Source organism: Sphaerisporangium krabiense, from assembly GCF_014200435.1.
GTDB classification, from domain to species: Bacteria; Actinomycetota; Actinomycetes; order Streptosporangiales; family Streptosporangiaceae; genus Sphaerisporangium; species Sphaerisporangium krabiense.
The window spans coordinates 5,586,564-5,643,499 of record NZ_JACHBR010000001.1; the positions used below are offsets into that span (position 1 = coordinate 5,586,564).

53 protein-coding genes and 1 riboswitch (2 of these 54 cut by a window edge) are annotated in these 56,936 nt (G+C 73.9%); of the genes, 38 read left to right on the forward strand and 15 right to left on the reverse strand.

Translation table 11 applies throughout. From position 1 onward, the window contains the following. Together BJ981_RS24485 and BJ981_RS24490 are read right to left on the reverse strand one after the other, a co-directional pair. Positions 1-1,085, reverse strand: the start of a protein-coding gene (locus tag BJ981_RS24485; protein ID WP_184614106.1) for a VIT domain-containing protein. The gene continues 1,387 nt to the left of window position 1, outside the view; 1,085 of the gene's 2,472 nt are visible here — the first part of the coding sequence; it begins with the start codon at positions 1,083-1,085; its stop codon lies off the left edge, out of view. Next, complete coding sequence (locus tag BJ981_RS24490; protein WP_184614107.1) at positions 1,082-1,840, reverse strand: MerR family transcriptional regulator; 759 nt, start codon at positions 1,838-1,840, stop codon at positions 1,082-1,084. Before BJ981_RS24490 ends, BJ981_RS24485 begins: the two co-directional genes overlap by 4 nt. 111 nt (positions 1,841-1,951) lie before the next feature. Between BJ981_RS24490 and BJ981_RS24495 the strand changes: the two genes are divergently transcribed. Next, on the forward strand, positions 1,952-2,419 hold the full coding sequence (locus tag BJ981_RS24495; RefSeq protein ID WP_184614108.1) for a Dps family protein: 468 nt from the start codon (positions 1,952-1,954) through the stop codon (positions 2,417-2,419). A 3-nt stretch (positions 2,420-2,422) separates the two neighbouring features. Here the strand turns inward: BJ981_RS24495 and BJ981_RS24500 are convergent, their stop codons facing one another. Next, complete coding sequence (locus BJ981_RS24500; protein WP_184614109.1) at positions 2,423-5,671, reverse strand: KAP family P-loop NTPase fold protein; 3,249 nt, start codon at positions 5,669-5,671, stop codon at positions 2,423-2,425. A gap of 216 nt (positions 5,672-5,887) precedes the next feature. Beyond that, complete coding sequence (locus BJ981_RS24505) at positions 5,888-6,802, reverse strand: bifunctional helix-turn-helix transcriptional regulator/GNAT family N-acetyltransferase (protein ID WP_184614110.1); 915 nt, start codon at positions 6,800-6,802, stop codon at positions 5,888-5,890. Positions 6,803-6,972: 170 nt separating this feature from the next. Between BJ981_RS24505 and BJ981_RS24510 the strand changes: the two genes are divergently transcribed. From BJ981_RS24510 to thiI, 3 genes are all read left to right on the forward strand, one after another. Beyond that, entirely contained in the window at positions 6,973-7,980 is a 1,008-nt protein-coding gene (locus BJ981_RS24510; RefSeq protein WP_184614111.1) for a lactonase family protein, read from the forward strand. 229 nt (positions 7,981-8,209) lie between these two features. Continuing rightward, a complete protein-coding gene (locus BJ981_RS24515) occupies positions 8,210-9,235 on the forward strand; it encodes a 6-phosphofructokinase (protein ID WP_184614113.1) in 1,026 nt (341 codons plus the stop codon). Positions 9,236-9,504: 269 nt separating this feature from the next. Then, the gene (thiI, locus tag BJ981_RS24520) at positions 9,505-10,725 is read left to right on the forward strand and encodes a tRNA uracil 4-sulfurtransferase ThiI (RefSeq protein WP_184614115.1); all 1,221 of its coding nucleotides are present in this window, start codon (positions 9,505-9,507) and stop codon (positions 10,723-10,725) included. 42 nt (positions 10,726-10,767) lie between these two features. On the opposite strand, the gene BJ981_RS24525 is transcribed toward thiI, so the two are convergent. Next, positions 10,768-11,085: an ArsR/SmtB family transcription factor gene (locus BJ981_RS24525; protein WP_184614117.1), complete on the reverse strand. Its 318-nt coding sequence runs from the start codon at positions 11,083-11,085 to the stop codon at positions 10,768-10,770. Between the two features lie 125 nt (positions 11,086-11,210). Between BJ981_RS24525 and BJ981_RS24530 the strand changes: the two genes are divergently transcribed. Then, positions 11,211-12,170 (forward strand): alpha/beta fold hydrolase, encoded by a 960-nt coding sequence (locus BJ981_RS24530; RefSeq protein ID WP_239138959.1) that lies wholly within the window; start codon positions 11,211-11,213, stop codon positions 12,168-12,170. 65 nt (positions 12,171-12,235) lie between these two features. Here the strand turns inward: BJ981_RS24530 and aroF are convergent, their stop codons facing one another. Continuing rightward, a complete protein-coding gene (gene aroF / locus BJ981_RS24535) occupies positions 12,236-13,276 on the reverse strand; it encodes a 3-deoxy-7-phosphoheptulonate synthase (protein ID WP_184614119.1) in 1,041 nt (346 codons plus the stop codon). A 338-nt stretch (positions 13,277-13,614) separates the two neighbouring features. On the opposite strand from aroF, the gene BJ981_RS24540 reads away from it, so the two are divergent. The 3 genes from BJ981_RS24540 (at position 13,615) to BJ981_RS24550 (ending at position 16,321) form a co-directional block, all read left to right on the forward strand. Then, entirely contained in the window at positions 13,615-14,247 is a 633-nt protein-coding gene (locus BJ981_RS24540) for a molybdopterin-dependent oxidoreductase (RefSeq protein ID WP_184614121.1), read from the forward strand. An 18-nt stretch (positions 14,248-14,265) separates the two neighbouring features. Next, the gene (locus BJ981_RS24545) at positions 14,266-15,456 is read left to right on the forward strand and encodes a histidine kinase (protein WP_184614122.1); all 1,191 of its coding nucleotides are present in this window, start codon (positions 14,266-14,268) and stop codon (positions 15,454-15,456) included. Positions 15,457-15,529: 73 nt separating this feature from the next. Continuing rightward, the gene (locus BJ981_RS24550; RefSeq protein WP_184614123.1) at positions 15,530-16,321 is read left to right on the forward strand and encodes a LytR/AlgR family response regulator transcription factor; all 792 of its coding nucleotides are present in this window, start codon (positions 15,530-15,532) and stop codon (positions 16,319-16,321) included. A gap of 529 nt (positions 16,322-16,850) precedes the next feature. Here the strand turns inward: BJ981_RS24550 and BJ981_RS24555 are convergent. After that, entirely contained in the window at positions 16,851-17,726 is an 876-nt protein-coding gene (locus BJ981_RS24555) for a deoxyribonuclease IV (RefSeq protein WP_184614124.1), read from the reverse strand. 172 nt (positions 17,727-17,898) lie between these two features. Between BJ981_RS24555 and uraD the strand changes: the two genes are divergently transcribed. From uraD to alc, 8 genes are all read left to right on the forward strand, one after another. Beyond that, on the forward strand, positions 17,899-18,429 hold the full coding sequence (gene uraD, locus BJ981_RS24560; RefSeq protein ID WP_184614125.1) for a 2-oxo-4-hydroxy-4-carboxy-5-ureidoimidazoline decarboxylase: 531 nt from the start codon (positions 17,899-17,901) through the stop codon (positions 18,427-18,429). Then, positions 18,426-18,749, forward strand: a complete 324-nt coding sequence (gene uraH, locus BJ981_RS24565) for a hydroxyisourate hydrolase (protein WP_184614126.1) — start codon at positions 18,426-18,428, stop codon at positions 18,747-18,749. The genes uraD and uraH overlap by 4 nt, the downstream gene beginning before the upstream one ends. Positions 18,750-18,751: 2 nt before the next feature. Then, positions 18,752-19,636 (forward strand): factor-independent urate hydroxylase, encoded by an 885-nt coding sequence (gene pucL, locus BJ981_RS24570; protein ID WP_184614127.1) that lies wholly within the window; start codon positions 18,752-18,754, stop codon positions 19,634-19,636. Positions 19,637-19,666: 30 nt separating this feature from the next. After that, on the forward strand, positions 19,667-20,542 hold the full coding sequence (locus tag BJ981_RS24575) for an FAD binding domain-containing protein (protein WP_184614128.1): 876 nt from the start codon (positions 19,667-19,669) through the stop codon (positions 20,540-20,542). Further along, on the forward strand, positions 20,533-21,006 hold the full coding sequence (locus BJ981_RS24580) for a (2Fe-2S)-binding protein (RefSeq protein WP_184614129.1): 474 nt from the start codon (positions 20,533-20,535) through the stop codon (positions 21,004-21,006). The genes BJ981_RS24575 and BJ981_RS24580 overlap by 10 nt, the downstream gene beginning before the upstream one ends. 65 nt (positions 21,007-21,071) lie before the next feature. After that, entirely contained in the window at positions 21,072-22,436 is a 1,365-nt protein-coding gene (locus BJ981_RS24585) for an 8-oxoguanine deaminase (RefSeq protein ID WP_184616382.1), read from the forward strand. After that, a complete protein-coding gene (gene allB, locus BJ981_RS24590) occupies positions 22,433-23,749 on the forward strand; it encodes an allantoinase AllB (protein ID WP_184614131.1) in 1,317 nt (438 codons plus the stop codon). The genes BJ981_RS24585 and allB overlap by 4 nt, the downstream gene beginning before the upstream one ends. Continuing rightward, entirely contained in the window at positions 23,746-24,822 is a 1,077-nt protein-coding gene (gene alc / locus BJ981_RS24595; protein ID WP_184614133.1) for an allantoicase, read from the forward strand. The genes allB and alc overlap by 4 nt, the downstream gene beginning before the upstream one ends. A gap of 22 nt (positions 24,823-24,844) precedes the next feature. On the opposite strand, the gene pknB is transcribed toward alc, so the two are convergent. The 4 genes from pknB to thiO form a co-directional block, all read right to left on the reverse strand. Further along, on the reverse strand, positions 24,845-26,773 hold the full coding sequence (gene pknB, locus BJ981_RS24600) for a Stk1 family PASTA domain-containing Ser/Thr kinase (protein WP_184614135.1): 1,929 nt from the start codon (positions 26,771-26,773) through the stop codon (positions 24,845-24,847). A gap of 84 nt (positions 26,774-26,857) precedes the next feature. Next, entirely contained in the window at positions 26,858-27,682 is an 825-nt protein-coding gene (locus tag BJ981_RS24605; protein WP_275422284.1) for a thiazole synthase, read from the reverse strand. After that, positions 27,675-27,875: a sulfur carrier protein ThiS gene (thiS, locus tag BJ981_RS24610; protein WP_184614137.1), complete on the reverse strand. Its 201-nt coding sequence runs from the start codon at positions 27,873-27,875 to the stop codon at positions 27,675-27,677. The genes BJ981_RS24605 and thiS overlap by 8 nt, the downstream gene beginning before the upstream one ends. A gap of 58 nt (positions 27,876-27,933) precedes the next feature. Then, the gene (gene thiO / locus BJ981_RS24615) at positions 27,934-29,091 is read right to left on the reverse strand and encodes a glycine oxidase ThiO (RefSeq protein WP_184614139.1); all 1,158 of its coding nucleotides are present in this window, start codon (positions 29,089-29,091) and stop codon (positions 27,934-27,936) included. Beyond that, positions 29,081-29,192: riboswitch (TPP riboswitch) on the reverse strand. (Overlaps the previous gene by 11 nt.) A gap of 137 nt (positions 29,193-29,329) precedes the next feature. On the opposite strand from thiO, the gene BJ981_RS24620 reads away from it, so the two are divergent. The 3 genes from BJ981_RS24620 to thiE are packed head-to-tail and all read left to right on the forward strand — an operon-like array spanning position 29,330 to position 31,539. After that, positions 29,330-30,499 (forward strand): NAD(P)/FAD-dependent oxidoreductase, encoded by a 1,170-nt coding sequence (locus BJ981_RS24620; RefSeq protein ID WP_184614141.1) that lies wholly within the window; start codon positions 29,330-29,332, stop codon positions 30,497-30,499. A gap of 49 nt (positions 30,500-30,548) precedes the next feature. Next, complete coding sequence (locus BJ981_RS24625; protein WP_184614143.1) at positions 30,549-30,923, forward strand: Rv2175c family DNA-binding protein; 375 nt, start codon at positions 30,549-30,551, stop codon at positions 30,921-30,923. Beyond that, a complete protein-coding gene (gene thiE / locus BJ981_RS24630; RefSeq protein WP_184614145.1) occupies positions 30,901-31,539 on the forward strand; it encodes a thiamine phosphate synthase in 639 nt (212 codons plus the stop codon). Before BJ981_RS24625 ends, thiE begins: the two co-directional genes overlap by 23 nt. A gap of 42 nt (positions 31,540-31,581) precedes the next feature. Here the strand turns inward: thiE and BJ981_RS24635 are convergent, their stop codons facing one another. Further along, complete coding sequence (locus BJ981_RS24635) at positions 31,582-32,646, reverse strand: polyprenyl synthetase family protein (RefSeq protein WP_184614147.1); 1,065 nt, start codon at positions 32,644-32,646, stop codon at positions 31,582-31,584. A gap of 114 nt (positions 32,647-32,760) precedes the next feature. Between BJ981_RS24635 and metF the strand changes: the two genes are divergently transcribed. Continuing rightward, complete coding sequence (gene metF / locus BJ981_RS24640; RefSeq protein ID WP_184614149.1) at positions 32,761-33,693, forward strand: methylenetetrahydrofolate reductase [NAD(P)H]; 933 nt, start codon at positions 32,761-32,763, stop codon at positions 33,691-33,693. Here the strand turns inward: metF and BJ981_RS24645 are convergent. Next, a complete protein-coding gene (locus BJ981_RS24645) occupies positions 33,690-34,271 on the reverse strand; it encodes a GNAT family N-acetyltransferase (RefSeq protein WP_239138958.1) in 582 nt (193 codons plus the stop codon). The genes metF and BJ981_RS24645 overlap by 4 nt on opposite strands. Positions 34,272-34,362: 91 nt before the next feature. Then, positions 34,363-34,839, reverse strand: a complete 477-nt coding sequence (locus tag BJ981_RS24650; protein ID WP_184614151.1) for a YbaK/EbsC family protein — start codon at positions 34,837-34,839, stop codon at positions 34,363-34,365. A 128-nt stretch (positions 34,840-34,967) separates the two neighbouring features. Here BJ981_RS24650 and BJ981_RS24655 point away from each other — a divergent pair, with 128 nt between their 5' ends. Next, positions 34,968-35,801, forward strand: a complete 834-nt coding sequence (locus BJ981_RS24655; RefSeq protein ID WP_184614153.1) for a L,D-transpeptidase family protein — start codon at positions 34,968-34,970, stop codon at positions 35,799-35,801. Positions 35,802-36,296: 495 nt separating this feature from the next. After that, a complete protein-coding gene (locus tag BJ981_RS24660) occupies positions 36,297-36,737 on the forward strand; it encodes an SAV_6107 family HEPN domain-containing protein (protein ID WP_184614155.1) in 441 nt (146 codons plus the stop codon). Between the two features lie 570 nt (positions 36,738-37,307). Here BJ981_RS24660 and bldD read toward each other — a convergent pair. Further along, the gene (bldD, locus tag BJ981_RS24665) at positions 37,308-37,802 is read right to left on the reverse strand and encodes a transcriptional regulator BldD (RefSeq protein WP_184614157.1); all 495 of its coding nucleotides are present in this window, start codon (positions 37,800-37,802) and stop codon (positions 37,308-37,310) included. A 522-nt stretch (positions 37,803-38,324) separates the two neighbouring features. On the opposite strand from bldD, the gene pyrR reads away from it, so the two are divergent. The 16 genes from pyrR to BJ981_RS24745 form a co-directional block, all read left to right on the forward strand. Then, positions 38,325-38,996, forward strand: coding sequence for a bifunctional pyr operon transcriptional regulator/uracil phosphoribosyltransferase PyrR (gene pyrR, locus BJ981_RS24670; RefSeq protein ID WP_184614159.1), 672 nt, complete (start codon positions 38,325-38,327; stop codon positions 38,994-38,996). Beyond that, positions 38,993-39,928, forward strand: coding sequence for an aspartate carbamoyltransferase catalytic subunit (locus tag BJ981_RS24675; protein WP_184614161.1), 936 nt, complete (start codon positions 38,993-38,995; stop codon positions 39,926-39,928). Before pyrR ends, BJ981_RS24675 begins: the two co-directional genes overlap by 4 nt. After that, a complete protein-coding gene (locus BJ981_RS24680) occupies positions 39,925-41,229 on the forward strand; it encodes a dihydroorotase (RefSeq protein ID WP_184614163.1) in 1,305 nt (434 codons plus the stop codon). Before BJ981_RS24675 ends, BJ981_RS24680 begins: the two co-directional genes overlap by 4 nt. Before the next feature lie 43 nt (positions 41,230-41,272). Beyond that, the gene (gene carA / locus BJ981_RS24685; RefSeq protein WP_184614171.1) at positions 41,273-42,424 is read left to right on the forward strand and encodes a glutamine-hydrolyzing carbamoyl-phosphate synthase small subunit; all 1,152 of its coding nucleotides are present in this window, start codon (positions 41,273-41,275) and stop codon (positions 42,422-42,424) included. Continuing rightward, the gene (gene carB, locus BJ981_RS24690) at positions 42,417-45,710 is read left to right on the forward strand and encodes a carbamoyl-phosphate synthase large subunit (protein WP_184614180.1); all 3,294 of its coding nucleotides are present in this window, start codon (positions 42,417-42,419) and stop codon (positions 45,708-45,710) included. Before carA ends, carB begins: the two co-directional genes overlap by 8 nt. Before the next feature lie 14 nt (positions 45,711-45,724). After that, positions 45,725-46,621, forward strand: a complete 897-nt coding sequence (locus tag BJ981_RS24695; protein WP_239138957.1) for a dihydroorotate dehydrogenase electron transfer subunit — start codon at positions 45,725-45,727, stop codon at positions 46,619-46,621. Further along, positions 46,611-47,585, forward strand: coding sequence for a dihydroorotate dehydrogenase (locus tag BJ981_RS24700; RefSeq protein WP_184614189.1), 975 nt, complete (start codon positions 46,611-46,613; stop codon positions 47,583-47,585). Before BJ981_RS24695 ends, BJ981_RS24700 begins: the two co-directional genes overlap by 11 nt. Next, positions 47,582-48,280, forward strand: a complete 699-nt coding sequence (pyrF, locus tag BJ981_RS24705) for an orotidine-5'-phosphate decarboxylase (protein WP_184614191.1) — start codon at positions 47,582-47,584, stop codon at positions 48,278-48,280. The genes BJ981_RS24700 and pyrF overlap by 4 nt, the downstream gene beginning before the upstream one ends. Before the next feature lie 269 nt (positions 48,281-48,549). Continuing rightward, entirely contained in the window at positions 48,550-48,873 is a 324-nt protein-coding gene (mihF, locus tag BJ981_RS24710) for an integration host factor, actinobacterial type (protein WP_114031276.1), read from the forward strand. A gap of 121 nt (positions 48,874-48,994) precedes the next feature. Next, on the forward strand, positions 48,995-49,588 hold the full coding sequence (gene gmk, locus BJ981_RS24715; RefSeq protein WP_184614193.1) for a guanylate kinase: 594 nt from the start codon (positions 48,995-48,997) through the stop codon (positions 49,586-49,588). A 105-nt stretch (positions 49,589-49,693) separates the two neighbouring features. Next, positions 49,694-49,957, forward strand: coding sequence for a DNA-directed RNA polymerase subunit omega (rpoZ, locus tag BJ981_RS24720; protein ID WP_184614195.1), 264 nt, complete (start codon positions 49,694-49,696; stop codon positions 49,955-49,957). Positions 49,958-49,986: 29 nt separating this feature from the next. Beyond that, the gene (coaBC, locus tag BJ981_RS24725) at positions 49,987-51,207 is read left to right on the forward strand and encodes a bifunctional phosphopantothenoylcysteine decarboxylase/phosphopantothenate--cysteine ligase CoaBC (protein ID WP_184614197.1); all 1,221 of its coding nucleotides are present in this window, start codon (positions 49,987-49,989) and stop codon (positions 51,205-51,207) included. A 101-nt stretch (positions 51,208-51,308) separates the two neighbouring features. After that, positions 51,309-51,677: a hypothetical protein gene (locus BJ981_RS24730; protein WP_184614199.1), complete on the forward strand. Its 369-nt coding sequence runs from the start codon at positions 51,309-51,311 to the stop codon at positions 51,675-51,677. A gap of 123 nt (positions 51,678-51,800) precedes the next feature. Further along, a complete protein-coding gene (gene metK, locus BJ981_RS24735) occupies positions 51,801-52,994 on the forward strand; it encodes a methionine adenosyltransferase (protein ID WP_184614201.1) in 1,194 nt (397 codons plus the stop codon). 183 nt (positions 52,995-53,177) lie between these two features. After that, on the forward strand, positions 53,178-55,799 hold the full coding sequence (locus BJ981_RS24740) for a primosomal protein N' (protein WP_184614202.1): 2,622 nt from the start codon (positions 53,178-53,180) through the stop codon (positions 55,797-55,799). A gap of 50 nt (positions 55,800-55,849) precedes the next feature. Then, positions 55,850-56,936: the 5' portion of a hypothetical protein gene (locus BJ981_RS24745; protein ID WP_184614204.1), read on the forward strand. The gene runs 629 nt beyond the window's last position; only the first 1,087 of its 1,716 coding nucleotides appear in the window; it begins with the start codon at positions 55,850-55,852; the stop codon falls past the right edge of the window.

Genomic DNA, 56,936 nt, shown 5'->3' on the forward strand with positions numbered 1-56,936 from the left:
GGACGCTCCACCACCGAGTCGAACGACAGTACCGCGAACCGGTCCGCGGAGGTGAGCGTGTCGACGATGCGGGCCGCGGCCCGGCGGGCGGCGACCATCTTCCACCCGGCCATGCTGCCAGAACGGTCCAGCAGCAGCACCACGTCGCGGGGCCGCCGCTCGCCTGCCTCCTCCGGCGGCGGCAGCACGGTCAGGGTGAAGGTGCCGTCCCCGTCCTCCGCGTCACCCTCGCCGGGCACGGCCTCGGCATCGTCCCCGGCCGCGCCCTCGTGGCCCGCCTCGTCGGGGACCAGAGCCAGGGCGGCGGAGGCGGCGAACTCCAGGCGCAGCACGAAGTCCCGGTCCAGGCGCTCGCCCGGCCGCAGCCGTACGGTGTCCCCCTCCTGGTCCACCTCGTGCAGGCTGGAGCGGATCGCCGTCAGCTCCAGCCCCGCCGGGTCGACGCGGGCGCCGAGCTCCAGCCGCACGGGGTTGGGGAAGCCGGGCAGCAGCACCGGGGGAGTGATGCGCGAGGCGTCGGGCACGGCGTCGGTGTCGGGCGCGACGCCGTCCCCGGCGGAGCGGTCGGGAAGCGGCGCCCCGGGGATGTACCGGGGGGCCACGACGAGGGGGAAGCGGAACGTCGCGGCGCCGTCCTCGTAGGGGAGCGGCTGGCTGAGCGTCAGCCGCACGGTCACCCGCTCGCCGGGGAGGACGTTGCCGACCCGGATCGTGAACACGTCCGGGCGGTCCTCCTCGGCGATGGCGGCCCTGCGGCCCTCGGCCAGCGCGCGGTCGTAGTCCCGCCGGGCCTGGCCGCGCTCCTTCAGCACCCCCTCGACGACGCGGTCGGCGGCCTCCATGCGGAAGGACGTCACCGCGGCGCGGTCGGGCAGCGGGAAGATGTAGGTCGCCTCCAAGGGCACCTCGTGCGGGTTGCGGAACCCCTGGGCCACCTCGACGCCCGAGGTCAGGCCGGTGATCAGGGCCTCGACGCCGACGCTCTCCAACGGGAGGTTGCCCTTGCCGGTCCGCAGCGCGCCGAGCCCCGCGTCGGGCAGCGGCGCGTACTCACCGGGCTTCAGCGGGGTGATCGGAACAGTCATGCGTGCATCCCTTCGGACGGGCCGGGCCCGGGACGGACGGGGCCGGGGTGGGCGGTCTCCGTGCCGGCCTCCGCGCCGGCGGTGATGTCGCCGGGGGCCGGGGCCCGGCGGCGTGCGGCGAGCACCGCCAGGAGGGGACGCGCGGCCTCGCGCAGCGCGGCGACCTCGGCGGGGTGGGGAGCGGGGCCGTCGAGCAGCAGCGTGACCCCGGGCGCGAGCCGCACCCCGTGCACCAGCCACTCCGCGGCGCCGTCCGGGACCTCGCCGGCGCCGTCGGCGTGCGGGGCGTGGACGTTCGCGGCGGGCGCGGGCGGCGGGGCGGCCGGGCGCTCGGCCCAGAACCGGGCTCGTGCCGGGGGCGGCGAAACGGGGACGTGGTCGTCGGGTGCCGGGGGATCCTGGGGACCCTCCGGCGCGGGGTGGGGCACGTCCACGGCCATGGGGGCGGACGGGCGGGCGATCGCCTCCAACGTCGCGTCGGTCGCGCCGGCCAGCTCGGCCTGGATCTCGGCGATGGACCGGCCCTCGGCCTGGCGGCGTTTGACGGCGAGGAGCTGGAGCAGGTGCCGCCTGCCGTACAGGGCGACCCGGCCCCGGCGGGTGAGCGGCGGGTCCAGCAGGCCGATGGTCGTGTACCACCGGATCAGCCGCTCGTTGGGGACGTCGCGGACCCGGCCATTGGGGCGGCGCGCCGCGGGGCCGAGCAGGTCCGCCGCCCGCTCCGCCAGCTCGCCGATGGTCCAGGTGTCGCTCATACCCTCATAGTGACACTGCAATCATTACAGTGTCAACGTTTAGGATGCCGCAGACCGGTTAGGGCGAAATACGTAAGAGGCCACAAATGACTCTTGAGGGGGAGAATCTTCATGGCCCACATCACCAGCCCGCTGCCGGCCGACAAGCAGAAGATCGTCGGTGAGGCGCTGCAGGGCGCGCTCATCGATCTCCTCGACCTCTCGCTCGTGGGCAAGCAGGCCCACTGGAACCTCGTCGGGCGGAACTTCCGCTCGCTGCACCTCCAGCTCGACGACATCGTCGCGCTGGCCCGATCCAGCGCCGACTCCGCGGCGGAGCGGGCGGTGGCCCTCGGCGTCAACCCCGACGGGCGGGCCGCCACGATCGCCCGCGACACGCGGGTGCAGCAGCTCGGCTACGGCTACGTCGAGGACGCCAAGGTCATCGAGGTGTTCACCGAGATACTCGGCTCGATGATCGCCCGGATGCGCGAGCGGATCGAGGCGACCGACGACGCCGACCTCGTCACCCAGGACCTGCTCATCGCGGTGACCGAGGAACTGGAGAAGCACCACTGGATGGTCCAGGCGCAGCGCTGACGGTCACAGCACGTCGCGCGCGAGACCGGAGACCGAGGGCGGAGCGGACAGCAGGGCGCGCAGCGCGTCCCAGCGCGCCGTGCCCGCACCGGCGTCTCCGGCCAGCCCCGCCTCGCCGAGGGCGCGGGCCCACTCCCGGTGCCCCCGGCCGGACGCCGCCCGTTCGAGCCGCTCCAGCACGGTGCGGCCACGTCCGGGCGCCCGCCGGGGCTCCGGCGAGGGGCGCGGGGGAGGCTCGGAGGCGAGCAGGGTCAGCAGGTGCGGCCAGCGCACCGCCAGCACGGCCAGCTTGGCCACCTCGTCGTCCGTCGCCCGCGGCCCGCCCGCCAGCGCGCGCCGGTAGGTGACGAACGAGTAGAATCGGAACACGTTGACGTACCGCTTGAGCTCACGCGGGTTGGTCAGCGTGAGCGCGGGCAGCACCCGCTCGATCGCCGCGCAGGCGTTCTCGTCGCTGTAGATGTCGTCGTAGACCCGGTCGGCCGCCAGCCGCGCCGCCGGGCCCAGCCCGCCGATCGCGTCGCCGGAGACCGCGGGGAAGGCGGGGGAGGCGGCGGCCCGCGACGGCGGGAGGCGCCCGTTCACCCGCGCGGCGAGGGCATCGCCCGCGGAGGCGACCCGCCGCGCGGAGGCGGGGCGTGGCGCGAACACGATCCGGGCGCGGCGCGAGAACAAGCCGGCCCGCGGCGGGGACACCGGACGCCCGCCGATGGTGTCCTGCACGCGGCGCGCGACGGCGTCCAGGTCCTCCGCGGTGGGACGCAGGGCCCTGATGGCGGCCTCCATGCGGTCGACCAGCTCGGGATCGGCCCGCTCGGCCGGCGCGGCCGGGCCGTCCCCGGGGCGGGCGAGCGGGGGAACGGCGGGGACGTCGAGCAGGGAACGCAGGTAGGCGGGCACGCGGTCGTCGTCGTCCATGAGCGGCACGCTCAGCGGAAGCTGGACGATCTTCTCCAGGAACCGCCAGCCGAGCCCGGACCGCTCCGCGCCGCCCGGGGCGACCGGCGGCAGGCCGCCCGCCAGATCGCGGTAGGCGGCCTCCACGTGCGCCGCCACCACCTCCGGCTCCATCGCCAGCACGAACACGCAGTTCGGGAACTCCCCGGCGAGGAACAGGTTGATCGCCTCGATCACCTGCGCCACCGTGCCGGGCGAGCACCGGTCCAGGTCGTCCACGAACACCACCAGGGGACGCTCCTCGGTCGCGACCATGCCGAGCACCCGCCGCATGTCCGTCTGCACCAGGTGCAGGAACCCCGTCCGCGCCCGGTACCCGGGGTCGGGCGTCAGCTCGCCCGCCTGCTCGCCCGCCAGCAGGTCGGGCTGGCGCACCAGACCGCGGAAGGCGGTGTCGGCCGACTCGCGGAAGAAGCGCGCCAGCCGCACCGCCGCGGCGGCCAGCACGATCAGCGGCCCCCCGGCCCCGGCGGCGGCGGCCGTCCCGCGCAGCAGCGAGGCGGCCGAGGGCAGCAGCGCGCCGGCCGCCAGCGAGGCCCCGGTGAGCACCAGCGTCGCCGCCAGGGCCAGGACCAGCGGCAGCAGCCGCGTCGCGACCAGGCCGTAGGCGCGCCTGCGCACGGCCTCCCTGTCGACGCGCGACAGGTTCAGCGTCAGCCAGAACCGCTCCCGCTCCCCGCGCGGCAGGCGGCAGGTGACCTGGCTGATGATCTCGTGCGCCAGCCCCGCCCACACCTGCTCGCCGTTCTGGTACATCCACGGGTTGAACCACACCGTCGGCCGCCAGTCCGCGGGCCGCAGCGGCAGCTCCCCGGGCACGGCCCGCGCGGCCGCGTCCGGCTCTGGCCGCCTCGCCCGGGCCAGCACCTCGGCGTTGGTCACCCTTCCCCTGACCTCCGGACCCAGGTGGATGCCGGTGGGACGGTCCTCGGCGGCCCCGGGGTCCAGCACGTCCTGGATCATCCGCATCAGCGAGGTCTTGCCCGCCCCCCACGGCCCCTTGATGCCGATCGTGAGCGGCGGCCGGGTGTCGGGATGACGGACGAACGCCGCGACCGCCTCGGCGTGGACGCGGTGGCCGAGCCGGTCGCGCAGCGTCCACCGGTCACCGGTGAGCCGGGTCCTGGGCCGCACCGGCCGCCGCGCCGCCCGCCACCGGCGCAGGATCGCCGACACGTGCGCGGGCTCCCCCGGCTCCAGCCGTCCCGCCACGGCGTGCCGGACCTCCGGCCCCACCGGCCCGGACTCCGCCCCGAGCAGTCCCCACCCCAGCAACTCCTCGACGACCTCGCTCGCGCTCCTTCCCGCACGGAGAGGCCCGGCGGCTCCGGCGCCCACCCCGGCGGACGGCTCGTCGTCTCGGGAGCCGGCGAGGCCAGAGGGGGCGTCTCCGGAACCCGCGACGGTGGGCGGCGGGTGGTCGTCCAGGAGGAGCGTGGCGATCTCGGGGGTGAGGGGCTCGTCGCCGGGGAGCAGCGCGGAGCGGCGCAGCAGTCGCCGGGCGTCTGCCCCGAGGTGGACGTCGTAGACGCGGTTCACGAGTTCGGCGGCCGAGGCCGGCGGCACCGTGTCGCCGAGCGCCGCCAGGCGGGCGAGCGCGGGGCCGAACGCCGCGCCGAGGTCGCGGGCCGCCCGCCGTGGGGAGGCCACGCCGACCCGCTCGCCCTCGCCGTACGTGAGCAGGAACGGCCGTCGGTCGCCGCCCAGCGCGGCGCAGCGCTCCTGGGCGTACCGGAACAGGTCGCCGACGGAGATCGTGCCGTCGTGGTCGAGGTCGGCCTCGCCGGACAGGACGCCGTCGGCGAGGATCGCGGTAAGCGGCACCGGGCGGCCCGGCCGGCCGCCGGGGTCCATGGTCGCGCTGGTGGTGAGGGCCGCGGCCGCCGCCACCGGCTCGCCCCGCACCGGCAGCCGGCCGCTGTCCTCGTGCGGCGGGCCGGGACCGGCGGCGACCAGCCAGCCGAAGTCGACGACCAGCAGCAGGGCGGCGCCGTCGGACCGCTCGACGCGCCGGGCGAACCCATCGATCAGGACGCCGAACTCGCGCCGTCCCCACCCCGCCTCGGTGGACCAGCGCACGAGGAGCAGGTCGCCCGGCTCCACGGCGTCGAGGAAGGCCCCCACCCGCTGGTGGTCGGCGGCGTCGCCCTCGGCCGTCTCGACCGCGTACCCCTCCGTGGCCAGGGCGTGCGCCAGCCTGCGCGCCGCCCTCGGCTCCTCGCGGTCGAGGAACACCAGGGCCTTGCGCGCCCGGATCGTCGGGGCGGGCGGCGTCGAAACGATCATCGAGGTCATCGGCGGCTCCCAGGGCCGGGCGGCGGGGCTCGGCGCCCCTGGACCTCCGGCCGCACGACACGGCGCTCACCCGACGATCCCAGGCGACCAGGCCGACCTTAGACGCGACGCGAGCACCCCCGCCGAACCCCTGCCCAAGCCTTGCCCGCCCTTGGCGCGGCACGGCCGAACGCCTCACCGGACGGCACAGAGCCGGGTGCCGGGGTCGCGCGTGGATCAGAGGTCGCGGGACCAGGTCTGGGTGGTGATCTCGTCGCCGTAGGCGTGCTCGCGGTGCTGTTCTTCCAGTTCGAAGCCTGCTCGCTGGTAGATGCGGCGCGCGGCGGCCAGCACCTCCACGGTCATGAGGACGATCCGCGTGTAGCCGGCGCGACGGGCGAAGGACAGGCACTCCTCGACCAGACGCGCCCCGATGCCCATGCCCCGGGTGGACGGCTCGACGAGCAGCAGCCGGAGCCGCGCCGTCCGGTCGTCCTCACGGACGCACAAGATGGACCCGGCGGGCTCGCCGTCGACCTCGGCGATCCAGCACGCCTCGCGTTTGGGGTCGTGGTCGCGGACGTATCGGGCGACGATGTCCGCGACACTCGCCTCGAAGGTCTCGTCCCAGCCGTACTCCTCGGCGTACAGCACGCCGTGGCGGTGGACGATCCAGCCCAGGTCGCCGGGGCGCGGCGGCCGGATCACGTACGGCTCGCGGCGCGGGCCGCCGCCGTCGAGGATGCGCCGGATCGCGGCCATGGAGGACGTCAGCCGCCGCCGTTCCTCCCCGGTGAGGGGGGTCAGCAGGTCCCGCACCTCCACGGCCGAGGCCGTGTCGAGCGCCGCCGCCACCTCCGCGCCGAGCGGGCCGAGGCGGACGACCTGTTTGCGGGCGTCGGCGGCCGAGCGGGCGCGGGTGACGAGCCCGCCGTCCTCGAAGCGGGCCAGCATCCTGCTCAGGTGGCCGGCGTCCAGGCCGAGCAGCCGCCGTAGCGTCCCCGTCTCCATCTCGTCGTGGGCGCGCAGCTCGAACAGCACCCTGGCCTCGGTCAGCGAGTAGTGCGTGTCGTGCATGCCGGCGCCGAGCACGCCGATGACGCGGGTGTAGAAGCGGTTGAACGCCCTGACCTCGGCGACGAGATCGTCCATTCATTGCTCCAATCAACGAATTCGTTGACCAAGTCAAACATAGGGTGATCGCGGCCGCCAGCCCCCCGTGGCCTGACGATCCGCCCGGACGCGGAGGAAATCCGTCAAGAGAGCGACGATCCGGCCGCGAAGGGTGATCAAGGACGGGCCGGGACGCTATCGTCGGTGCCATGACTTCGGGGATCGCAGACGACGTGCTCTACATCGGCGGCTACACACCCGACACCGGAGGGTCCGGCACCGGGCTCACGGTCGTCCGGCGCGAGAACGGAGCCCTGACCGCGCTGGCGGAGGTGGCCGCGTCCGGCCCCTCCTTCCTGGCGCTCCACCCTCGCCTGCCCGTCCTTTACGCGGTGCTGGAGCGCGAGCAGGGCGGGGTCGCCGCCTACTCCGCCGACGCCCGGGGCCCGCGCCCGCTCGCCGACGGCACCAGCGGCGGGTCCTACCCCTGCCACCTGGCCGTGGACCCGACCGGCTCCTGGCTCGCGGTGGCCAACTACGGCGACGGCACCGTCGCGATCTACCACCTCGGCGAGAACGGGCTGTTCGACGGCCCGCCCCGGCTGTTCCCGCACCAGGGCCACGGGCCCGACCCCGCCCGGCAGGCCGAGCCGCACGCCCACCAGGCCACGTTCGGCCCCGGCCGCGTGCTGCACGTCACCGACCTCGGCACCGACGAGGTCCGGCGCGTCATCCTCGGCACGGAGCCCGAGCCGCACCCGGAGGGCCCCGCCCACCTGCCGCCCGGCAGCGGCCCCCGGCACATGGTCCACCACGAGGGCCGCTGGTACGTCGTGGGCGAGCTGGACGGCATGATCACCGTCCTGGACGCCGACTGGCGCGTGGCCGCCCGGGTGCCCGCCAGCGGCGCCTCCGGCCAGAACCACCCCTCCCACGTCGAGGTGTCCCCCGACGGCCGTCACCTCTACGTCGCCAACCGCGGCCCCGACACGATCGCGGTGTTCTCGCTCGACGGCGAGGCGCCGTCCCTGGTGGCCGAGTCCGGCGCGGGCGGCCTGTGGCCGCGCCACTTCGCCGTGGCCGGCGACCGCATGTACGTGGCCAACCAGCGTTCCGACTCCGTGGCCACGCTGGCGCTGCGCGACGGCGTCCCGGAGGTGACGGGCGAGGAGTTCAAGGTCGGCAGCCCGTCCAGCGTCCTGGTGGCGCGCGCCTGATCCGCCCCTCCCGCGGACCCGGGCGCGGACCGGCGTCCGAGTACGGTACGGTCTAATCGCTTGGTCTAGACCAATGTGCGCGCCTGCGGCACAATGCCTTGCGGTGGCGGCCGCATCGGCGATGCTCGACGTCCCGGTGACCTGGCAGGACTCCGGCGGCGCCGACCTTTGCCGGTGACCGCGGAGAGCACCGTAGTCTGACTGTGAACCCCATCGGGAGGAACCCGCCATGCGTATCGGAGTACTGACAGGGGGCGGCGACTGCCCCGGTCTCAACGCGGTCATCCGTGCCGTCGTCCGCAAGGGCGTGGGCGTCTACGGCCACGAGTTCGTCGGCTTCCGCGACGGCTGGCGCGGCCCGCTCGAGGGCGACACGATGCCCCTGGAGATCCAGAGCGTGCGCGGCATCCTCCCGCGCGGCGGCACGATCCTCGGCTCCTCGCGCACCAACCCCATCAAGATCGAAGGCGGCGTCGACCGCATCAAGGCCAACCTCGCCTCCGGCGGGGTGGACGCCCTCATCGCCATCGGCGGGGAGGACACGCTCGGCGTCGCCAAGCAGCTCTACGACCGGGGCGTCAACGTCGTCGGCGTGCCGAAGACGATCGACAACGACCTCAACGCCACCGACTACACCTTCGGCTTCGACACCGCGGTCAACATCGCCATGGAGGCCATCGACCGCCTGCACACGACGGCCGAGTCCCACCACCGCGCGCTGATCTGCGAGGTCATGGGCCGCCACGCGGGCTGGATCGCCCTGCACGCGGGCATGGCGGCCGGGGCCAACGTCATCCTCATCCCCGAGAAGCCGTTCGACATCGACAAGGTGTGCGAGTACGTCGAGAGCCGCTTCAAGATCAGGTACTCGCCGATCATCGTGGTCGCCGAGGGCGCCCACCCGATCGAGGGCCAGCTCGCCCTCCAGGCCGGCGAGCTCGACGCCTTCGGCCACGTCCGCCTCGGCGGCATCGGCGAGGTCCTCGCCCGCGAGATCGAGAAGCGCACCGGCAAGGAGGCCCGCACCACGGTCCTCGGCCACGTGCAGCGCGGCGGCACCCCGAGCGCCTACGACCGCGTGCTCGCCACCCGCTTCGGCCTGCAGGCCATCGACGCCGTCAACGACGGCGACTTCGGCAAGATGGTCGCGCTGCGCGGCACCGACATCGTCCGCGTCGGGCTGGACGCGGCGACCTCCGAGCTCAAGACCGTCCCGGTGTCCCGGTACGAGGAGGCCGAGGTCTTCTTCGGCTGACGGGCCCCGCCACGCGCTCCCGCCGTCGCCCCCGGCCGCTTCCCGGCGCCCGGGGGCCAGGGCCGTCCGGCGGCCGGCGTGAAGCAGGGGAGAGGGCGGGCGGCGGCGCCCGCGTGGGCGGTCTGTCACCTTCCGGTGAGGCGGCCGGGTGCCGTCCGGCGGTCCGGCAGGTGGCCATCCGGGATAAATTGAGTGGTGCCCGCAGGCCGGAACGGTCCGCCGTCCCGGCGCGCGTCCGGCCTGACCCTCACGCCCCGAAAGGCAAGTCCATGTCCGTCGTGCCCCCCTCAGCGCTGGGCGAGCCCTGTGTCCTGCTCAAGCTGGGCGAGGTCGTCCTCAAGGGCAGGAACCGCGAGCTGTTCGAGCGTCGCCTCCAGGCCAACATCAAGTCGGCGCTGAAGGACTCCGGGCTCCGCGTGGACCTGCGCCAGCGGCACGGCGTCATCGCGATCCTGCTGCCCGAGGGCACGAGCGTGGACGTCGCCGACGCCGTCGCCGCGCGCCTCACCGACGTCATCGGCCTGGTGTGGATCCACCGCGCCTGGCGCGTCGCCAAGGACCCCGACGCCGTCACCGCCGCCGCGCTCGAACTCGTCGCCGGCCGCACCGAGGTGATCGAGCGGCGCGCCACCTTCGCCGTGCGCTCCCGCCGCCGCGACAAGCGCTTCCCCTTGCGTTCCAACGAGCTCGACCGCCTGGTCGGCGGCGAGATCAACGACAAGTACGGCCTGCCGGTCCGGCTGAAGAACCCCGAGCTGACCGTGCACATCGAGGTCGACAGGGACGAGGTCTTCGTCTTCACCGACGGCATGCCCGGCCACGGCGGCCTGCCGGTGGGCATCAGCGGGCGCGGCCTCGTGCTGATGTCCGGCGGCATCGACTCGCCCGTGGCGGCCTATCGCATGATGCGGCGCGGCCTCGATCTGGACTTCCTGCACTTCTCCGGCATTCCCTTCACCACCTCCGAGTCGATCTACAAGGCGTACGCGCTGGTGCGGGCGCTCGGGAAGTTCCACGGGAAGGCGCGGCTGTTCGTGGTGCCGTTCGGCAAGGCCCAGCAGTCCCTGCGCAGCTCCGGCGCCGACCGGCTGCAGGTCGTCGCCCAGCGCCGCCTGATGCTCAAGACCGCAGAGGAGGTCGCCCACCGGCTGCGGCGCAACGTGCTGGTCACCGGCGACTCGCTCGGCCAGGTCTCCTCCCAGACCCTGCAGAACCTCACCGCGCTGGACGACGCGGTGGCGATGCCGATCCTGCGCCCGCTCATCGGCATGGACAAGACCGAGATCATGGCGGAGGCCCGCCGCATCGGCACCCTGGCCATCTCCGAGCTCCCCGACGAGGACTGCTGCACGCTCCTGGCCCCCCGCCGCGCCGAGACCCGCGCCAAGATCGCCGACCTGCGCCAGATCGAGAAGCGCCTGGACGCCGAGGAACTCGCCGTCCAGCTCGCCGCCTCCATCCAGGAGTACAAACTCGACGACCCACGCTGACCGCCGGGGTCGGCGCGGGACCGGTTCGCGCCTAGAGCGTGCTCACTCACCACTGCTTTCCGCCACGCGGTCGAGAACGATGTCCAGGAGGCCGGGGAAGCGGGATTCCAGTTCGGCGCGGCGCAGGGTGAGGTAGAGCTTGCGGCCCGCGCGGCGCTGGTGGATCACGCCGCTCTCGCGCAGGATTCGCCAGTGGCTGGTCATGCTCGACTTGGGCACGTCGGGCGAGATCTCGCCGCAGAACCTCTCTTCGCCGGAGGCCAGGGCCCGCGCGATGTCCAGCCGGATCGGGTGCCCCAGCGCGGCCAGCACATCGACCAGCTCGATCTTCTCGATGTCGGGATGGTGCAGTTCGGCCATGCGTCCACTGTACGGGATTTTCGTACAGTTTCGTCCTTTGGCTTGACATTCCTCATCTGACAGTACGAACATCTCGTACCGTCAATCGTACGTGATCCACGTACAGTCAAGCCATAAGGAGCGCCATGGCCATGTCGCCCGACGACGCCCTGCACGACACCGCGCTCGCGGCGTCGCTGGAAGGGAACTTCTCCAGCCGTCACGCCGAGGTGAACGGAGTGCGCCTGCACTACGTCGAGGGCGGGGCCGGTGAGCCGCTGCTCCTGCTCGGCGGATGGCCACAGACCTGGTGGCAGTGGAACAAGGTCATGCCCGCACTGGCCCGCCGCCACCGGGTGATCGCCGTGGACCTGCGCGGCATGGGAGGCTCCGGCAAGCCCGCCGGCGGCTACGACAAGAAGACCATGGCGGCCGACGTCCACGCGCTCGTCCGCCACCTGGGCCTGTCGGCGGTCAGCATCGCCGGACACGACATCGGCGCCATGGTCGCCTACGCCTTCGCGGCCAACCATCCCGAGGCGACCACGAAGATCGCGCTGTTGGACGTCCCCCACCCCGACAGGACGTGGTCCGTGTTCGGCCTGCTGCCCGAGCCCGACCAGCACCTCGACTCGGTCATCGAGGCCGGTGCCCGCTCCTACCTGTGGTGGTTCGCCTTCAACCAGGTCCGTGGCCTGCCCGAGCGCCTGCTGGAAGGCCGCAGCCGGCTGCTGGTCGACTGGCTGTTCGACCGTCAGGCCAAGGACCCGGCCTCCATCGACGAGCGATCCCGGCGGGTGTACGCCCACGCCTACTCCACCGCCGACGCCGTACGCGCGGGCAACGGCTGGTACCAGACCTTCACCCGCGACATCGACGACGAGCAGACCTACGGGCGGGTGAGCGCACCGGTCCTCGCCCTCGGCGGGGACGAGAGCAACTACGTCCACCTGCGCGAACTCATGCCGTCCAAGGGTACGGACGTCCAGGTGGCCGAGGTCGCCGACTGCGGCCACTACATCCCCGAGGAACAACCCCAGGCCGTCATCGACGCCCTGACCGCCTTCCTCGGCCGACCGCGCCATCCCCTTCCCGTGAGCCCTTGACGCGGTCGCGGTGACTCCGCCAAGGGCCCGCGGGCCGGGCTCGGATCCTTACCCTCCGGCCGCTCTCAGGCGACCGGTGTCAGGTCCGCGGTGGCGGGGAGGCGGTTCATCAGGGGAGCGAAGGTGTCGATCACCGTGGACAGTTCTTCCAGGTCCTCCCGGACCAGCGCCTGGGGGCCGTCGCAGAGGGCGCGCTCGGGGTGGGGGTGCACGTCGATGATCACGCCGTCGGCGCCGGCGGCGATGGCCGCGCGGCTGAGCGGCATCACCAGGTCGCGGCGCCCGCCGGAGTGGGAGGGGTCCACGATGACGGGCAGGTGGGACAGGCGCTGGGCCACGGGGACGGCCGAGACGTCCAGGGTGTTGCGGGTGGCGGTCTCGAACGTGCGGATGCCGCGCTCGCAGAGCACGATGTCGAGGTTGCCGCGCTGGGCGATGTACTCGGCGGCCATGAGCCACTCCTCGATGGTGGCGCTCATGCCCCGCTTGAGCATGACGGGCCTGCCCGCCGCGCCCACCGCCTGCAGCAGCCCGAAGTTCTGGGCGTTGCGGGTGCCGACCTGCAGCATGTCGGCGTAGGAGGCGACCAGCTCGACGTCGTGGGCGTCCACGACCTCGGTGACGATCGGCAGCCCGGTCTCGGCGCGCACGTCGGCGAGGATCCGCAGCCCGGCCTCGCCGAGCCCCTGGAAGGCGTACGGGGAGGTGCGCGGCTTGTAGGCGCCGCCGCGCAGCAGGCCCGCCCCGGCCGCCCGCGCCATCAGGGCCGCCTCCAGCGTCTGCTCGGGGGTCTCCACCGCGCACGGCCCGGCGATCAGCGTGAGCGTCCCGGGGCCGATCGGGACGCCGCCCACGCGCACGGTCGAGCGTTCGGGGTGGTTCTCCCTGCTCACGAGCTTGTAGGGCGTGCTGATGCGCACCACGTCGGCGACGCCGGGCATGCTCTTGAGGTTGAGCGTGGCGAAGCGGGTGACGTCCCCGACCAGCCCGATGATCGTGCGGCTGACGCCGCGGCTGACGAACGCCTCGCCGCCCGCCGCGGCGATCAGCGTGACGATGCCGTCGGCGTCCTGCCGGGTGGCGCCGGGACTCATGACGATGACCATGGTGGATGCCCTTTCTGGGTGATCCGCTCTTGTCGTGGACCGTGCTCTGTGCTGATCGCCTGGACCGCCGTGCCGCCGTTCATGGTCCCGGAAACGCGAAGGCCCCGGGTCCGACGGACCCGGGGCCTTCGATCACGTTTGCCTCAGCGCAGCGTCTGAGGGCGAACGGCCACCTCCCAGGGTCCGTCGCCATACCAAAACTCATACACGCTACGCATCGCCGGAAAGTCTAACGCATCCGCGCGGACGGATCGGCGGCCCGGCCCCGCACGGGGGCGGAGTCCGTCAAGTGGGGTGCCGATGACCCGCCGTCACCACCGCGATGGCAGGATTGCTGCGTGCCGGATCCAAGCGAGGAAGACCGACTGCCCCCCGGGCAGCACGTCCCACGCGGCCGCCCGGTCATCCACTACGGCCGGGTCCCGCAGTTCCGGCCGGAGCGCTGGAGTTTCCTGGTGTTCGGGGCCACCGCCTCGGGCGAGGAGGCCCGCTTCGGCTGGCCGGAGTTCTCCGCGCTGCCGCGCGTCACGGTCCTGGCCGACTTCCACTGCGTCACCAAGTTCTCGCTCATGGGGAACGAGTGGCGCGGCGTCTCGGCGGCCACCCTGATGCGCGCCGCGCCGCCCGCCGAGGGCGTACGCCACGTCATGATCTGGGGCGAGTACGGCTACAGCGCCAACATTCGCATGTCCGATTTCGCGCGCGATTCCACCCTCTTCGCCACGGAGTTGGACGAGAAGCCACTGAGCCCCGAGCGCGGCCACCCCGTGCGCGTCGTGGTGCCACACCTGTACGCGTGGAAGAGCGTGAAGTGGGTGCGCGCGGTCGAGTACATGATCGACGACCGTCGAGGGTTCTGGGAGGAGCGCGGATACCACAACGTGGGCGATCCCTGGCGCGAGCAGCGGTACTCCTACCAGGAGGACGCCGACGACGGTCCTTCGTGGTTCGGGCCCGATCACGTTACGTGACCCATTACGGTTTCCCGCATGCTCGACACCGGCTGGGCGCTGCTGTGCGCCCTCAGCGGGATGCTCGCCTACGTCCTCGGCCGCCGGGGCGCCGCCGCCCGCGGCGCCGCCCCGCGGGACGACGCGACCTTCGCGACGCTCCACGAGGCCGCCATGGCCGCCCCCTACCTGCGCGCCGGCCTCGCCCGTGACGCGGCGCGCAGGGCCGTGCGGCACCTGCGCGCGCTGGTCGGGTCCTCCGCGCTGGCCGTGACCTCCCTGGACCAGCTCCTGGCCTGGGACGGCGACACCGAGCCCCCGGCCGAGGAGCACACCCGCGACCTGCTCGGCCACGTCCACGGCGTCCTGGCGGGGGGCCGGCCCTACCTGCTCTCCGGCGACGAGCTGTTCTGCGAGACCGAGGACTGCGCCGTCCGCAGCGCCGTCGTCGTCCCCCTGACCGTCGACGGGCGGGTCATCGGCGCGCTCGCCGCCTACGACGCCGAGGTGGACGCCGCGCTCGTCCGCGCCGCCACCGAGGTCGGCCAGTGGGCGTCCGGGCAGCTCGAACTGGCCGAGCTCGACGCCACGCGCCGCCGCGCCCTGTCGGCGGAGACCCGCGCCCTGCGCGCCCAGATCTCGCCGCACTTCGTGTGCAACTCCCTGGCCACGATCGCCTCCTACACCCGCACCGAGCCCGACCACGCCCGCGAGCTGCTGCTGGACTTCGCCGAGTTCGCCCGCCACGCCCTGCGCCGCGCCGGCGACTTCACCACCCTGTCCGACGAGCTGACCTGCGTCGACCGCTACCTGTTGCTGGAGCGCGCCCGCTTCGGCGAGAACCTGCGGTTCGCCGTGGACGTCGTGCCGGAGGTCCTGCCCGTCCCCGTGCCGTTCCTGTGCCTCCAGCCCATCGTCGAGAACGCCATCACCCACGGCATCCGCCGCCGGGGCGGCACCGGCGAGGTCACCGTCGTCGTGCGCGACGCCGGGGGCGAGGTCCACATCACCGTCGAGGACGACGGCGCCGGCATGGACCCGTGCCGGGTGCGCGAGATGCTGCACGGCGGCCCGCCGAGCGGTGAGGGCGGCGGCATCGGGCTGGCCAACGTCGACGTGCGGCTGCGCCAGATCTACGGCCAGGACTACGGCCTCACCATCGACACCGCCCCCGGTGAGGGCACCACCGTCCGCATGCGCGTGCCGAAAATGCGGCCAAGCCATGACTAAACACAGCTGAACCGCTACGCCACGTGAAGATGGGTCTTGCCCGTGGACCGGTCGTGGCGGCACCGTGTGTGCCATGCTCCGTGTCTTGGCGGTCGACGACGAGGTGCACGCGCTCTCCGAGCTCGCCTACCTTCTCCGGCGGGACGATCGCGTCGAGGAGGTCCTGACGGCCTCCGACGGGGTCGCCGCGCTGCAGGACATGGTCGCGATGATCGGCGCGGGGGAGCGGCTGGACTGCGTCTTCCTCGACATCCGCATGCCCGGCCTCGACGGCCTCGACCTGGCGCGGCTCATCGGCGCGTTCCCGAGCCCGCCGCGCCTGGTGTTCGTCACCGCGCACGACGACCGCGCGGTGCAGGCCTTCGAGCTGGAGGCCGTGGACTACCTGCTCAAGCCGCTGCGCCCCGACCGCGTCGCCGAGGCCGTCCGGCGCGTGGAGTCCGCGACCTACGGCGCGCAGGCCGCCGAGGCGCCCATGGACGACGTGATCCCCGTGGAGCTGAGCGGGCGCACCAGCTTCGTCCCCCAGCACGCCGTGGCCTACGCCGAGGCGAGCGGCGACTACGTGCGCCTGCACACCGCCGAGGGCACGCACCTGGTGCGCATGTCCCTGGCGGCCCTGGAGCGCCGCTGGGCGGCCTCGGGGTTCATCCGGGTGCACCGCAGCACGCTCGTGTCGGCCCGGCACGTCACCGAGATGCGCTTCGACGACGGCCGGATGGTGCTGCGCGTCGGCGCCACCACCCTGCCGGTGAGCCGGCGGCACGCCCGGCGCGTCCGCGACCAGCTCGTGCGGCAGTTCCGCCCCGCCCCGCCGTCCCTTCCGCCCGCCGCCGGGCCGGAGGACGGGCCCGGCCGCCCCTGACGCCTCCGCCGTTGCCCGGACACGGGCGGCCCGGCTCGGAGCGCGAGGTCCCCGGCGCGCCGTTCGGCGACGTCGGCGCGCCGCTCGTCGCGCCCGGAGGATCCGCACGGCGCGGGCGGCGCGCCGCTCAGCGAGAGAGCGGCGAAGCGGGCCCCGGGCCGCCGATGACCCAGCGTAATGTCATCCGCGTCACCAGGCCACACTGCGTAACCGGAAGGCTCGCCCGCGGGGACGGGCGGACCCCGGATACGCGGACCCACGGCGCCCGCCTGTCTTCCGTACCCACGCGCGAATCAGGCGGCCGCCCACCGCCGCCGGGCCCTCACCGGGGGGTAGGGCCCGGCGGCCGCGGCGTGGCGGGGTGGTCGCCCTTCGGCGTCCAGGTCGACGCGGTGATCCGGCCCAAGGGGGGCGGCCGGATCGCCCAGGCGAACACCCCGCCACCTGCCGCGGCTCGGGGGCCGTCAGGCCGCAGCGGGGCTCAGGACAGGGACCGCGTCCGGGAGCAAGGCGCCGGGGAGACAGGGCGTCAGGCCAGCGCGGCGTCGCGCAGGCTCTTCAGCAGCAGGATGTCGGCGCGATGACCCTCGACCTTGCCGGGGGTCTCGATGCACAGCGGCACCCCGGCGGAGGCCGGGTGGCGCATCAGCTCGCCGAACGCCGCCGCGCCGATCTGCCCGGCGCCGATGTTCTCGTGCCGGTCGCGCCCGGACCCGCAGGGGTCCTTGGAGTCGTTGGCGTGCAGCAGCTTCAGCCGTCCCGGGGCGATGGCGTGCAGCGCGTCCATCATGAGCGCCACCCCGCCGGGCGCGGCCAGGTCGTGCCCGGCGGCGAAGGCGTGACAGGTGTCCAGGCACACGTTGGCGCGCGGGTGGAACTCCAGCGCCTCCAGGTACGGCCCGAGCTCCTGGACGGTGGCGCACAGCATGTTGGCCTGGCCCGCCATCGGCTCCAGCAGCAGGTCGGGACCGTCGTCGGGGATCTCCTCCAGCACCGGCAGCAGGTGCTCGCGCACCTGCCGCAGCGCCTCCTCGCGCGACCGGCTGACCGCCGACCCGGTGTGCACGACCACGCCGAGCGCGCCGGTCTCCACCCCGCGCCGCAGCGCGTGCCGGATCGACGTGAGCGACTTCTCCAGCACGTCGGCGCTGGGCGACCCCACGTTGACGAGGTAGGGCGTGTGGATGAACACCGGCAGAGGCGACTCGCGCAGCGCGGCGTCCTCCGCGGGCCTGCCCTCGGCGAGCGCCCAGCCGCGCGGGTTGGTCACGAAGACCTGGACGACCTCGGCCTCGATCTGGGCGGCGTACTTGAGGCCGCCCGTGGCGAGGCCGCCGGCCACCAGGACGTGGCCGCCGATCAGCGGGGCGGCAGGGGCCGGGGAAGAAGCGGAAGGTGTGGTCATGGTGGCCCACAGCTTAGGGGAGGCCCCCGGGTGATCCGCCCCCGACCAGCGGTTTCCCCCGGTATCGCCGCGCGCTCTTGGAGCATGACACGAAAAGTCCTGGCGGAGCGTTGGCCCGCTTGGGAGCTCCTGCGGCTGGACCGCGCCCGCCCCCGGCGATCTACTTGCTGCCATGCCCATGGTGACGCCCGGCCTCGCGGGCCTCAACGCGCTCAGCCCGCCGCGCGCCGAGCGCGAACTGCTGGCCTGCTGCGGCTCCCGCGCGTTCGCCCGCGCCGTCGCCGCCGGCCGGCCCTACGGCGACGAGGCCGCCCTGACCGCCGCCGCCGAGGCGGCCGTCCGCGCCCTGTCCTGGCCGGACGTCCTGGAGGCGCTGGCCGCGCACCCGCGCGTCGGCGAGCGGCCCGGCGGGCCGTCCCGGGAGGCGTCCTGGTCGCGTGAGGAGCAGTCGGGCGCCGCGGGGGCCGACCGGCGGGTGCTGGCCGGCCTCGCCGCGGGCAACGCCCGGTACGAGGAGCGGTTCGGCCACGTGTACCTGGTCTGCGCCACCGGGCTGACGGCCGCCGCGATGCTGGAACGGCTGGAGGCCCGGCTGGGCAACGACGCGGAGGCCGAGCGCGCCGTCGTCACCGAGGAGCTGGCCGCCATCACCCGGCTGCGCGTCGCCCGGCTGGCCGCGGGCCCGGCGGGGGAGGCGCGATGAGCCTGTCCACCCACGTGCTGGACGCGGGCACCGGCCGTCCCGCCTCGGGTGTGGTCGTCGGGCTCCACCGGGGCGAGCGCCTGATCGCCGAGGGGGTGACCGGCGAGGACGGGCGCCTGAACGACTGGCTGCCGGGCGGCGAGCCCGGCGCGGGCGTCCACCGCCTGGTGTTCCACACCGGCGCCTACTTCGCCGCCCGGGGCGTGCGCACCTTCTACCCGGAGGTCGTCGTCACCTTCACCGTCGAGGACCCCGGCGAGCACCACCACGTCCCCCTGCTGCTCAGCCCGTTCGCCTACTCCACCTACCGCGGGAGCTGACCATGGCCGTCGTCCTCGGACCCAACCGCTACGGCAAGGCCGAGACCCGCGTCGTGCGCGTCACCCGCGACGGCGAGGAGCACCGGCTCAAGGACTGCACGGTCGGCGTGTCGCTGTCCGGGGACATGCGCGACGTCCACCTCACCGGCGACAACTCGGCCGTCCTGCCGACCGACACCCAGAAGAACACCGTCTACGCCTTCGCCGGGAAACACGGGATCGGCGAGATCGAGGAGTTCGCCCGCCTGCTCGCCCGGCACTTCACCGGCGCGGGGCCGTCCGTCCACCACGCGCGGGTCGCGGTGGAGGAGCACCACTGGGAGCGCCGCGGCCCGCACTCCTTCGCCCGCGCCTCCGCCGAGACCCGCACGTGCGTCGTCCACCACGACCGGGACGGCTCCACCACCGTGGTCTCGGGGCTGGAGGGGCTGGTGCTGCTGAACACCACCGGGTCGGAGTTCCACGGCTTCGCCCGCGACGCCTACACCACGCTCGCCCCCACCCGCGACCGCGTGCTCGCCACCGCCGTCACCGCGCGCTGGCGGCACACGGCCCCGCCGGACACGCCCGGCTCGCCCGGGGCCTACGACTTCGGGGAGTCGCACGCGGCGGTGCGGCGCTGCCTGGCCGAGGCGTTCGCCGGCACCCACAGCCTGTCGCTGCAGCAGACCCTGTACGCCATGGGCTCCCGGGTGCTGGAGACCCGCCGCGAGATCTGCGAGATCCGCCTGTCCCTGCCCAACAAGCACCACTTCCTCGTGGACCTCACCCCGTTCGGCATGGACAACGACAACGAGGTGTACGTCGCCGCCGACCGCCCGTACGGGCTGATCGAGGGCACCGTGATCGACGACGCCGCGCCCGCGCCCGGCCCGGCGTGGGACTAGCGGCCCACGGGAACGACAAGGGGGAACGACATGGACTTCCTGCGGCCCGCCACCTGGGAGGAGGCCCTCGCCGCCAAGGCGGAGCGGCCCGGCGCCGTGCCCCTGCTGGGCGGCACCGACGTGATGGTGGAGATCAACCTCGACGCGCGCAGGCCCGCCGCGCTGCTCGACCTCACCGCCGTGCCCGGCCTGAACGCCTGGGAGCACGCGGCGGACGGACGGCTGCGCGTCGGCGCCGGCGTGACCTACGCGCGCCTCATCGCCGAGCTCGGCGACGTCCTGCCCGGCCTGGCGCAGGCGGCGCGGACGGTCGGCTCGCCGCAGATCCGCAACCGGGGCACCGTCGCCGGCAACCTCGGCGCCGCCTCCCCGGCCGGGGACTCCCACCCGCCGCTGCTGGCCGGGGACGCCGTCGTGGAGGCCGAGTCCGCGGCGCGCGGCACCCGCATGATCCCGGCCTGCGCGTTCTACCTCGGCGTCAAGCGCAGCGCCCTCGCCCCGGACGAGCTGATCCGCGCGTTCTGGGCGGCCCCGGCGAGCGGGCCGCAGTACTTCTCCAAGGTCGGCACCCGCAACGCCATGGTCATCGCGGTGTGCTCCTTCGCCATCGCCCTGCACCCGCGCGAGCGCCGCGTCGGCACCGGCGTCGGCTCGGCCGCCCCCACCCCGCGCCGCGCCCAGGAGGCCGAGCGGTTCCTCGCCGGCGAGCTGGACTGGACGGGCGGCGCCCCGCTCGACGCCCGCGTGGCGGCCCGGTTCGGCGAGCTGGCGGCGCGGGCCGCCGCGCCGATCGACGACGTGCGCGGCACCGCGGACTACCGCCGCCACGCGATCGCGGTCATGGCCCGCCGCACGCTCACCTGGGCCTACGACGACTACCGGAAGAAGGCGGCGGAATGCGCGTGAACCTCACCGTCAACGGCAGGCGCGAGGCGGTGGACGGCGTCTGGGAGGGCGAGAGCCTGCTGTACGTGCTGCGCGAGCGCGTCGGCCTGCCGGGCGCCAAGAACGCCTGCGAGCAGGGGGAGTGCGGCTCGTGCACCGTCTACCTCGACGGGATGCCCGTGTGCGCCTGCCTGGTCGCCGCCGGGCAGGCCGAGGGCCGTGAGGTCCGCACGATCGAGGGCCTGGCCGACGGCGACCGCCTGGACCCGGTGCAGCGGGCCTTCCTCGACCGCGGGGCCGTCCAGTGCGGGTTCTGCACACCCGGGCTGATCGTCCAGGCCCACGACCTGCTGTCCCGCGTCCCCGACCCCACCGACGCCGAGATCCGCGAGGCCCTGGCCGGCAACCTGTGCCGCTGCACCGGCTACGAGAAGATCATCGAGGCCGTGCGGCTGGCGGTCGCGCGCGGGGCGGGCCCGGCGTGACGGCCCCGGACCCGCGCCCGGCCACGGCGCGCTCCCGCGAACCGTCCGGCGCGGGCGAGACCGTCATCGAGAACGTCGCCGTCGCCCCCGTCGCCGGCCCGGACATCCGCCGCGGCCACCTGCGCGTCCGCGACGGCCGCGTTGTCGCCCTCGGGGAGGGGCCCGCTCCGGCCCTGCCGGGCGCGGCGCGCATCGACGGCGCGGGCTGCCTGGCCACCCCCGGCCTGGTGAACACCCACCACCACCTCTACCAGTGGGCCACCCAGGGCACGGCGCAGGACGCCCCGCTGTTCGGCTGGCTCACCGCGCTCTACCGGGTGTGGGCCGCGATGGACGCCGAGGTGGTGGGCGGCGCCGCCACCGCCGCGCTCGCCTGGCTCGCGCTGTCCGGCTGCACCACCACCACCGACCACCACTACGTCTTCCCCAAGGGCCGCGGCGACCTGTTCGCCGCCGAGGTCGAGGCGGCCCGGTCGGTCGGCCTGCGCTTCCACCCCTGCCGCGGCTCGATGGACCGCGGGGCCTCCCAGGGCGGGCTGCCGCCGGACGAGGTCGTCGAGAGCCTGGACGAGATCCTCGCCGCCACCGCCGACGCCGTGGACGCCTACCACGACCCCGCGCCCGGGTCGATGCTGCGGGTCGCCGTCGCGCCCTGCTCGCCGTTCTCGGTCAGCGCCGACCTCATGACCGAGTCCGCCGCGCTGGCCCGGGACAAGGGCGTGCGCCTGCACACCCACCTGTGCGAGACCGCGGAGGAGGAAGAGCACTGCCGCGAGCAGATGGGCTGCACGCCCGTCGACTACATGGAGAAGCTCGGCTGGCTCGGCCCCGACGTCTGGGTCGCGCACGCCGTCCACCTGCACGACCGCGACCTCGCCCGCTTCGCCGCCACCGGCACCGGCGTGGCGCACTGCCCGAGCTCCAACGGCAGGCTCGGCGCCGGGATCGCCCGGGTCGCCGAGATGCTGCGGGCCGGGGTCGCCGTCGGGCTCGGCGTGGACGGCGCGGCCTCCAGCGAGCTCACCCCGCTGGCCGGCGAGATGCGCCAGGCCCTGCTGTTCCAGCGCGCCCGGTACGGCCCCGCGGCGCTCACCGCGCGCCAGGCCCTGGAGGCGGCCACGCTGGGCGGCGCCCGCTGCCTGGGACGGGAGGACGAGATCGGCTCCCTGGAGCCGGGCAAGCTCGCCGACGTCGTCCTGTGGCGCGTGGACGGCTTCGCCGCCGCCCTGGACGACCCGCTGTGCGCGCTGGTCTTCGGCGGCCGTCCCGAGGTGGCCCTGGCGCTGGTCGGCGGCCGGACCGTGGTCCGGGACGGCGAGCTGCGCACGGTCCCGCAGGACGCCGCCGCCCGGCTGGGCGCCGACGCCCACCGCCGCCTCATCCGCCTGGCGGGCGGCGTCCTCCCGGCGGACCCGGGGGCGCCCGGATGACCGCGCCGGACGCGGGGGAGCGGTACGCGCTGGTCGTGCGGTCGCGGCGGGCGGTGCTGCCCGGCGGGGAGCGGCCCGCGGCGGTGGCGGTGCGCGACGGCAGGATCGCCGCGGTGCTGCCCTACGACCATCCGGCGGACGGCGCCGCGCGGGTGGACCTCGGCGCGGTGTGCCTGCTGCCCGGCCTGGTGGACACCCACGTGCACGTCAACGAGCCGGGCCGCACCGCGTGGGAGGGGTTCGCCACCGCGACCCGGGCGGCGGCGGCCGGGGGCGTGACGACGATCGTGGACATGCCGCTCAACTCGATCCCGCCGACGGTGGACGTCGGCGCGCTCGCCGTCAAGCGGGCCGCGGCGGCCGGGCGGTGCGCCGTGGACGTCGGCTTCTGGGGCGGCGCGGTCCCCGGCAACACCGCCGCGCTGCGCCCGCTGCACGAGGCGGGGGTGCGCGGGTTCAAGTGCTTCCTGTCGCCGTCCGGCGTGGAGGAGTTCCCGCCGCTCGGCCCCGCGGGCCTGGCCGAGGCGATGCGCGAGGTGGCGTCCTTCGACGGGCTGCTCGTCGTCCACGCCGAGGACCCCGGGCTGCTCACCGACCCCACCGGCCCGACATATCTGGAATTCCTGGCGTCGCGGCCGGGCGAGGCCGAACGCGCCGCCGTCGAACGGGTCATCGCGCTCGCCCGCCGGACCGGCGCGCGCGCCCACATCCTGCACGTCTCCTCCGCCGCCTGCCTGGCGCCCCTGGAGGCCGCCCGGCGCGACGGCCTGCGCGTCACCGCCGAGACCTGCCCCCACTACCTCACCCTCACCGCCGACCAGGTGCGCGGCCCGGAGTTCAAGTGCTGCCCGCCCCTCAGGGACCGCGGCAACCGCGACCGGCTCTGGGAGGGCCTCGCCGCGGGCACGCTGAGCTGCGTCGTCTCCGACCACTCGCCGTCCACCCCCGACCTGAAGGTCCCCGACTTCGCCGCCTCCTGGGGTGGTGTCTCCTCGCTGCAGGTCGCCCTGCCCGCCGTCTGGACCGAGGCCCGCGCCCGCGGCCACACCCTGGCCGACGTCGCCCGATGGATGTCCGAGGCCCCCGCCCGCCTGGCCGGGCTGCCGGGCAAGGGCGCCATCGCGCCCGGCCGGGACGCCGACCTGGTCGCCTTCGACGACACCGCCGCCTTCACCGTGGACGCCGCGCGCCTGCACCACCGCAACCCGATCACCCCCTACCACGGCCGCACGCTCACCGGCGCGGTCCTCACCACCTGGCTGCGCGGCCGGGAACTGACCCCCGCCACCCCACCGACGGGAATCCTGCTATGACCCCCGCACCCTCACCTTCCGCCGGCTCCCCGGGCCCGGAGAAGGCCTCCGCCGAGCACCGGGCCCCGCACGGCGCGGCGGACTCCACCGCCGCCGGGCTGCCCGACCTGGCCTCGCGGTCGTACGGAGGGTCGGTGGTGGCCGCCAGCGACGAGTCCTTCGCCGAGCGGCAGGCCCTCATCCTGCCCGGACGCCCGGGCTTCCGGCCCGGCACCTTCGGCGCGCGCGGGCAGGTGTACGACGGCTGGGAGACCCGGCGGCGGCGCGACGACGGCCACGACTGGGCCCTGGTGCGGCTCGGCATGCCCGGCGTCGTCCGCCACGTCGTCATCGACACGGCCTGGTTCACCGGCAACTATCCGCCGTACGCCTCCGTGGGCGCCTGCGCCGCCGAGGGACACCCCTCCCCGGACGAGCTGCTCGCCGCCGCCTGGACCGAGATCGTGCCGCGGGTCCGCCTGAGCGGCGACGCAGCGCACGGGTTCCCGGTCGCCGACCCCCGCAGGTACACCCATGTGCGGCTGAACATCTTCCCCGACGGCGGCGTCGCCCGCCTGCGCGTCCACGGCGAGGTGGTCCCCGACCCGGCCCTGCTCGCGGGCCTGACGATCGACCTCGCCGCCCTGGAGAACGGCGCCCTGGTGACCGGCTGCTCCGACGACTTCTACTCCTCGCCCGTCAACGTGATCGCCCCCGGGCTGCCCCGCCACCAGGCCGAAGGCTGGGAGACCGCCCGCCGCCGCGACGGCGGCAACGACTGGCTCACCGTGCGCCTGGCCGTGCCGGGGGTGATCCAGGTCGCCGAGCTGGACACCACCAACCTGGTCTACAACGCCCCCGCCGCCGCCTCGCTCAAGGGGGCCGACCTGCGGGGCCGGGCCACCGGGCTCCACGGCTCCGGCGCGCCCGGCGAGGACGAGTGGTTCGAGCTGCTGCCGCTGACGCGCCTCCAGCCCGACACCCGCCACCGGTTCCGCCTCGCCGCCGCCCGCGCCGCCACCCACGTCCGCCTCGACATCCACCCCGACGGCGGCCTGGCCCGGCTCCGTCTCCACGGCGCCCCGGTCACCTGACACGGCGCGGGGCAGGGCCCGGTCAGTGCCAGATGGTGATGCGGGTGCCGGCCGGGGCCTGGCCCAAGGGGTTCTCCGCCACCACGGCGCCGGACCCGGCGATCTTCCGGACGTGCACCTTGAAACCCGCGGTGCGCAGCTCGCGGCTGGCGTCCCCGACGCGCTTGAAGCGGACGTCGGGGATGGGGATGAGGGCCTGGCCCGGCTGGACGTTCTGCGGGTCCTGCGGGTTCTCCCACGGCCAGTGGAAGCCGGTGTCGGGGCCCTTGGAGCAGGTGAGCTGGACGGCCTGCCCGGCGGTGATCTCGGCGCGGGCGGCCGGGCTCTGCGCGATGACCGTGCCGGGCTGGGCGTCGTCGGTCTGCTGGACGACCGTGGGGGTGAACCCCTTCCCGCGCAGGAACGCCTCGGCCTGGTCGCACTGCATCTCGCTGACGTCCGGCATGAGCTGGCCCGCGCTCAGCACGATCTGGACGGTGCCGCCCTCCTTGACCCGCGTGCCGACCTGCGGGCTGGTGCGCAGCACCAGGCCGCGCTGCACGGTGTCGCTCGGCACCCTGCTCACGGCGCCCGCGGTCAGCCCGGCCTCGGAGATCTTGCTGCGCGCGTCCGCCTCGGACAGGTTCACGACGTTCGGCACCGCGATCTTGAGGGGCCCCGCCGAGGGGATCAGGGTGATGACCGAGCCCCGGACGACCTCGCGGCCGGACTCGGGGTCGGTGCGCAGCACCTTGTCCTCGCCGAGCTCCTTGTCGTTCTCGGGCTTGCCGATCTTGACGGCGAAGCCCTGTTTCTCGGCCTCGGCCTTGGCCACGCTGATGTTGATGCTCAGCAGGTCGGGGACGGTGGTGTAGCGGCCCTCGGAGAACCACCAGCCGGTGCCGGCGATGGCGGCGACCATGACGGTGGCCAGCCCGACGATGAACCAGATCGGGCGCACGCGCCGGCGGGCGCCGTGGCCCTCGAAGGGCGCGGCGGGCGCGGCCGCCGCCCCGGGCGAGGTGAGCATCTCGGTGCGGGACTGGACGAGCGTGGGGTTGGCGGGCGGCACCGGGGCGGCCGGGGCGGTGGTGTTCGGGGGGGCCGGCTTCGGGCCGGCGTCGCGCGGCAGCGTGCGGTGCGTCTCGACGGCCGCCACGAGCAGCGCGGTGGCGTCGGCGGGGCGGCGGGCGGGGTCGCGGTCGGTGGCGGACAGCACGAGCCTGTCGAGCTGGACCGGGCCGCCGGGCACCACGGAGGACGGCGCCGGCACGCGGTCGTGCACGTGGCGGTAGGCCACCGACATCGGGGTCTCGCCGTCGTACGGCTGCCGCCCGGTGATCAGCTCGAACAGCATGACCCCGGCGGCGTAGACGTCGCTGCGCGCGTCGGCGACCCCGGAGGTGACCTGCTCGGGCGACATGTACGCGATCGTCCCGATCATGACGCCGGTGCGGGTCTGCCGCCCGGCCTCGATGGCGCGGGCGAGCCCGAAGTCCACGACCTTGACCCGGCCGTCATCGCTCAGCAGCACGTTCTCGGGCTTGACGTCCCGGTGGACCATGCCCGCCTGGTGCGCGGCCCCGAGCGCGGCGAGCACCGGGATCATGATCTCCAGCGCCTCGCGGGCGGGCAGCCGGCCGCGCTCGCGCAGCACGTCGCGCAGGGTGCGCCCTGGGACGTACTCCATGGAGAGGTAGACGTGGCCGCCGTCGGTGCCCTGGTCGAAGACGTGCACGATGTTGGGGTGCGACAGGCTGGCCACGGACTTGGCCTCACCGATGAAACGGCGCACGAAATCGGGGTCCTCGGCCAGCGAGCGGTGCATGACCTTCAGCGCCACCGTGCGGTCGAGCCGGATGTCCATGGCCAGGTAGACGGCGGCCATACCACCGCGGGCGATGCGCGACTCAACGCGGTAGCGCCCGTCCAGCAGCCGCCCTACGAGGGGGTCCGCAACCGTCGTGTCCACGGGAGTGAGTTTACGGGCGGTTTGCCAGGACGAGGGCAAGCACATCCCAAACCGATGCCGACATGTTCTCCCGTCAGGAAGGGGTCATCCGAGCGCGTCCCGCGTGACCGCGGGCGAGGACGCCTCAGCGTACCGCCGTCGCGGGATCCTGCCCGCCAGGCGCGCCATGCGGCCCGCCGAGACGGCGTGCCGCATCGCCGCGGCCATGACCGCGGGCCTGCGCGCCCGGGTGACCGCGCTGGCCAGCAGCACCGCGTCGCAGCCGAGCTCCATCGCCTGCGCGGCGTCGCTGGCCGTGCCGAGGCCGGCGTCCAGGACGACCGGGACGCCCGCCGCCTCGACGATCAGCTCGATGTTGTGCGGGTTGCGGATGCCGAGACCCGAGCCGATGGGGGAGCCGAGCGGCATGACGGCGGCGCAGCCCGCCTGTTCGAGCCGCCGGGCGAGCGCGGGGTCGTCGCCGATGTACGGCAGCACGACGAAGCCGTCGGCCACCAGGCGCTCGGCGGCGTCGAAGGTCTCGATCGGGTCGGGCAGCAGGGTGCGCTCATCGCTGATGACCTCCAGCTTGACCCAGGAGGTGCCGAGGGCCTCGCGGGCCAGGCGCGCGGTCAGCACGGCCTCGCCGGCGGTGTAGCAGCCCGCCGTGTTGGGGAGCACCTTCACGCCCCGGGCGCGCAGCACGTCCAGCACCGAGCCGGCGGCGGCGGGGTCGAGCCGGCGCATGGCGACGGTGGTCATCTCGGTGCCGGAGGCCGCCAGCGCCTCGTCCAGCACCTCCAGCGAGGGGGCGCCGCCGGTCCCCATGATGAGGCGGGAGGAGAACTTCTCGCCGCCGAGCTCCAGCACGTCGCCGGCGAGGGCGTCGGCGCCCGTCGTGGTGCCCGCCGCGGGCGTCGCCTCAGCCACCCTGCACCGCCGTGAGGACCTCGACCCGGTCGTTCTCGCCGAGCGCGGTGGACGGCCAGGCGCCGCGCCGCACCACCTCGTCGTTCACCGCCACCGCGACCCCGGACTCGGCCGAGGTGAGCGCCTTCACGGCCTGGGCGACGGTGGCTCCGTCGGGCAGCTCGCAGGGCTTGCCGTTGATCGTCACGTTCATGGTCGTTCACGGGGGCCGGGGGCGCCCCGATCCTCCTTTTCGTCGAAGGTGGGCCGCGTCATCGATGGTGGGCGGCGAAGGCGGCGCGCGCCGTGCCGCCGCCGAAGCGCAGCGGCGAGCAGACCTCCGCCTCCCGCGCGTAGGGGCCGGGGCCGCCGTCCAGCTCGGCCATGAGCATCGCGGCGGTCAGCGGGGCCAGCAGGACGCCGCCGCGGTGGTGGCCGGTGGCGAGCAGCAGGCCCTCCATCGCCGCGGGCCCGAGCACGGGCAGGTTGTCCGGAGTGCCGGGGCGCAGGCCCGCGCACACGTCGGCGACCTCCAGCTCGGTCACGCCGGGGACCAGCTCGCGCGCGTCGCGCAGCAGCTCCCACAGGCCGCCGGCCGTCACGCGGGTGTCGAAGCCCATCTCCTCCTGGGTGGCGCCGAGCACGATCTCGCCGTCGCCGCGCGGCACCAGGTAGGCGCTGGACCCGTGGACCACGCCGCGCACGCAGTGCCCCAGGAACCCCGGGGCGCCGTGCAGGCGCATGATCTGCCCCTTCACCGGGCGCACGGGCGGCAGGACGCCGGGCGGCACCCCGTCGAGCGAGCCCGACCACGCCCCGGCGGCCAGCACCACGCGGTCGGCGGCGATCACCCGTCCCCCGCCGAGGCGCACCCCGCGCGCGGCGCCCCCCTCGACGGCCAGGCCCGCGACGTGCTCGGCGACCACGGTCGCGCCGCGGCGCGCCAGCGCGGCGAGCAGGGCGGCGGTGACCCGGCGCGGGTCCACCCACGCGTCGCCGGGGGCCAGCAGGCCGCCGCGCACGGCCGGGGCGAGCATCGGCTCCACCCGGCGGCACTCGCGCCCGGTCAGGCGCTCCACGCGCAGCCCGAGCCCCCCCATGAACCCGGCCATCTCGTCCAGGGCGGCCAGGTCGTCGGCGCCGAACGCGACGTCCAGGGTGCCCTCGGCGCGGTGGTCGACGTCCACGCCGGACTCGCGGGCCAGCTCGGCGGCGAAGGACGGCCACAGCTCCAGGGAGGCGAGGCCGAGCCGCAGCAGAGGCTCCTCGGTGTAGGAGACCTCGCTGACCGGGGCGAGCATGCCCGCGGCGGCGTGCGTGGCGCCCGAGCCGGGGGAGGGGTCGGCGAGGGTGACCGCGTGCCCGGCCTGCGCGGCGCGCCAGGCCACCGACAGGCCCGCCACGCCGCCGCCGACGACGACCACGTCCATGTTCGCTCCCTTCGCCGGCATGATCCGGATCAGGTCTTTGCGGTCGAGGGCCGCCAGCCCTCCTCTCAGCCCGGTCTCGCCGGACTCCCGCGCGTCTGACGCCCCAAGCCTATTCCTGCCGGGGTACGCCGTGCGCACCGGCTTGAGGGTTCTCATCACTTACCGTGTGGAGTAGTGAGCTGATTCGTTACCAAATCGCCGTTGGCGAGTGACCCGGCTGGCCGCTTACTGTCGGGTTGTGAATCATGTCGTGGTAGTGGGCGCCGGGCTGGCCGGCGTGCGGAGTGTCGAAGCGCTGCGGGCGCGCGGGTACCACGGGCGCGTCACACTGGTGGGCGACGAGGGTCACCGCCCCTACGATCGCCCGCCGTTGTCCAAGGCCGTGCTCGCCGGGGGCCTGGACTCGACCGTCGTGGACTCCGATCTCGGGGCCCTGGACATCGACCTGCGCACCAGCGTGGCCGCCAAGGGCCTGCGCCCCGGCGTCGTGGAGACGACCGAGGGCGAGCTGGAGTTCGACGGGCTGGTCATCGCCACCGGCGCCGCCCCGATACGGCTGAGGGGGGACGGGCCCCAGCACACCCTGCGCACGATCGACGACGCGCTGGACCTGCGCGCCCGCCTGCTCCCCGGCGCCCGGGTCGTGGTCGTCGGGGCGGGTTGGATCGGCGCCGAGGTCGCCACCGCCGCGCGCCGCGCCGGCTGCGAGGTGACCGTCGTCGAGGCCGCCGCCTCGCCGCTCGCCGTGGCCCTCGGCACCGAGGTCGGCGGCCACACCGCGGCCTGGTACGCCGAGGCGGGCATCGCCCTCAGGCTCGGCGTGATGGTGGGCTCGGTGGACCCCGGCGGGCTCACGCTGGTGGACGGCACGTGGATCCCGGCGGACCTGGTCGTGACCGGCGTCGGCGTGCGCCCGGCCGTCGGGTGGCTGGCCGGGTCGGGCGTCGCCCTGGACAACGGCGTCGTCGTCGACGAGCACCTGCGCACCTCCCTGGACGGCGTCGTCGCGGCCGGCGACTGCGCCAACTGGTGGTCGCGCCGCTTCGGCCGCCGCCTGCGGGTCGAGCACTGGGACACCGCGCTGCACTCCCCGGAGACCGCCGTCGCCACCCTGCTCGGCCAGAGCGCCGTCTACGACCCCGTGCCGTATTTCTGGTCCGAACAATTCGGTCACATGCTCCAGTACGCCGGCCACCACGCCGGGGCCCGGCTGGTCATGCGCGGCGACCCTTCGTCGGCGCCGAAATGGGCGGCCCTCTGGCTGACCGAGGACGACCGCCTGTCCGCCATCTTCACCGTCGATCTGCCGCGTGACCTGGTGCAGGGCCGCCGGATCGTCGAGGGGGGGCAAAGGCTCGATGTGAATCGGGCGAAAGACCCATCGATACCCTTGCGCGACTGCTTGTGACCCCTGTGGGGGTGTTTCAGACCTGCCGTGACGTGGTAATTGTGGACTCGTGACGCTTTCTGTTGCACAGATCGACCGGGAAACCGACCAGCTCGTAGGGGAATGGCTCCCCCTCTCGGAGGTTGGCGTCCGGCTGGGGCTCAGCTCCGGGCGCGCCAAGCAGCTCCTGAAGGACAAGAAGCTCATCGGGGTCCGCAGGGGCGGCCCGGAGCCCGAGGTGCCGGCGGTCTTCGTCGCCGGGGACGACGTGCTGAAGGGTCTCCCCGGCACCCTCACCGTCCTCGCCGACGCGGGCTACGACGACGTCGAGTCCCTGCGCTGGCTCTTCACGCCCGACGACTCCCTGCCGGGGGCGCCGGTCGAGGCGATCGTCGCGGGCCGGCACACCGAGGTGAAGCGGCGTGCCCAAGCGCTCGCTTTCTGACGCGCGGCTCTACCTCTGCACCGACGGCCGCCGGCGCCAGGGCGATCTGGAGGACTTCCTGGACGCCGTGCTCGCCGGCGGGGTGGACATCGTCCAGCTCCGCGAGAAGGGCCTGGAGGCCCGCGAGGAGATCGCGCTGCTGGAGGTCTTCCGCGACGCCTGCGACCGGCACGGGGCCCTGCTGGCGGTCAACGACCGCGCCGACATCGCCTACGCCGCCCGCCCCGACGTGCTCCACCTCGGGCAGGACGACCTGCCCGTGCCCGTGGCGCGCGCCATCCTCGGGCCGGACGTCCTCATCGGGCGGTCCACGCACAGCGACGCCGAGGCGTCGGCGGCGGCCGTCGAGCCGGGCGTCGACTACTTCTGCTGCGGGCCGATCTGGCCCACGCCGACCAAGCCCGGGCGTCCCGCGCCCGGGCCCGGCCTGCTGAAGCACGCGGCCTCGCTGGACACGGCACGGCCCTGGTTCGGCATCGGCGGCATCGGCCTGGACACGCTGGACGAGGTGCTCTCCTCCGGCGTGTCACGGGTCGTGGTCGTGCGGGCGATCACCGAGGCCGGCGATCCCGGCGCGGCGGCGGCGGAGTTCGCGCGGCGGCTGCGGGCGTCCTGACGCCCGGGGCCCTACGGCTCGGCCCCGGTGCGCGGTCGCGGCTCAGCTCCGGCGTGCCGTCGCGGCGACGGCCAGTTCCTCCAGGGCCCGGCGCGCCTCGGGCGTGATCGGCGCGCGCTCCAGCGAGCTCAGGGCGTCGTCGAGATACCGTTTGATCATCTCCTCCCCGGCCGTGAGCGCGCCGGTGTCCTCGATGATCCCGCGCAGCCGCGCGATCCCCTGCGCGTCCAGGGCGGGGTCGCCGAGCAGGCGCCGCACGTCGGCCGCCTGGCCCTCGGAGGCCGCCGACAGGGTGCGCGCGATCAGCATGGTGCGCTTGCCCTCGCGCAGGTCGTCGCCCGCGGGCTTGCCGGTCTCGGCCGGGTCACCGAAGACGCCGAGGATGTCGTCGCGCAGCTGGAAGGCGATGCCGACCTTGTGCCCGTACTGCACGCACAGCCGGTCGATCCAGGGCTCCTGCCGGCCGGCGGCGAGCACCAGGCCGAGCCGCAGGGGCTGCTCGACGGAGTACTTGCCGCTCTTGTGCAGCGCCACGCGCAGGGCGCTGTCGAAGGTGCTCTCGCCGTGCGCCTGTTCGAGGAGGTCCAGGTACTGGCCGCACATCAGCTCGGTCCGCATGAGGTCGTGTATCGGCTCGGCGGCGGCCAGCGCCTCGGCGGGCAGGCCGCTGGTGCGCCACATCTCGCTCGACCAGACGAGCAGCAGGCTGCCCAGCAGGACGGCCGCCCCCTCGCCGAACCTGGCAGGGGAGCCGCGCCATCCGGCCTCCTCGTGCATCGCCTGGAACCGCCTGTGCGCGGAGGGCCTGCCTCTGCGCATGTCGCTCGAATCCATCACGTCGTCATGGATCAAGGCGCTGGCCTGCAACAACTCCAGCGACGCGGCGGCGGCGCAGATCTCCGGGCCGTCCTCTCCGCCCGCCCCGCGCCACCCCCAGTAACAGAACGCGGGACGCAGCCGCTTGCCGCCGGCCAGGAAGTCCTCCGCCGCGGTCAGCAGGGGGGCGAGGTCGGGCGCGCCGACCAGGGGCCGCTGCCGCTCCACGAACGCCCGCAGCCTGCGGTCCACCTCGGTGCGAAAGGAGTCCCACTGGAAGGAAGTGGTCATGCTCCGAGATTAGTGGTCGCTTGCTGACGTACTGATTACCCGCCCCTCGCTTGCGCACCGGAACCGCACGTTCGCACGGGGTCCACGCCGGAACGGACCTGTAGCCTTGGACCCATGTCTCTGGGTCGTCCTTCCGTCCGCCCTGACCGCGTGCCCACCGTCAGAGATCTGCTCGCCGCCGGTGGCCGGTCGTTCTCTTTCGAGTTCATGCCCCCCAAGACCGACGAGGGGGAGCGGCAGCTCTGGCGCGCGATCCGCGAGCTGGAGGCCCTGCGCCCGACCTTCGTGTCCGTCACCTACGGCGCGGGCGGGTCGAGCCGGGACCGCACGGTCGACGCCGTCGAGCGCATCGCGCACGAGACCACGCTCACGCCCGTCGCCCACTTCACCGCCGTCAACCACTCGGTGCGCGAACTGCGCCACCTGATCGGCAGGTTCGCCGGTGCGGGCGTGCGCAACATCCTCGCCGTCCGCGGCGACCCGCCCGGCACCGACCCGCTGGCCGAGTGGACCAAGCACCCCGACGGCGTCGAGTACGCCGAGGACCTGGTGCGCCTGATCCGCCAGGCCGGGGACTTCTGCGTCGGCGTGGCCGCCTTCCCCTACCGCCACCCGAGGTCGCCGTCGATCGAGGCCGACACCGAGTACTTCGTGCGCAAGTGCCGGGCCGGGGCCGACTACGCGATCACCCAGATGTTCTTCCGCGCCGAGGACTACCTGCGGCTGCGCGACCGCGTCGCCGCCCGCGGCTGCGACACGCCGATCATCCCGGGCATCATGCCCGTCACCCAGATGAGCACCATCGCCAGGTCGGAGAAGCTCTCCGGCGCGCCGTTCCCGCCCGAGGTCGCCGCGCGCTTCGAGCGCGTCGCCGACGACCCCGCCGAGGTGCGCCGGGTCGGCATCGAGCACGCCGCCGAGCTGTGCCAGACCCTGCTCGACGAGGGCGCGCCCGGCATCCACTTCATCACCTTCAACAAGTCCAGCGCGACCCGCGAGGTCTTCCAGGCGCTGTCCCCCGAGCCCGCCGTCGCGAAGGCCGGCTAACCCCGGCCGGGGCGCGCGGCGGGCCGGCCCGCCGCGCGCAGCGGCAGCGTGCTGCCCACGATCGCGTAGTGCTCGTAGCCGCCGGGGAAGACGAACATCTGCATCAGGTCGACGAAGCCGAGCGTCCGGTACAGGTGGCGCGCCGCCGTCGGCCGGTCGTGGGTGGACAGCACGGCGGTGCGCTCGCGCCGGCCCTCGCACAGGCCGCGCACGAGCCGCCGCCCGACGCCCTTGCCCTGGTAGTCCGGGTGCACGTGGATCTCCGCGATCTCCAGGGCGTCCTCGAACCACGCGGCCGCGGTGGCGGCGCCCTCGCGGTCCTCAAGGCCCCGGCGCACGACGTCGTGCCACCACTGCCCGGGCGCGCCGTGGAAGCCGTACCCGAAGCCCACCACCGTGCCCTCGGAGGTCTCGGCGAACAGGCAGGTGAAGTCGGGGAAGGTTGCGTGGTTGCGCATGATGCCCTGCCGGCCCGCCAGCTGCTCGGGCGGAGGCCGCATCGCCGCCGTGTAGGTCTGGAGCACCGTGTCCAGCTCGGCGGTGAACTCCGCGGCACCGGCGCGTCGCAGTTCGATCACTCGTCGCACACTAGCAGCACCATGCCGAGGCACGGCCGAACCCGATCAGAGCGATCTTCACGGCGCTAACCCGGCGTACCGGACGGGCCGCCTACTCGACGTCGGCGGGAGTGCCGCCCGTGATCCGCACGAGCTCCTCGAACGTGGTCGGGAAGACCGTGTGCGCGTGACCGGCGGCGGCCCACACCACCGGGTGCTTGGCGAGCCAGGTGTCCACCAGCGTGCGGATCGGCGCCGGGTGCCCGACCGGGGCGACGCCGCCGATGGTCTGCCCGGTCGCCGCCTTCACGAACTCCGGGGTGGCCCTCTTGACCTTGGAGACGCCCACCAGATGGGCGATCAGGCCCGTGTCCACCCGGTGCGCCCCGCTGGTCAGCACCAGCAGAGGCTCGCCGCCGGCGTCGAAGATCAGGCTGTTGGCGATGGCCCCGACCTCACAGCCGAGCTGGGCGGCGGCGGTCACGGCGGTGGGCGCGGCGTCCTCCAGCACGACCACCTCGCCGGCCGCGCCGGCCTCCCGCAGGGCGGCGGTCACCTTCTGAACGCTCGGATGCAACTTTTCTGGCACCGGACCACTCTAAGCATGTTGACCCGCCTGAGCCATTGATTACATCTCCGTGACTCACGGTGGGGACGCTTGATCCTTGCGCTAATGTCCGTGATCCGTACATGGCGTTACCGAAGGGGAGTTTTGACATGGGGGTTGGTAGGCGGCTCGCCGCCGCGGCGGTGCTGACCGCGGGAGCCGTGCTCGTCTCGGGGCTCGTCTCGGGGCTCGGGACGGGAGTCCACTACGCGGCGCCGGCAGGGGGAGCCGGCGCCCGGGGTACGACGGTCGCGATCCACGCGACGCCGGTCGGCCGCGAGGTCGCGATCGCGCCGTTCACGGCGCCGAACGTCCGGTTGAGGATCGGCGCCAAGGGCGCCGCCGTCAAGCAGTTGCAGACCCGGCTGCGGGAACTCGGGTACGCGCCCGGCAAGCTCGACGCGCAGTACGGAGGCGCCACGCAGTCCGCCGTCTGGGCGTTCCAGAAGGTCCAGGGCATCACGCCCACGAGCACGATCACCTCGCGCACCTGGCGGGCGCTGGAGGATCCCAAGGCGCCGCGGGTGCTCGTGCCGCGGGGCAAGCCCGACCGGGTCGAGGTCGACCTCACCCGGCAGATCGCCGTCCTGTACCGGGCCGGGCAGGTGAGGCTGATCACCCACGTCTCCTCCGGCAGCGGCATCCCCTACTGCGAGACGGCGACCTGGCAGGGCAAGACGCAGAAGTTCTGCGGGGACGCCAGGACCCCGACCGGCGACTACAAGACCACGTGGCGGCGCTCGGGCTGGCACAAGTCCTACCTCGGGCAGCTCTACAACCCGATCTTCTTCAACGGCGGCATCGCGCTGCACGGCGCGCTGTCGGTGCCGCTCTATCCCGCCTCCCACGGCTGCGTGCGCCTGCCGATGCACGTCGCGCAGGCTCTGCCGGCGATGCTCGGCACCGGGGTGCCCGTCCACGTGAGGGGCAAGTTCCGGCGCTGATCGAACGGCTCCGTTCGAAGGCCGCGCGCGTCTCGACGCCGCGGCCTTCGTCGTGTCCGGCCCCCGAACCGGCCCCCGAACCGGCGCCGCCCGGCCCCCGGTCTCCGGCCGTCACCCGGCGCCACGTGCGGCTTCACGTCAGGGACCCGCGCTCGGGCGCAGGTTGACGCCATGATCGAACCTTTGTTCGTGAGATGCTTGACATCGCCCATCATCGAATTTATGTTCGACACAGTGGGGGCGGGACTCGCGGCCTGCCCTCACCCTCCGGCGGGCCGCCGTCCATGGCGGCGGCCCCGCCGGCGAGACGCGCGACGGCCGGACGGGGAGAGGGGAAGCTCCTCGTCCGGCCCCAGGCGGCGAGCCGGGTCGAGGAAGCGAGGGACGAGCCTGCCACGTGACCACTACCAGCGGGCCATCGGAATTGTCGGTGGCATCTGCGACGGTGTTATCACCGGCGGTCACCGCCGAGGCCATGACCCAAGGAGGGTTGGCATGACTCGACAGTCCGGAGAAGGTCCCCGGGTCTCCCAGACGGTGCGCGCGCATCTCGCCGACGCGCACGCGTGCCTGGCCGACGCCGCGGCGTCCCGCACCCCCGCCGAGCGGTACGTCTCCGCCCACCTCGCGGCGTTGCGCGCGGCGGCCGCGATCCTCGCGGCCCTCCCGCGGCCCATGGACGGGCGAAGACGCCGGCTGCGCAGCGCGTGGGAGTTGTTACCCGAGGCCGAGCCCAAGCTGGCGCAGTGGGCGGCCTACTTCGCCGAGACGGCGCGCAAGCGGGCCATGGCCGAGGCCGGCATGGTGCGCGTGGTGACGGCCCCGGAGTCCGACGAGCTGCTGGCCGAGGCCCACACCTTCGTGGCCGTCGTCGAGGACATCCTCGGCGTCCCCGGCCAGGCCACCATCCCGGTGAACGCCCCGATCGCCGGCTGACCCACCCTCTGAGCCCCCGCCCGGCCACGGCAGCCGGCGCGTCATCGGCTCACACCCGCCCGCCCCCGGGCCGCCGATCCCACCGCTCGCCCGCAGCGGGCGAACAGCCGCCCGAAACGCGATCCGCCGGCATCTCACCAGGCCGACGCGCGACCTACCGGCGCCTCATCCGGCCGACACGGGACCACCAGCGCTTCGCTCGGCCGACGCGCGACCCGCCGGCGTCTCATCCGGCCGATACGGGACCTACCAGCGTTCGCTCGGCCGATGCGCGACCTGTCGGCCTCGTCCCAGCCGTCCCCGAGTTCGCGTCTCACAGTGGTGCGCCGTGGTGGTGGGCGTGCGGGAGTCGTGTGCGGGAGGGATCGCCCCGTGATCCTCGCCGCACACGACCGTGCGCGTCTTGCGAGGGACGTGACCGGAACGCCCAGGGCGTGTCCGGACGGCCCCGCCCAGGATGGCGACCGGATCGGTCCTGCTCACATCGCCGATCGATCGGTCCTGGTCATGCCGGTGACCGGACGGCCGCATGCGAGACGACGGCCGGACGGTCGTGGGGAACGACGGTCGTCAGAACGCGTCGACCGCGCGGCGCGCCTCCGCGTCCAGCACGCCCCAGGTGATGAGCTCTTCGGTCAGCTCGTTCGGCGACTTGTCGTAGATGACCGCGAGCGAGCGCAGATCTTCCTGACGGATCGACAGCACCTTGCCGTTGTAGTCGCCACGCTGGCTCTGGATGGTGGCCGCGTAACGGGCGAGGGCCCCGGCCTTCTCCTTGGGCAGCTGGGCGAGGCGCTCCAGGTCGATCACCAGCTTGGGCGTAGGGCCAAGAGGGGCCGGAGCGGAGCCTCCGGGCAGCAGCTCGGAGACCGGCACACCGTAGAAGTCGGCGAGCTCGGCGAGCTTCTGCACGGTCACGGCACGGTCGCCGCGCTCGTAAGAGCCGACGACGACGGCTTTCCACCTGCCGCGCGACTTCTCTTCGACCCCGTGCAGTGATAGCCCCTGCTGGGTGCGGATGGCGCGGAGTCGCGCGCCCAGCGACTTGGCGTAGTCAGACGGCATTGTTAGGCCCCCGGCTTTCTATGAACGTTCTCACTTATTGTGCGCCTCGCGACGGTTGTGGCGGCGCTCGGGTCTGGGACCCGGGGCAGGCACCATCGGTGACCGGAGCGTCGCGGTTTACCCGAATACGTCGCGAGGTGTGGTTACGGACAGTGACGGTAAAGGTGTGGGCGTGATTGGTCAAGCTGATTGGAAAAATGATGCCGAATCCTGTCCGGTCGGGTGCTGATCTGCGCGGCCGCGAACGTCGCTCCGGTCCCTTCCGTCTCCGTCTCCCGCCCGTTCACGGAACGTCCGCATACGCCCCGCGTCCCGTCCGATAAGGCACCCCCGCGCGCCGGGGCGAAACCCCGGCGCGCCCACGCGGCGGGAGCGGCGACCGTTCCCCCGCAGGTCAGCGGAAGGGTATCCGCCCAGGTTGGGTGGGGCGAACCGGTTCGGGGCGTTCTCGGGCGGGCTGCTAACGTGAGTGCACCAGTTCCTTTAACCCCGTCCTGTGAGGCGGGAAAGGCGGTGACCTCCATGAACGGCGCCCGAAATCAGGCGCACGACGACGCTCACGCCGGAGTCCGCGACCACGACGCCGGTCACGACGGCGGCAGGGAAAACGACGCGCGGGCACAGGCCCCGGCGCGCGACGAGACCTCCCCGCGCGACGGCGAGCGCGCGGTCCTGGAGGCCCCGGACATCAACCGGGCCCTCACCCGCATCGCCCACGAGATCCTCGAACGCGCCAGGGGCCCGGAGAACCTTCTCCTGCTCGGCATCCCCACCCGCGGCACGTTCCTCGCGCGCCGGCTCGCCGACCGCATCGAGCAGGTCGAGGGCCGCCCGGTGGCCTTCGGCTCCCTCGACGTCACCATGTACCGCGACGACCTGCGGCTCAGGCCCGCGCGGGCGCTCGGCCGCACCGACCTCCCCAAAGAGGGGGTCGACGGCCGCATCGTGGTCCTGGTCGATGACGTCCTCTTCTCCGGCCGCACCGTGCGCGCGGCGCTCGACGCGCTGAACGACCTCGGCCGTCCGCGGGCGGTCCGGCTGGCGGTGCTGGTCGACCGCGGCCACCGCGAGCTGCCCATCCGCGCCGACTACGTCGGCAAGAACCTCCCGACCTCCCGCGCCGAGACGGTGCGGGTGTGCCTCACCGAGACCGACCGGCGGGACGCCGTCCTGCTGAGGGGAGGCCAGCGATGAAGCGCCATCTCCTTTCCACCGCCGACCTGTCGCGCGAGGACGCCCTGCTGATCCTCGACACCGCGGAGGAGCTCGCCGAGGTCTCGGGCCGTTCGATCAAGAAGCTGCCGACCCTGCGCGGGCGCACGGTGGTGAACCTCTTCTTCGAGGACTCCACGCGCACCCGCATCTCCTTCGAGGCCGCCGCCAAGCGCCTGTCCGCCGACGTCATCAACTTCTCGGCCAAGGGGTCCAGCGTGTCCAAGGGCGAGAGCCTGAAGGACACGGCGCTCACCCTGCAGGCGATGGGCGCCGACGCCGTGGTGGTGCGGCACGGCGCCTCCGGCGCGCCGCACCGCCTGGCCGCCTGGGTGGACGGCAGCGTGGTCAACGCCGGCGACGGCACCCACGAGCACCCGACGCAGGCGCTGCTCGACGCGTTCACCATGCGCCGCCGCCTCGGCGACCTGGACGGCCGCCGGGTCACGATCGTCGGGGACGTCCTGCACAGCCGGGTGGCGCGCTCCAACGTCCACCTGCTGCACACCCTCGGCGCCGAGGTCACCCTCGTGGCCCCGCCCACGCTGCTGCCGGTGTCCATGGGCGACTGGCCGTGCGAGGTCTCCTACGACTTCGACGCGGTGCTGCCCAAGTCCGACGCGGTGATGATGCTGCGCGTCCAGCACGAGCGCATGAACGCCTCCTACTTCCCGTCCGCGCGCGAGTACAGCCGCCGCTACGGCCTGGACCCCGAGCGGATGGCGCGCATGCCCGTGGGCGCGATCGTGATGCACCCCGGCCCGATGAACCGCGGCATGGAGATCGCCGCGGAGGTCGCCGACGGCGAGCGCTCCACGATCGTCGAGCAGGTCACCAACGGCGTGACCGTCCGCATGGCCGTGCTGTACCTGCTTCTGTCCGGCTCCGAGCCCGCGATCGGGGGAAACCAGTGACCTACCTTCTCAGGGGCGCCCGCGTTCTCGGGGGCGACCCGCGCGACGTGCTGCTCAAGGACGGCCGCATCGCCGAGATCGGCGATCCCGGCCGGCTGGACGCGGCGGGCGCGACGGTCGTCGACGCCGGCGGGCTGGTCGCGCTGCCCGGCCTGGTCGACCTGCACACCCACCTGCGCGAGCCGGGCCGCGAGGACGCCGAGACCGTCGAGTCGGGCACCGCGGCCGCCGCGCTCGGCGGGTTCACCGCCGTGCACGCGATGGCCAACACCTCGCCGGTCGCCGACACCGCGGGCGTGGTGGAGCAGGTCTGGCGGCTCGGCCAGGAGGCCGGCCACTGCGACGTGCGGCCGGTCGGCGCGGTGACCGCGGGCCTGGCGGGCCGCCAGCTCGCCGAGCTCGGCGCGATGGCCGACAGCGCGGCCCGCGTGCGGGTCTTCTCCGACGACGGCGTGTGCGTCTCGGACGCGGTGCTCATGCGGCGCGCCCTGGAGTACGTCAAGGCGTTCGACGGCGTGGTGGCCCAGCACGCGCAGGAGCCCCGCCTGACCGAGGGCGCGCAGATGAACGAGGGCGCGGTGTCGGGCCGTCTCGGCCTGACCGGCTGGCCCGCCGTCGCCGAGGAGGCGATCATCGCGCGCGACTGCCTGCTGGCCGCGCACGTCGGCTCCCGCCTGCACGTCTGCCACGTCTCCACGGCCGGCTCCGTCGAGATCATCCGCTGGGCCAAGTCGAAGGGCTGGGACGTCACCGCCGAGGTGACCCCGCACCACCTGCTGCTCACCGACGCGCGCGCCGAGTCCTCGCCGGCCGGCCCCTACAACCCCATCTACAAGGTGAACCCGCCGCTGCGCACCGACGACGACGTCCGGGCGCTGCGGCTGGCGCTGGCCGACGGCACGATCGACTGCGTGGCCACCGACCACGCCCCCCACCCGGTCGAGGACAAGGAGACCGAGTGGCCGGCGGCGGCCATGGGCATGATCGGCCTGGAGACCGCGCTGTCCGTCGTCCAGGAGGCGATGGTCGAGACCGGGCTGCTGGACTGGGCCGGCGTCGCCGACCGCATGTCCGCCCGCCCCGCCCGCATCGGCCGGCTGTCCGGCCACGGCGGGCCGCTGGAGGCGGGGGCCACCGCCAACCTCACCTTGGTGGACCCCGCCGCGCGCCGGGACGTCGACCCGGGCGCGTTCGCCTCCAAGAGCCGCAACACGCCCTATGTGGGCATGACGCTGCCGGGCGCGGTCGTCGCGACGTTCCTGCGCGGCCGCCCCACCGTCCTCGAAGGGAAACTGACGTGACGACCCCCGTGACCCGTCCCGTCCACGTCGAAGGGAAGACCAGGTGACGCGCCCCACTCCGGCGGTCCTCGTGCTGGAGGACGGCCGCGCCTTCCACGGCACCTCCTACGGCGCCGAGGGGGAGACCTTCGGCGAGATGGTCTTCGCCACGGGCATGACCGGATACCAGGAGACCCTGACCGACCCGTCCTACCACGGCCAGATCGTGGCGATGACCGCCCCGCACATCGGCAACACCGGCGTCAACGACGAGGACCCGGAGTCCTCGCGGATCTGGGTGGCCGGGTACGTCGTGCGCGAGCCGGCGCGGGTCGCCTCCAACTGGCGCTCGCGCCGCTCCCTGGACGAGGAGCTGCGCCGCCAGGGCGTGGTCGGCATCGCCATGCCCGGCACCCGCGCGCTCACCCGCCACCTGCGCGAGCGCGGCGCGATGCGCGCCGGCGTGTTCACCGGGCCCGCGGCCCCGGTCGAGGAGCTGGCCGAGCGCGTGCGCACCAGCCCCGCGATGGTCGGCGCCGACCTGGCCAAGCAGGTCTCCACGGCCGAGCCGTACGTCGTGCCCGCCCACGGCGTCAAGCGGTTCACGGTCGCGGCGATCGACCTCGGCATCAAGGCGATGACGCCGTACCGCATGGCCGAGCGCGGCTGCGAGGTGCACGTGCTGCCCGCCACCGCGACCGCCGCCGACGTGCTGGCCCTCGACCCCGACGGGGTGTTCCTGTCCAACGGCCCCGGAGACCCGGCCGCCGCGGACTACGCCGTGGAGACGCTGACCGGGGTGCTGGAGGCCCGCAGGCCGGTGTTCGGCATCTGCTTCGGCAACCAGATCCTGGGCCGGGCGCTCGGCCTCGGCACCTACAAGCTCCGCTACGGCCACCGGGGCGTCAACCAGCCCGTCCAGGACCGCCGGACCGGCAAGGTGGACATCTCCGCCCACAACCACGGCTTCGCGGTCCAGGCGCCGCTGGACGGCCCGTTCGACACCCCGTACGGGCGCGGCGAGGTGAGCCACGTGAACCTCAACGACGGCTGCGTCGAGGGGCTGCGCCTGCTCGACTACCCGGCGTTCAGCGTGCAGTACCACCCCGAGGCCGCCGCGGGCCCGCACGACGCCGCGGGCCTGTTCGACGAGTTCTGCGCCCTGATGGCGGGCGGCGCCACGGGCACGAAGGGGGAGGAGCGGGGCAATGGCTAAGCGCACCGACATCTCGACGATCATGGTGATCGGCTCGGGGCCGATCGTGATCGGCCAGGCCTGCGAGTTCGACTACTCCGGCACGCAGGCCTGCCGGGTGCTGCGCGCCGAGGGCTACCGGGTGATCCTCGTCAACAGCAACCCCGCCACGATCATGACCGACCCGGAGTTCGCCGACGCCACCTACGTCGAGCCGATCACCCCGGGCATCGTCGAGCAGATCATCGCCAAGGAGCGCCCCGACGCCCTGCTGCCCACCCTCGGCGGCCAGACCGCGCTCAACACCGCCGTCGCCCTGTACGAGGCGGGCGTGCTCGAGCGCTACGGCGTCGAGCTCATCGGCGCCGACATCGCGGCGATCCAGGCCGGCGAGAACCGCGAGCTGTTCAAGGGTATCGTCGCCAAGGTCGCCGAGGAGCACGGGCTGAACGCCGAGTCCGCGCGGTCGGCGATCTGCCACACGCTGGAGGAGTGCCTGGCCGCCGCCGGCACCCTCGGCTACCCGGTGGTCGTGCGGCCGAGCTTCACCATGGGCGGCGCCGGCTCGGGCTTCGCCTACGACGAGGAGGACCTGCGCCGCATCGCCGGGGCCGGGCTCGACGCCTCGCCGACCACCGAGGTGCTCCTGGAGGAGTCGATCCTCGGCTGGAAGGAGTACGAGCTGGAGGTCATGCGCGACCGGGCCGACAACGTCGTCATCGTCTGCTCCATCGAGAACATCGACCCGATGGGCGTGCACACCGGCGACAGCGTCACCGTGGCCCCGGCCATGACGCTGACCGACCGCGAGTACCAGAACATGCGCGACGTCGCCATCGCCGTCATCCGCGAGGTCGGCGTCGACACCGGCGGCTGCAACATCCAGTTCGCCGTGGACCCGCGCACCGGGCGCATGATCGTCATCGAGATGAACCCCCGGGTGTCGCGTTCCAGCGCCCTGGCCTCCAAGGCCACCGGCTTCCCGATCGCCAAGATCGCCGCCAAGCTGGCCATCGGCTACACCCTGGACGAGATCCCCAACGACATCACCCGCGAGACCCCCGCCTCCTTCGAGCCGTCGCTGGACTACGTGGTGGTGAAGGTCCCGCGTTTCGCGTTCGAGAAGTTCGCCGGCGCCGACCGCACCCTCACCACCCACATGAAGTCGGTGGGCGAGGCCATGGCCATCGGCAGGTCCTTCCCCGAGGCCCTCCAGAAGGCCCTCAGGTCGCTGGAGAAGAAGGAGTCGTCCTTCTCCTGGGCCGGCGACCCCGGAGGCCCGGAGGACAGGCGCCGGCTGCTCGAGGCGTGCCGCACGCCGCACGACGGGCGGCTGCGCACGATGCAGCAGGCCATCCGGGCCGGCGCCACCCTGGAGGAGCTGTACGAGGCCACCGCCGTGGACCCGTGGTTCCTGGACCAGCTCTTCCTGATCGACGAGGAGGCCGCCGCCCTGCGCGAGGGCGAGCTCACCGCCGCCACGCTGACCAGGGCCAAGCGGCACGGCTTCTCCGACGCCCAGATCGCCGGGATCCGCGGGATGGCCGAGCCCGAGGTCAGGGCCCTGCGCGACGCGCTCGGGGTGCGGCCGGTCTACAACACCGTGGACACCTGCGCCGCGGAGTTCGCCGCCAAGACCCCCTACCTGTACTCGACCTACGACGAAGAGACCGAGGTCCCCGGCGGCGACCGGCCCAAGGTGATCATCCTCGGCAGCGGGCCGAACCGCATCGGCCAGGGCATCGAGTTCGACTACGCCTGCGTGCACGCCTCGTTCGAGCTGTCGGCCGCCGGCTACGAGACCGTGATGGTCAACTGCAACCCCGAGACCGTCTCGACCGACTACGACACCTCCGACCGGCTCTACTTCGAGCCGCTCACCCTGGAGGACGTCCTGGAGGTCGTGCGCGCCGAGCGCGAGACCGGCCCCATCGCCGGGGTCATCGTGCAGCTCGGGGGCCAGACGCCGCTCGGGCTCGCCCAGGCGCTCAAGGACGCCGGCGTGCCGGTCGTCGGCACCAGCCCCGAGTCCATCCACCTGGCGGAGGACCGCGGGGCGTTCGGCCGGGTGCTCGCCGAGGCCGCGCTGCCCGCGCCCCGGCACGGCACCGCCATGACCGTGGAGCAGGCGCGGGAGGTCGCCGCCGAGATCGGCTACCCGGTGCTGGTGCGCCCCTCCTACGTCCTCGGCGGCGCCGGCATGGCGATCGTCTACGACGAGGACACGCTGAGCGCCTACATGGGCCGCGCGACCGGCGACCACCCCGTGCTCGTCGACAAGTTCCTCGACGAGGCCATCGAGATCGACGTGGACGCGCTGTTCGACGGCGAGGAGCTGTACCTCGGCGGCGTGATGGAGCACATCGAGGAGGCCGGCATCCACTCCGGCGACTCGGCGTGCGCGCTGCCGCCGATCACGCTCGGCGGGTTCGACATCAAGCGCATCCGCGCCGCGACCGAGGCCATCGCGCGCGGCGTCGGCGTGCGCGGCCTCCTGAACGTCCAGTACGCCCTGTCGGCCAACATCCTGTACGTCCTGGAGGCCAACCCGCGCGCGAGCCGCACGGTGCCGTTCGTGTCCAAGGCGACGGCGGTGCCGCTCGCCAAGGCCGCCGCCCGGGTGATGATGGGCGCGAGCATCGCGTCCCTGCGCGAGGAGGGCATGCTGCCGCGCGAGGGCGACGGCGGCACGCTGCCCCTGGACGCCCCCATCGCGGTCAAGGAGGCCGTGCTGCCGTTCAACCGGTTCCGGGGCGTGGACATCGTGCTCGGGCCCGAGATGCGCTCCACGGGCGAGGTGATGGGCATCGACGAGGTCTTCGGCACCGCCTACGCCAAGTCGCAGTCCGCGGCCTACGGCTCGCTGCCGACCAAGGGGCGCGCGTTCGTCTCGGTCGCCAACCGCGACAAGCGCGCGATGGTCTTCCCGGTGAAGGCCCTCGCCGACCTGGGCTTCGAGATCCTCGCCACGGAGGGGACCGCGGAGGTGCTGCGCCGCAACGGCGTCCATGCCAAGATCGTGCGCAAGCAGAGCGACGGCCCCGGCACGGACGGTGAGCCGACGATCGTCACGCGCATCCTGGACGGCGAGGTCGACCTCATCGTGAACACCCCCTTCGGCAGCCCCGGCCAGTCCGGGCCCCGCCTGGACGGCTACGAGATCCGCACCGCCGCCGTCCTGCGGGGCGTCCCGTGCGTCACGACCGTGCAGGGGCTCGCGGCGGCGGTCCAGGGCATTCAGGCCGTCGCGGCGGGCTCGGTGGGCGTACGGTCGCTCCAGGAGCACGCCAAGAGACTGAGGGGCTGACCCCGCGGCGGGAGGTGAAGGAGACGGCCGGAACTCCGGTGCAGGTGACGGGCACGGTGCTGACGACGCGCCGCGTCGACGCCTACCACGCCCTGACCGTGGTGGCGCCGGGCATCGCCGAGCGCTTCCGTCCCGGCCACTTCGTCTCCGTGGCCGTCGGCGGCCCGCACACGTCCATGCCCGCGCGCCGCGCCTTTTCGGTGCACGACGTCAAGCCCGACTACGGCGGCACGGTGGAGCTGGTCTTCGCCGTGCGCGGCCGGGGGACCGCGTGGCTGGCCGAGCGCAAGGCCAGGGACACCCTGGACCTGGTGGGCCCGCTCGGCCGCCCGTTCCCCGTGCCCCGCGACCCCTGCACGTGCGTGCTGGTCGGCGGCGAGTACGGCTCGGCGTCGCTGTTCGCGCTCGCCGACACCCTGCAGCAGCGCGGCTGCCGGGTCGACTTCGTGCTCGGCGCCGCCTCCGCCGACCGCGTCTTCGGCGCGCTGCGGGCCCGCCGCATGGGGGAGACCATCACCCTGACCACCGAGGACGGCTCGCTCGGCCTGCGCGGCCTCGTCACCGACGCGCTGCCCTCGGTGATCGCCGACGCGCGCGCCGACGTGGTGTACGCCTGCGGGCCGATGTCCATGCTGCGCGGCGTCACCGCCGTCGCGGTCGAGTTCGACATCCCCGTGCAGGTGTCGGTCGAGGAGGCGATGGCCTGCGGGTACGGCGTCTGCATGACGTGCGTGCTGCCCGTCATCGGCGACGACGGCGTCACGCGCATGGCACGCTCGTGCGTGGACGGCCCGGTCTTCCGCGGGGAGCGGGTGCGGTTCGAGGATGTCGGGACCATCCCCTTCGACGCCCTGGGCGCGCCCGGGGGACGAGTGCAGGAGGGGGGTGCCCACTCCAGAAATGTCAGTTGACATGCGGACGTACCTCGCGCACGTCGAACTGGCCAACCCGATCACCACGGCCGCCGGGTGCGCCGCCTCCGGTGCCGAGCTCTCCCAGTTCTTCGAGCTTGCCCGTCTCGGCGCGGTCGTCACCCGCTCGATCACCATGGCCCCCCGCGCCGGGCGCCCCACCCCGCGCATGGCCGAGACCCCCTCGGGCCTGCTCAACGGCGTCGGCCTGCAGGGGCCGGGCGTGGAGGCGTTCCTGGAGCGCGAGCTGCCGCGCCTGGTCGACCGCGGGGCCCGCGCCGTCGTGTCCATCGCGGGGGGCAGCGTCGCGGAGTACACCGCGCTGGCCCGCAGGCTGTCGGACGCGCCCGGCGTCGCCGCGGTCGAGGTCAACCTCTCCTGCCCGAACGTCGAGGACCTGGGCAGGGTCTTCGCCCGCGACCCCGCCGCCTCGGCGGAGGTCGTCTCGAGCGTCCGCGCGACCCTGCGCTACGACCTGCCCGTGGTCGCCAAGCTCGCCCCCGACGTCGCCGACATCGTCGCGGTCGCCCGGTCGTGCGTGGACGGCGGCGCCGACGCGCTCGCCATGATCAACACACCGCTGGGCATGAGCATCGACGTCGACACCATGCGTCCCGCGCTGGCCGCCGGCACCGGCGGCCTCTCGGGCCCGGCCATCAGGCCCCTCGCCGTGCGCTGCCTGTGGCAGGTGCACGCCGCGCTGCCCGGCGTGCCGATCGTCGGCATGGGCGGCGTGGCGAGCGGCCGCGACGCGCTGGAGATGATCCTGGCGGGCGCCTGCGTGGTCGCCGTGGGCACCGCGCTGTTCCACGACCCCTACGCCTGCCTGCGCATCCTGCGCGAGCTGGAGGAGCTGCTCAAGGAGCGCGGCTTCGAGCGGCTCGCCGACGCGGTGGGGCTGGCCCACCGTCCGCCCGGGGCCGGACCCCGGCACCGAACCGACCTTGAGGAGACCTCTCTGTGACGTCCGCACCCATCGCCGTGGCCCTCGACGCGCCCGACCTGGAGACGGCGGCCCGCTGGGCCGCGGCCGTCACCCCGCACGTGAGCACCGTGAAGGTCGGCCTCGAACTCTACCTCCGTTACGGTCCCGACGTGATCGCCTCGGTGCGGGGCGCCACCGGTGTGCAGGTGTTCCTCGACCTGAAGCTGCACGACATCCCCAACACCGTCGCCGGCGCCGCGCGCGCCGTCGCGCGGCTCAGGCCCGCCATCCTCACCGTGCACGCCGCGGGCGGCCGCGCGATGATCCGGGCCGCGGTCGAGAACGCCCCGCACACCCGCGTCGCCGCCGTCACGGCCCTGACGTCGCTCTCAGAGGCCGATCTGGAGCGTATCGGAATCAGGGGACCCTCCGGTGACGCCGTGCGCCGTCTGGCCGTCGAGGCCGTCGGCGCGGGCGCCCAGGCCCTGGTCTGCTCGCCCCGCGAGGTCGCCGCGGTGCGGGCCGAGGTCGGGCCCGATGTCATGCTCATCACGCCTGGGGTGCGGCCCGCCGGTGCCGAAACCCAGGACCAGGCAAGAGTAGCGACTCCGGAGCAGGCCGTCGCCGACGGGGCCGATCTTCTCGTGATCGGGCGTCCCATCACCGGCGCCGCCGACCCCGGAGCGGCCGCCGCGCGCATCGCCGCGGCCCTGCGGCGGGTGCTCCAGGCCTGACGCGCCGGGCCCCCTTTCGCGGCCCGCGCGGATGGCCGGGAACCGCCTGCGGGGACTAGCCCGGAGCCGATCGGCCGTCCGGGGATGACTAGCCCGAGAGCGGCCAGTACAGGCGTGTTTTGTCGACGGAATGCGATTCTCCGAACACGAAGAGTGATGAAAACAATTTTGTCGGGGGAGAAACTGGGCTTGACGTTGCTTGAAGGCCCAAGACCAGCTAGTTTCCCCTCCCGTCCGAGTACATCGACAGAAATTCGAGGTGACCCGGCGTGGCTCTTCCTCCCCTGACCCCCGAGCAGCGCGCCGCAGCCCTGGAGAAGGCTGCCAAAGCCCGCAAAGAGCGTGCCGAGGTCAAGAACCGGCTCAAGCACGGCGCGGTTTCTCTGGCTGAGGTGCTGAAGGATGGTCAGACCGACGACGTCATCGGCAAGATGAAGGTGTCGGCACTTTTGGAGTCGCTCCCCGGCGTGGGCAAGGTCCGCGCCAAGCAGCTGATGGAGAGGCTCGGTATCGCCGAGTCCCGCCGCGTGCGGGGTCTCGGCGCGAACCAGCGGGCCGCTCTGGAGCGCGAGTTCGGCGGCGCCGAGAGCTGATCTCGGCCGGCTGGAACAGAGATCACGGGGGTGTGGAGTGACCGGTACGTCCTGGCCCGAAGAGGGCGGCGTCCAACGGGCGCCCGTTTTCGGGGGGTTCGGGACACGTGGCGGTGACTCCATGCCTTCCACCGGCAGTCCGGAGGCGGCGCATGTCTCCTCCGGACCGGCGGGCAAGCGCCTGACGGTCCTCTCCGGGCCGTCCGGCGTGGGAAAGTCCACGGTCGTCGCCGAGCTTCGGCGGTCCCACCCCGAGGTGTGGCTGTCGGTCTCGGTGACCACCAGGGCCCCCCGGCCCGGCGAGACGCACGGCGTCGAGTACTACTTCGTCGCCGGCGACGAATTCGACCGCATGGTCGCCGCGGGCGAGCTCCTCGAATGGGCGGAGTTCGCCGGCAACAGGTACGGAACGCCCCGGGCGCCCGTGGAGCGCAAGCTCGCGGACGGCGTCCCCACGCTCCTGGAGATCGACCTCCAGGGCGCCCGGCAGGTCCGTGAGTCCATGCCCGAGGCGCTGCTGGTCTTCCTGGCCCCGCCGAGCTGGGAAGAGCTGGAGAGCCGCCTGCGCGGGCGTGGCACAGAGCCCGAGGACGTCATCACGCGCCGCCTGGCCGCCGGCCGCGTCGAGCTCGCCGCCGAGAAGGAGTTCGACGTCTCGCTGGTCAACACGGCCGTCGGCGACGTGTGCGCCCGGCTGATAGCCTTGATGACGTGACGATCGGCCCGTGCGCGCGTCCGGCGCGCCCGTGAGGCTTGGTATTCTGCAAGGCCGGGACCGATCCTCCGATCGATCCGACATCCCGACTGAGAGGCCGACGACGTGGCCGGCACCGCCCCGCTTGCCGAAGGCATCACCAACCCGCCGATCGACCAGCTGCTTGAGGTCGTCGACAGCAAGTACAGCCTGGTCATCATGGGCGCGAAGCGGGCGCGCCAGATCAACGCCTACTACTCCCAGCTCGGCGAGGGCCTTCTGGAGTACGTCGGGCCGCTCGTGGAGACGCACGCCCAGGAGAAGCCCCTCTCCATCGCGCTGCGCGAGATCTCCGAGGGCCTGCTGACCTCCGAGGCCATCGAGGGCTGACCTCGACCCGTCCGCCGCGCGCCCCCGTGATGAACACCCAGGCCTCCGCCGGGCCGAGCGTCGTTCTCGGTGTGGGCGCGGGCATCGCGGCGTACAAGGCCTGCGAGCTGCTGCGGCTGTTCACCGAGTCGGGCCACGACGTCCGCGTCGTCCCCACGCGGGACGCTCTGCGGTTCGTCGGCGAGCCCACCTGGGCCGCCCTCTCCGGCAACCCCGTGACCAGCGAGGTCTGGGAGTCCGTCCACGAGGTGCCGCACGTCCGCATCGGGCAGGCGGCCGACCTGGTGGTGGTCGCGCCCGCCACGGCCGACATCCTCGCCAGGGCCGCGCACGGCCTCGCCGGTGACCTGCTCACCAACACCCTGCTGACCGCCCGCTGCCCGGTCGTCTTCGCCCCGGCGATGCACACCGAGATGTGGGAGCACCCCGCCACCCGCGCCAACGTCGCCACCCTGCGCGAGCGCGGCTGCCTGGTCATCGACCCCGCCGTAGGGCGGCTGACCGGCGCCGACACCGGCCGGGGGCGCCTGCCGGACCCCGCCGCGATCTTCGAGGTCTGCCGCGGTGTCCTGTCCGGCCGCGGGGCCGACCTGGCGGGCCGCCACGTCGTCGTCTCCGCCGGCGGCACCCGCGAGGCCATCGACCCGGTGCGGTTCATCGGCAACCGGTCCTCGGGCCTGCAGGGGTACGCGCTGGCGCGCACGGCCGTCGCGCGCGGCGCCTGCGTCACGCTGGTGGCCGCCAACGTGGCGCTGCCCGATCCGGCGGGCGCCACGGTGGTGCGGGTGGAGTCCGCGCTCGCCCTGCGGGAGGCCGTCCTCGAGGCCGCGGGGAGCGCCGACGCGGTGGTGATGGCGGCGGCGGTCGCCGACTTCCGGCCCGCCGCGCGCAGCGACTCCAAGATCAAGAAGTCGTCGGCGGATCCCGAACCCATTCATCTCACGAAAAATCCGGACATCCTCGCCGAGTTGTGCGACCTGCGCCGCGCGGGGCGCCGGCCCTGGCCCGAGGTCATCGCCGGATTCGCCGCCGAGACCGACGACGTCCTCGCCAACGGTCAGGCCAAGCTCGCCCGCAAGGGCTGCGACCTGCTCGTCGTCAACCAGGTCGGCGAGAACCTCGCCTTCGGCACCCCCGACAACGCCGCCGTGATCCTCGTCGCGGGCGGCGACCCGGTCGAGGTGCCGCGCGGCCCCAAGGAGGGGCTGGCCGACGTCGTCTGGGACCTCGTGGCCGCCCGCCTCGCCTGAGCCGCCCGCCCCCGTTTTGATGAGTCCTGCTCATGACGGCTTGATGGCGGCCGGTTCCCGGCGGATACTCCGGGAGGATGCCGGAGTGAGAGGGCCACGCGATGCCGGTGACCGCCACGGTGCGACAACGCTGCCGATCCCTGTTGCCCCAGGGTGAGGAACTGCACTACGTCTTCCCCGCCACCCTCACCGGATCGGGCGGCGCCTCCCACTACCTCGTCGTGGTGACCGGCCTGTCGGTCACCGTGCTCGCCACCAAGCTGTTCACCCGCGACGAACCCGCCGTCGTCTGGGCGCGCTACCCCCGCCGCACCCGCCTCGGCCCCGTACGGCACGACTCGCGGCCCGCGATCCGGCTCGGCGACACCCTGTTCGAGGTCGAGGCCGAGTACGTCCCCGTCATCGCGGCGGCCGACGCCGAGGCGTTCTCGCCCGCGGACCTGCCCAAGGACCCGCTTCCCGATCTCTAGGCCCCGCCACGCCGTGAGACGGTTGCGCGGCGCCGCACCTCGTCGGGCTAAACTCGGCGCAGCGCCTTGGCCGTCCAAGCCAATGCCACGACGTCAGCAGCCGCTGCATGAGGAGCCTGTGAGTTGTCCCGCCGCCTGTTCACTTCCGAGTCGGTCACAGAGGGCCACCCGGACAAGATCGCCGACCAGATCAGTGACGCGATCCTCGACGCCATGCTCAAGGACCACCCGACCAGCCGGGTCGCGGTCGAGACGCTGATCACCACCGGCCAGGTCCACGTCGCCGGTGAGGTCACCACCGAGACCTACGTCGACATTCCCGGTGTCATCCGGGAGAAGATCCTGGAGATCGGGTACGACGCCTCGCACAAGGGCTTCGACGGCGCCTCGTGTGGTGTGTCGGTGTCCATCGGGGCGCAGTCGCCCGACATCGCCCAGGGCGTGGACGACGCCTATGAGGTCCGTGAGGGTGAGGGTTCCGACGACCTGGACCGTCAGGGGGCCGGCGACCAGGGTCTGATGTTCGGTTACGCGTGCCGGGAGACCCCGGAGCTGATGCCGTTGCCGATCACGCTGGCGCATCGGATGGCGCGCCGGTTGTCGGAGGTGCGCAAGAACGGCACGGTGCCGTATCTGCGCCCGGACGGCAAGACGCAGGTGACGATCGAGTACGACGGCGACCGCCCGGTGCGGCTGGACACCGTCGTCGTCTCCAGCCAGCACGCCCCCGAGATCGACCTGAAGGAGATGCTCACCCCCGACGTCAGGGAGCACGTGGTCGAGCCGGTGCTGGCCGAGCTGGACATCGATGTCGAGGGGTACCGGTTGCTGGTGAACCCGACGGGGCGGTTCGAGATCGGTGGTCCGATGGGGGACGCGGGTCTGACGGGCCGGAAGATCATTGTGGACACCTATGGCGGGATGGCCCGTCATGGGGGTGGGGCGTTCTCGGGTAAGGATCCGTCGAAGGTGGACCGTTCGGCGGCGTATGCGATGCGGTGGGTGGCCAAGAACGTGGTGGCGGCGGGTCTGGCGGATCGGGTGGAGGTGCAGGTGGCCTACGCGATCGGCAAGGCGCAGCCGGTGGGGGTGTTCGTGGAGACGTTCGGCACCGAGAAGGTGGAGGTGTCGCGGATCCAGGAGGCGATCTCGCGGGTGTTCGACCTGCGTCCGGCGGCGATCATCCGTGATCTGGACCTGCTGCGGCCGATCTACTCCCAGACCGCCGCCTACGGCCACTTCGGCCGCGAGGAGCCCAACTTCTCCTGGGAGCGCACCGACCGCGCCGAGGACCTCCGCCAGGCCCTCGGCCTCTGACCCACGCCTCACAGCGCCGCGAGCTCTGTGAGCGCTCGGCACCGGTCCCCGGCTCGGGGACCGGGCATGGTCTGCGCGTGTGAGGCATCGGACTCCGGTCGCCGGAGTCCGATGCCTCCGTCGTCCCGCGGGTCGCGGCGCGGGCGGCGGTTCCCGCTCTGACCAGGCGATAGTGTGTTCGATATGCGGCCTCATCAATCCTCGGAGGCGACCACGGGCTCCGGCCGCGACGGTGCGCCGGCGACGTCGTCCCGCGACGCCCGCCCGGAGGACGCGGGGGCGCTGCTGCCGCTGGACGCCGTGGGAGGGCGCCGGGGAACCGGTGGCGGCGAGGGGGCCGGGCACGCGGCGGCCAAGGGCGCGCCCGTGGCCGCGCGGGAGCTGCCCGTGGCCCGGGTGCTGGTGGACACCTCGCTGGCGCACCTCGACCGTCCCTTCGACTATCTCGTCCCCGAGGCGATGGCCGCCGAGGCCGTGCCCGGCTGCCGGGTGAGGGTCCGCTTCGCCGGAAAGCTCACCGACGGCCTCGTCCTGGAACGGGCCGCCTCCACCGAGCACGAGGGAAGGCTCACGCCCCTGGAGCGCGTGGTCTCCCCGGAGCCGGTGCTGACCCCGCGGATCGCCGCCCTGTGCCGCGCCGTGGCCGACCGCTACGCGGGCACCATGTCCGACGTCCTGCGCCTGGCCATCCCCCCGAGACACGCCAAGGTCGAATCCGAACCCCAGAACCCTCCCCCCGGAGCTCCGGCCCCCACGACCCTCCCGCCCTCGTCACCCGCGTCCCCCCAGCCGTCCTCCCCGCTCGCGGCCGTCCGGCTGCCTTCCGGGGCCACCCGCCCGTCTTCCGTGCCAGAGGGCTCCCGTCCCTCCTCCGGGCTCGGGAGCGTCCGGCCCGTGGACGGCGGAGCACCGCCGCCGGAGCGGGGCGCGGAGGGACGGCAGGAGTCCCAGGGGGAGCGGATCACCGGGGGCGGGGACGACCCGTTGCCGGGGGTTTGGGGCGAGTACGTCGCGGGGCCGGGGTTCGTGCAGGCGCTCGCCGAGGGGCGGGGGGTTCGGGCGGTGTGGACGGCGCTGCCGGGGGTCGGTGAGGACGGCGGGCCCACGTGGCCCGAGGGCGTCGCGCTCGCCGTCCTCGCGACCGTTCGGGCCGGCAAGGGCGCGCTGGTGGTGGTCCCGGACGGCAAGGACGTCGCGCTGGTGGACGCCGCGCTGACCCGCGTGCTCGGCGAGGGCGCGCACGTCGCCCTGACCGCCGGCCTCGGCCCCGCCGAGCGCTACCGCCGCTGGCTGAAGGTGCTGCGCGGCCAGGTGCGCGTGGTCGCGGGCGCCCGCGCCGCCACGTTCGCGCCCGTCCACGATCTCGGCCTGGTGGTGATCTGGGACGACGGCGACGACCTGCACGCCGAGCGGCTGGCCCCCTACCCCCACACCCGCGAGGTGCTCGCCCTGCGCGCCCACCAGACCGGCGCGGCCATGCTCGTCGGCGGGCACGCCCGCACGGCCGAGGCGACACGGCTGGTCGCCACCGGCTGGGCCCACCCGATCGGCCCCGCCCGCGAGACCGTCAGGCGGCACGCCCCCCGGGTCCGCCCGGCGGGCGACGACGCCGAGCTGGCCAGGGACGCCGCCGCCCGCGCCGCCCGCCTGCCCACCCTGGCCTGGTCGGTGCTCAGGACCGGCCTGGAGTCGGGGCCCGTGCTCATCCAGGTGCCGCGCCGCGGGTACCTGCCCGCCCTGGCCTGCCAGGCGTGCCGCACGCCCGCCCGCTGCGTCCAGACCCCGCCGCTCGCCGGCCTCCCGCCCGAGGCACCGGCGCCGCGCGGGACGCCCGACCCGTCCATCCCGCAGCCCGGCCGCAGGCGGGCCCCGGCCGCCGCCGCGCCCGCCCCGCGCCCGTCCCTGGAAGGCTCCGCCTGGGGCCTGGCCGGCGTCCCGGTGGCCCGCGAGCTGTTCGGGGACATGGCGGACCCGCAGGACGCGGCGGCGGCGGCCGTCATGCGGTTCATGCCGGTGCCGCTGTGCGGGGGGCCGCTGGCGCTGCGCGGCGGCCACTCCGCCCCCTACTGCCGCTGGTGCGGCCGTATCGCGGGCCTGTGGCGCTGCCAGATCTGCGGCAACAACCGGCTGCGCGCCCTGGTGGTGGGCGCGCGCCGCACCGCCGAGGAGCTCGGCCGCGCCTTCCCGTCCGTCCCGGTCAGGACCTCGGGCCGCGACTCGGTGCTCGCCACGGTCGGCTCCTCGCGGGCCCTGGTCGTGGCCACCCCGGGCGCGGAGCCCGTCCCCAAGGGCGGGTACGCCGCCGCCGTGCTGCTGGACGGCTGGGCCATGCTGGGCCGTCCCGACCTGCGCGCCGCCGAGGAGACGCTGCGGCGGTGGATGAACGCGGCGGCGCTGCTGCGGCCGGGCGCCGAGCTGGTCGTGCTCGCCGACGCATCGCTGCCGGTCGTGCAGGCCCTGGTCCGCTGGGACCCGGTGACGCACGCCGAGCGCGAGCTGGCCGAGCGGGCGGCGCTGGGCTTCCCGCCCGCCGTGCGCATGGCCACGCTGACCGGCCCGCCGGCGGCGGTCCGCGACATGGCGGCCGGTCTCGGCCTGCCGGAGGGCGCGCAGGTCCTCGGCCCCGTGCCCGTCGAGGCGCCGCGGGGCCGCCCGGCCGAGCCGGAGGAGCGCCTGATGGTCCGCGTGCCGCGCGGGGCCGAGGCGGCGCTCGCCAGGGCGCTGAAGGGCGCGGCCGGGGTGAGGGCCGCGCGCAAGGCCCCTGACCTGGTCCGGGTGTGTATGGACCCCATGGATCTGGTCTGACCGCAGCTCGCCGATTCGCGGGGCTGATAGCGAGCCGTTAGTTTCTCCCTGTGTCGATCGAATGGGTGAACGGGGCCATCGAGGAGATCCGGGCGTGGGGGCGCTCCAACGGGGTGGTGGTGGACGCCGATGAGATCCGGCTCCTGTGCGACTACGCCAGCGACTATCTGGACGTGAAGGAGCTCGCCGACTTCGCGCCCGTGACCTTCGAGCGGCTCCTGCTCGACATCTATCCCCGCAAGGTCATCGCGCCCCCCGAGAGCGCGGCCGAGACCGTCGCCGCGTCGCGTACTCTGGTCGACTTCCTGCTGGACAGCGGGGAGATCGGCACCAAGATGGCCGCCCGCATGCGCGCCAAGATCGACGAGATCGCGCCGGAGATGCCGGCCGCGCTCGCCGACACCACCAAGTTCGGCATGGCCAAGAGCATGTTCGGGGCGATGGGCGCCGACGCCCTGGAGGCCGGCACGCCGTACGTCGCCACCGACGATCTCGTCGCCGCGCCGCGCCGCCCGAGGTCCGACGACGGCGCCGGGGACTGCGACTGCCCGGCGTGCGCCCCTCTGCCCGCCGTGCGCCTGGCGCCGCCGCAGGAGGTCGCACAGGGCGCGCGGGAGGCCGGCCTGCTCCGCGAGGCCCAGCTGCTGGTGGCCTGGATGCTGGAAGGCGGCCGGGTCCCGACCGTGAAGGGGACGCTGCGGGTGAGGGACGCCGCGCGCGCCGCCCGCGAGCTCGGCCTGACCGCCCCCGCCCTGGCCTGGGACGCCGCGCTGGCGATCGGCCTGGCGGAGGTCTCCGGCCGGGCGCTGACCGCGCCACGAGGCACCGAGCCGCTGCCGGACCGCGACGACGAGACGGTCCTGGACCTGTGGGCGGGCGTCGTCGCGTTCCTGACCGGCGGCTCGGAGGCGGACGTCACCGGCTTCGCGCCCGTCGACCGCGAACTGTACGGCGTGCACGACATGCTGTACCGGGCGCAGGCGCCGCTGGAGGTGGCCGCGCTGCGCGAGTACCTGGAGGACACCTGGGCCGGGGACGGCCCTCAGGCGGGCGAGGAGCTGGACGCGGGCCTCGCGGCCGCGCTGGACGTCCTGGCGCGCTGCGGCACGGTCGAGCACGACGGCGAGGCCGTGCGGC

Bases quoted from the DNA above. Each gene is read 5' to 3' on its own strand.
- BJ981_RS24490 (WP_184614107.1), bottom strand. From the start codon at position 1,840: ATGAGCGACACCTGGACCATCGGCGAGCTGGCGGAGCGGGCGGCGGAC.
- BJ981_RS24495 (WP_184614108.1), top strand. From the start codon at position 1,952: ATGGCCCACATCACCAGCCCGCTGCCGGCCGACAAGCAGAAGATCGTC.
- BJ981_RS24500 (WP_184614109.1), bottom strand. From the start codon at position 5,671: ATGACCTCGATGATCGTTTCGACGCCGCCCGCCCCGACGATCCGGGCG.
- BJ981_RS24505 (WP_184614110.1), bottom strand. From the start codon at position 6,802: ATGGACGATCTCGTCGCCGAGGTCAGGGCGTTCAACCGCTTCTACACC.
- BJ981_RS24510 (WP_184614111.1), top strand. From the start codon at position 6,973: ATGACTTCGGGGATCGCAGACGACGTGCTCTACATCGGCGGCTACACA.
- BJ981_RS24515 (WP_184614113.1), top strand. From the start codon at position 8,210: ATGCGTATCGGAGTACTGACAGGGGGCGGCGACTGCCCCGGTCTCAAC.
- thiI (WP_184614115.1), top strand. From the start codon at position 9,505: ATGTCCGTCGTGCCCCCCTCAGCGCTGGGCGAGCCCTGTGTCCTGCTC.
- BJ981_RS24525 (WP_184614117.1), bottom strand. From the start codon at position 11,085: ATGGCCGAACTGCACCATCCCGACATCGAGAAGATCGAGCTGGTCGAT.
- BJ981_RS24530 (WP_239138959.1), top strand. From the start codon at position 11,211: ATGGCCATGTCGCCCGACGACGCCCTGCACGACACCGCGCTCGCGGCG.
- aroF (WP_184614119.1), bottom strand. From the start codon at position 13,276: ATGGTCATCGTCATGAGTCCCGGCGCCACCCGGCAGGACGCCGACGGC.
- BJ981_RS24545 (WP_184614122.1), top strand. From the start codon at position 14,266: ATGCTCGACACCGGCTGGGCGCTGCTGTGCGCCCTCAGCGGGATGCTC.
- BJ981_RS24550 (WP_184614123.1), top strand. From the start codon at position 15,530: ATGCTCCGTGTCTTGGCGGTCGACGACGAGGTGCACGCGCTCTCCGAG.
- BJ981_RS24555 (WP_184614124.1), bottom strand. From the start codon at position 17,726: ATGACCACACCTTCCGCTTCTTCCCCGGCCCCTGCCGCCCCGCTGATC.
- uraD (WP_184614125.1), top strand. From the start codon at position 17,899: ATGCCCATGGTGACGCCCGGCCTCGCGGGCCTCAACGCGCTCAGCCCG.
- uraH (WP_184614126.1), top strand. From the start codon at position 18,426: ATGAGCCTGTCCACCCACGTGCTGGACGCGGGCACCGGCCGTCCCGCC.
- pucL (WP_184614127.1), top strand. From the start codon at position 18,752: ATGGCCGTCGTCCTCGGACCCAACCGCTACGGCAAGGCCGAGACCCGC.
- BJ981_RS24575 (WP_184614128.1), top strand. From the start codon at position 19,667: ATGGACTTCCTGCGGCCCGCCACCTGGGAGGAGGCCCTCGCCGCCAAG.
- BJ981_RS24580 (WP_184614129.1), top strand. From the start codon at position 20,533: ATGCGCGTGAACCTCACCGTCAACGGCAGGCGCGAGGCGGTGGACGGC.
- allB (WP_184614131.1), top strand. From the start codon at position 22,433: ATGACCGCGCCGGACGCGGGGGAGCGGTACGCGCTGGTCGTGCGGTCG.
- alc (WP_184614133.1), top strand. From the start codon at position 23,746: ATGACCCCCGCACCCTCACCTTCCGCCGGCTCCCCGGGCCCGGAGAAG.
- thiS (WP_184614137.1), bottom strand. From the start codon at position 27,875: ATGAACGTGACGATCAACGGCAAGCCCTGCGAGCTGCCCGACGGAGCC.
- thiO (WP_184614139.1), bottom strand. From the start codon at position 29,091: ATGGACGTGGTCGTCGTCGGCGGCGGCGTGGCGGGCCTGTCGGTGGCC.
- BJ981_RS24635 (WP_184614147.1), bottom strand. From the start codon at position 32,646: ATGACCACTTCCTTCCAGTGGGACTCCTTTCGCACCGAGGTGGACCGC.
- metF (WP_184614149.1), top strand. From the start codon at position 32,761: ATGTCTCTGGGTCGTCCTTCCGTCCGCCCTGACCGCGTGCCCACCGTC.
- BJ981_RS24655 (WP_184614153.1), top strand. From the start codon at position 34,968: ATGGGGGTTGGTAGGCGGCTCGCCGCCGCGGCGGTGCTGACCGCGGGA.
- BJ981_RS24660 (WP_184614155.1), top strand. From the start codon at position 36,297: ATGACTCGACAGTCCGGAGAAGGTCCCCGGGTCTCCCAGACGGTGCGC.
- bldD (WP_184614157.1), bottom strand. From the start codon at position 37,802: ATGCCGTCTGACTACGCCAAGTCGCTGGGCGCGCGACTCCGCGCCATC.
- pyrR (WP_184614159.1), top strand. From the start codon at position 38,325: ATGAACGGCGCCCGAAATCAGGCGCACGACGACGCTCACGCCGGAGTC.
- BJ981_RS24675 (WP_184614161.1), top strand. From the start codon at position 38,993: ATGAAGCGCCATCTCCTTTCCACCGCCGACCTGTCGCGCGAGGACGCC.
- carB (WP_184614180.1), top strand. From the start codon at position 42,417: ATGGCTAAGCGCACCGACATCTCGACGATCATGGTGATCGGCTCGGGG.
- BJ981_RS24700 (WP_184614189.1), top strand. From the start codon at position 46,611: ATGTCAGTTGACATGCGGACGTACCTCGCGCACGTCGAACTGGCCAAC.
- gmk (WP_184614193.1), top strand. From the start codon at position 48,995: ATGCCTTCCACCGGCAGTCCGGAGGCGGCGCATGTCTCCTCCGGACCG.
- coaBC (WP_184614197.1), top strand. From the start codon at position 49,987: ATGAACACCCAGGCCTCCGCCGGGCCGAGCGTCGTTCTCGGTGTGGGC.
- BJ981_RS24730 (WP_184614199.1), top strand. From the start codon at position 51,309: ATGCCGGTGACCGCCACGGTGCGACAACGCTGCCGATCCCTGTTGCCC.
- BJ981_RS24740 (WP_184614202.1), top strand. From the start codon at position 53,178: ATGCGGCCTCATCAATCCTCGGAGGCGACCACGGGCTCCGGCCGCGAC.